The organism is Rathayibacter sp. AY2B3 (assembly GCF_002931755.1).
GTDB lineage: Bacteria > Actinomycetota > Actinomycetes > Actinomycetales > Microbacteriaceae > Rathayibacter.
Genome location: NZ_PSUG01000035.1, coordinates 1 through 40729 on the forward strand (window position 1 = coordinate 1; position 40729 = coordinate 40729).

The following is a 40729-nucleotide window of genomic DNA, read 5'->3' on the forward strand; positions in this document are numbered from 1 at the left end:
CGCCCCCGGACCCGCCCCGAGGAGACCTGATGGCCAAGCTGTACTTCCGCTACGGAGCGATGAACAGCGGGAAGAGCACGTCGCTCCTGCAGGCCGCGCACAACTACGAGGAGCGCGGGCACCGGGTGCTGCTGGCCAAGCCGGCCGTCGACACGAAGGGCGAGGAGCTGATCGTGTCGCGGCTCGGCGTGACCCGTCCGGTGGACATCCTGTTCGAGCCCGACGGCGACCCGGTGGCCGTCTTCACCGCCGCCCGGGCCCGTGTCCTGGCCGAGTCGAAGCGCGACGTGAGCGCTCTGCTCGTCGACGAGGCGCAGTTCCTGCCGGAGTCGCACGTCGACGATCTGCTCCGGATCGCCATCCTCGAGAACGTGCCGGTCCTGGCCTACGGCATCCGGACGGACTTCCGCACCGCCGCGTTCCCGGGCAGCAGGCGGCTGCTGGAGATCGCCCACAGCCTCGAGGAGCTGAAGACGATCTGCCGGTGCGGGCGCAAAGCGATCTTCAACGGGCGCGTCGTGGACGGCCGCTTCGTCTTCGACGGCGATCAGGTCGCGATCGACGGAACGGCGGTCACCTACGAATCCCTGTGCGGGGCGTGCTACCTCCAGGAGAGCCGCGGCCGGCTCCGCGGCTGACCGGTCGAGCGTTCCTCACCGGCGCGACACCCCTCCGAAACGAGGAAGTGGGTAGCCTGACGACGTGACAACACCGGAAACGGAATTACGCCTTTCGAAGCAGCAGGAAAGGTCGGGGGAAACGATGACGGCGCAAGGGGCACCGCTGAGGCGTCGGCCGTCGTGGGAGCAGGACTACCGGCGACGGCTGCTCATCACGGACGTCGTCGCGATCGTCCTCTCCGTCTTCGGCACGCAGCTCTTCTGGTTCGACCTGAACCTGAACTCGGACCTGGGGTTCAAGAACCCCGCCGACATCGCGGTCAGCTACACCTGGGTGTCCGTCGCCCTGTCGGTCGGCTGGCTCCTCGCCCTCCAGGTCTTCGACACGCGCGACCGCCGGATCGTCGGCACCGGCTACGTCGAGTACCGCCGCGTCGTCGACGCCTCCATCTGGCTCTTCGGCATCGTCGCGATCATCGCCTACCTGCTCCAGATCCTGCTCGCGCGGGGCTACATCATCACGGCGTTCCCCGCCGGGATCGTGCTGATCTGCGTCGGCCGCCTGGTCTGGCGCTCCTGGCTCACCCGGCAGCGCCGGGCGGGCCGCTTCTCGAGCCAGGTCGTGCTCCTCGGCTCCCGCGCGAGCGTCCTGCACACCGCGCGCGAGCTGCGCCGCGGCACCGAAGCCGGCTACAAACTCGTCGGCGCCGTCTCGACCTCGGTCGGCGGGGCGGAGGCGCTGCAGAGCGAGCAGGAGCTCTCGGGCCTCGCGGTCCACGGGTTCACGGGGATCGACGGCGTCCGCGCCGTGATGGACGCCACCGGCGCCGACACGGTGGTCGTCACGAGCTCCGACGAGCTGGCACCGCAGCGGATCCGCGAGCTGAGCTGGACCCTCGAGCCCGGGCGCGAGCACCTCGTCGTGGCGCCGAGCCTCACCGACATCGGCGGTCCGCGCATCCACACCCGCCCCGTCGCGGGCCTTCCGCTGATCCACGTCGAGACCCCGCGCTTCGACGGCCGCCAGCGGTTCGCCAAGCGCCTCTTCGACATCCTCGCGTCGACCATGCTGATCATCCTCAGCGCGCCGGTGCTCATCGTCGTCGCCGTGCTGGTCAAGGCCACCAGCCCCGGACCCGTGCTCTTCCGGCAGGAGCGCATCGGCCTGAACGGCGCGACCTTCGAGATGCTGAAGTTCCGCTCGATGGTCGTCGACGCCGAGGCGCGACTGGCGGCTCTCGCGTCGCAGCAGCGTGCGGAGGGGAACTCGATCCTCTTCAAGATGGCGAAGGACCCGCGGGTCACCCGCGTGGGCGCGATCCTCCGTCGCTTCAGCCTCGACGAGCTGCCCCAGTTCCTGAACGTGTTCCGCGGCGACATGTCACTGATCGGCCCCCGCCCGCCCCTGGCGCGCGAGGTCGAGCAGTACGAGGAGCACGTGCACCGCCGCTTCCTGATGAAGCCCGGCATCACCGGCCTCTGGCAGGTCAGCGGACGCTCGAACCTCTCGTGGGAGGACACCGTCCGCCTCGACCTGTACTACGTCGAGAACTGGTCGATGACCGGCGACATCGTGATCCTCTTCAAGACCGCGCGCGCCGTCCTCGCCCGCGACGGGGCGTACTGATCGCCGCGGGGAGGGGCGCCGAGCCCCGCACCCTGTCCGTCTCGGTCCTCGAGACCCCGTTCCGCGTGGTCTTCGGACGCGGTGTCGGCGACGAGGACGCGGCGCGGATCGCCGACAGCTGGGCCGCCTGCGCGTCCGAGCCCGACGCGGCAGCGCGCGACGTCCTCGCCGAGGTGGGGCACGATCCCTCCGTCCCGGTCGACGGCTCGCCCCGGGTCTCGAGCGCCACGCTCGCGCAGCTCGAGGAGTCCCTCACCTCGACGCTGACCCTCGAGGCGATCGGCGCCCGTCGCGCCGACCTGCTGATGCTCCACGCCTGCGGGATCTCCGACGAGTCCGGCCGCGTGCTGGCCTTCGTCGCTGCGTCCGGGACCGGCAAGACCACCATCGCCCGGACGCTCGGGTCCCGCTTCGGCTACGTCACCGACGAGACGGTCGGCGTCACCCCGGAGGGGCGCGTCCTGCCCTATCCCAAGCCCCTGTCGGTGAAGCCGCTCACCGGGTCGGCGCCGAAGGCGCAGCTCGCGCCCGGGTCACTCGCCCTCCGACCGGTCCCGGAGGCGCCCCTGCGGCTCGCGGGCGTCGTCCTGCTCGAGCGCCGCGACGGCGTCGGGACGCCCTTCCTCGAGCACGTCGACCCGGTCGACGCGATCGAGGACCTGGTGCCGCAGACCTCCTACCTCTCGGCCCGCCCACGGCCGATCGCCGATCTCGTCCGCACCCTCTCGGCGGTGGGCGGCGTCCGGCGACTGGTCTACTCGGAGGCCGCGAGCGTGGTGCACCTGGTCGAGGAGGCCTTCGTGTCCCTCGGCACCGAAGCGCCGTCCGCCTGGTCCGAGGTGGTCTCCGTGCCGCTCGACGCGGTGCGCGAGGCCCTGCCCGGCATCGTCCTGCGCACCCCTGCGGACGACGCCGTGGAGCTCCCGGACGGCGAGCTGCTCGTCTTCTGCGGCGACACCCTCGTGCGCCTGTCCGGCATCGGCCCGACGATCTGGCGGCACGCCGGCCAGGGCTCCGATCTGCCCGGTCTCGTCGCCGCGGTGCTCGAGGAGGCGGGCCCGCCGCCCGCCGGCGTCGATGCGGAGGCGGTCGTCGAGTCCGCCCTGGTCGAGCTCGAGGGCCTCGGTGTGATCACGAGAGGGACTCCGCCGCAGCCCACCCCCGACGGGTGGCACGGTTGACGCGCCTGGCGCCGAGGGCGCGGAAGCGCTGTGTCAGAATTCGGAAGAACCCGTCTCCGGCACCCGCCGCGTGATCCGTACCAGCGAAGGAATCTGACTCTGTGGAACTTCGAGACGTCCTCCGGCTGCTGCGCGACCACTGGATCCCGATCGTCGCGGCGATCCTCCTCGGCACTCTCGTCGCCTTCGGCTGGTCGCTGACGCAGAAGCCTCGCTACGTCGCCGACTCGCAGGGACTCGTCTCCGTCGCCACCACCGGTGCCGACGACGGCCAGGCGATCTACACGCAGCAGATCGCGCAGTCCGTCGCCAAGTCGAGCCTCGCCACCTACGTCCCGATCGCCACCTCGCGCGACGTCGCTCAGATCGCGATCGACAGCCTCGGCCTCGACGTCTCGCCCGCCACGCTGATCTCGGCGATCACCGTGCAGGCCGACACGGTCGCCCCGGTGATGAAGGTCAGCGCCACCGCCTCCACCCCCGAGGGCGCGCAGAAGCTCGCCGACGCCTGGGTCGCGGCCATCGCCACCAAGGTGCAGCAGGTCAACCAGGAGACGGGCGTCGGCGACACGGTCTCCCTCACCGTCCTGCAGACCGCGGCGCTCCCGTCCTCGCCGGCCTTCCCGAACCTGCGCCTCGTCCTCGCGGTCGGCGCGCTCGCGGGCCTCGTCCTCGGCCTCGTCTACGCGTTCGTCCGCAACACGCTGGACCGGCGCATCCGCACCGCCGAGATGGTCGAGCGCCTGTTCGACCTCCCCGTGGTCGGCACCCTCCCCGTCGACAAGCGCCTCAGCGAGACCAACCGCATCGTCCCCGAGGCCGACACGACCGACTACATCAAGGCCGACGGCAAGCACGCCCTGGCCGAGTCGCTGCGCGAGCTCCGCACCAACCTGCAGTTCATGAACATCGACAGCCCGCCGCGCATCATCGTCGTGACGAGCCCGCTGCCCTCGGACGGCAAGTCGACGGTGACCGCGAACCTCGCGGTGACGCTCGCCGCCTCCGGCCAGCGCACCGTCGTCGTCGACGGCGACCTCCGCAAGCCCACCGTCGCCAAGTCGTTCGGCCTCGTGCCCGGCGTCGGCCTGACCGACCTGCTGATCGGCAAGGCCGAGCTGCAGGACGTCCTGCAGCCGTGGGGCCCGTCCGGCAATCTCTGGATCCTCGGCGCCGGGTCGATCCCGCCGAACCCGTCCGAGCTGCTCGGCTCCAACGGCATGGACATCCTCCTGCACGAGATCGCCCGCGAGGCCATCGTGATCGTCGATGCGCCGCCGCTCCTGCCCGTCACGGACGGCGCCATCCTCACCGCCCGCACCGACGGCGCGCTCGTGGTCATCTCCGCGGGCAAGACGACGACCGACGAGCTCGGCAAGGCCATCCAGAACCTCGAGCGGGTCAGCGGCCACACCCTCGGCGTGATCCTCAACCGCGTGCCCGCGCGCGGCCAGGTCGGCCGGGGCTACGGCTACTACTACACGAGCTACTACGGCTCCGAGCGATCGGGCGCCCGACCGGACACGGCCGTCGAGGCCGAGCCCGCGTCGACCTCGGCCTGAGCGCCCCGCGATGATCTTCCCGGGAGACGACTCCGCCCGCCCCGCCCGCCGGAGCTGGCGACCGGACGAGCCGGTCGCCGCCTCCGCCGCCCCCGTCTTCACCGTGCTCTCGGTCTGCACCGGCAACATCTGCCGGTCCCCGATGGCCGAGCAGCTGCTGCGCGCCGCACTCGCCGACGCGACCTCGCTCGAGGGAGGTCCGCTCTTCGCGTTCACGAGCGCCGGAGTGAGGACGCGCGACGGACTGCCGATGGACCCGGTCTCGGCCCGCTTCTCGGCCGAGCACGGGGGAGACCCGGCCGCGCACACGAGCGCGGTGCTCGGCGACGCGACCGTCGGCGACGCCGATCTCCTGCTCACGATGACCCGCGACCACCTGGTCGACGCCTCCCGGCGCTTCCCGTCGCTCCTCCTCCGCGGCTTCACGCTGCTCGAGTTCGCCCGCGTGCTGCCCTTCGTGCTGCGGGAGGTGCCGCTGCCGACGGTCGAGGACCCCGCCGCGCGGCTCCGCGCCGTCGTGCGCCTCGCCGCCGCGCACCGCGGGCGCGCCCCGCGGGTCGAGGGCGGCGACGACATCGAGGACCCGATCGGCCGCAGCGAGGCCGTGCACGAGCGCGTGGCGGCGCAGATCGCGGCCGCTGTCGCCGACGTCTCCCGTGATCTGAGAGCATTGGCGCGGCGGTAGTCGCGCGTCCCCGGTCGCGCTGACGCCTCGCCGCATCGCATCGCTCCTCCTCACCGTCGCGACCGCGACACGAACCCGCCACGATTCGGAGAACCCCTGTGAAGCTTTCTGTCATCGGCTGCGGCTACCTCGGTGCCGTCCACGCTGCCGCCATGGCCGAGCTCGGCCACGACGTCATCGGCATCGACGTCGACCAGAAGAAGATCGACGCCCTGGCCGCCGGCACCGCGCCGTTCTTCGAGCCCGGCCTCCCGGAGCTGCTGTCCTCCGGCGTCGCCTCCGGCCGCCTGCGCTTCTCGACCGACATGGCCGACGCCGCCGGTGCGGCCGTGCACTTCGTCGCCGTCGGCACTCCGCAGAAGCCGGGCGAGAACGCCGCGGACATGACCTACGTCGACTCGGCGATCGACGGTCTCCTGCCCTACCTCGAGGCGGACTCCCTCGTCGTCGGCAAGTCGACCGTGCCCGTCGGCACCGCCGCCCGCCTGGCCGACCGCATCGCCTCCTCCGGTGCGACCCTCGCCTGGAACCCCGAGTTCCTCCGCGAGGGCTTCGCCGTGAAGGACACGATCAGCCCCGACCGCCTCGTCTACGGCGTGCCCGCGGGCGAGGCCGGAGCCGCGGCGAAGGCGACCCTCGACGAGGTCTACGCGACCGCGCTCGCCGCCGAGACCCCGCTCGTGGTCACCGACTACGCCACCGCCGAGCTGGTGAAGGTCTCGGCCAACGCCTTCCTCGCGACCAAGATCTCGTTCATCAACGCGATCGCCGAGATCGCGGAGGTCACCGGCGCGGACGTCACGCAGCTCGCCGACGCGATCGGCTACGACGTGCGGATCGGCCGCCGCTTCCTGAACGCGGGCATCGGCTTCGGCGGCGGCTGCCTCCCGAAGGACATCCGCGCCTTCTCGGCCCGCGCCGACGAGCTCGGCGTCGGCGAGTCCGTCGCCTTCCTCAAGGAGGTCGACGCGATCAACCTGCGTCGCCGCCAGCGCGTCGTCGACCTCGTCACCGAGGGCCTGGGCGGCTCCGCCGAGGGCCGCCGCATCGCGGTGCTCGGTCTGGCGTTCAAGCCGGAGTCGGACGACATCCGCGACTCGCCGTCGCTCGACGTCGCCGCGCGGCTGCACGACCTCGGCGCGATCGTGGTCGCGACCGACCCCGAGGCGATCGAGAACTCGCGCCGCCGCTACCCCGAGATCACCTACACGACCGATGTCGACGAGGCGCTGGCCGGTGCCGACGCCGTGGTCGTCGTGACCGAGTGGAAGCAGTTCCGCGCCCTCGACCCCGCGGCCACGGCGGCGAAGGTGGCCAACACCTTCCTCGTCGACGGTCGCAACTGCCTCGACCCCGCCGCCTGGCGTGCGGCCGGCTGGGAGTACCGCGGCCTCGGCCGCTGACGCGGCGGAGCCGTCGTCTCAGCGGACGCGGCTCGGCTGATCCGCCACGACGCCGGAGGTGCCGCGGAGGGGGATGTGCGCGAAGGCGTCGTCCCACTCCGCCGCCCTCCGGCGTCGTCGTGCGCGGACGATCATCCGGAGCAGCACGCCGGCGACCGCGCCGAGGAGAGCACCGGAGGTGTTCATCACCACGTCGTCGACGGTCGCGAAGCGCGCCGAGAGGAAGAGGAGCTGGCCCGCCTCGATCAGCGAGCTCACGACGGCGCCGACGGCCACAGCGACCCACGCCCTCCGGAGCCGCAGGTTGAGCGCCAGGAGCAGCCCCAGGGGGACGAACAGGGCGATGTTGGCGGTCGACTCGATGAACGCGTAGTCGACCATCGGGAGGCCGTGCCGGGCGAACCAGGAGGTCACCCGGCCGAGATCGCCCCGCATCCCCGCATCGACGGGCGTCGGCCAGAAGGCGATCGCTGCGAGGGCGACCACGTACGGCACGCCGATCGCGAGGGTGAGGCGGGTGAGCGACCGGGTCACGGTGCTCCTCTCGTCGGTCGTCGGGCGGGGGCGGCGACGACGGCGGAAGAACAGTCTCGCTCCCGGCTGCTGGGATCGGGCCGGGAGGCGCGGAGGAGCGGGCTGAGGCGCGCCCGTGCGCACGCACTCCGCGCGCCGCCGTGGGTGCTCGAGCCGGGGAGCGCAGCCCGGTCATCGCGGCAGCTCCGCCGACGATCCGGCTCCGCCACGGCTGAGCCCTCGCCCGGGGTCCAGCTCAGGACGGCGGGCGAGCCCCGCTGCAGCAGGACTCCGGAACGCCCCGGGAACGACGAAGCCCGGCCGGATCATCGATCCTGGCCGGGCTTCTCACCGGTCGGGGTAGCGGGATTCGAACCCACGACCTCCTCGTCCCGAACGAGGCGCGCTACCAAGCTGCGCCACACCCCGGTGTGCTCATCACGGAGAACCGCTCACGAGCCTCGACAATAGTAGCCGATTTCCGGACCGCCGTCGGACACCCCTCGTCAGACCGCGGGGGTGAGCGTCACGAGGGTCACCTCGGGCCGGCAGGCGAAGCGCACCGGGGCGTAGATGGAGGTGCCGACTCCGGCCGACACGTTGAGGTGAGAGCTGCGCAGTCCGTTGTCCCACGTCGTCGAGCCGGCGACCTTGCCGCGCGGGATGTCGCAGTTCGTGACGAGGGCGCCGAAGCCCGGGACGCAGACCTGGCCGCCGTGCGTGTGCCCGGCGAGGATCACCTCGGCACCGCGGGCGACGAAGTCGTCGAGGATGCGCTGGTAGGGCGCGTGCGCCACGCCGATGCTGACACCCGCCGGTCCGTCCTCCGCGCCGCGCAGCTCGTCCACGGCTCCCGCGACGAGGTCGATGCGGTCCAGGCCGATGTGAGGGTCGTCGACGCCGAAGAACTCGATGCGCGTCCCCTTCACCGTGATGCTCTCGGCGCGGTTGTTGAGGTCCACCCAGCCGAGCCCGCCCGAGAAGAAGCCGGTCAGCCCCTCGGTGTCGAGATCGGCCTCGTGCTGCCGGGGGTTCTTGGAGGGGCCGACGAAGTAGCGGAGCGGGTTCTTGATCCGAGGGCCGAAGTAGTCGTTGGATCCATTGACGAAGGCGCCGGGGATCCCGGCGAAGGGCTCCAGAGCCCGGCGGATGCCGAGCACGCCGTCGCGGTGGCCGAGGTTGTCGCCGGTGTCGACCACGACGTCGGGCGCCAGGGCGAGGAGCGAGCGGATCCACTCCTGCTTCTTCGTCTGCCACGGAGCCATGTGCAGGTCCGACACGTGCAGGATGCGGATCGGCTCGGAACCGGCGGGCAGCACCGGGAACGACGCGCGCCGGACGGTGAACAGCGTCCGCTCGACGCCGATGCCCCAGGCCGCGGCGACGGCTCCGGCCGCAGCGACGGCCGCGAGGGCGGTGGTGAGGGGGCGACGGGTGCGTCCGGTCATGGGTCCTTCTCTCGCACGTCGGCCGCGAGCGCGGCCGCGTTCATTCTGCCGGACGCTCCCTCGGGAGCAGCCGGGGGTGCCGGGGCTCAGCCCGCAGGCGGCGGGGCGGCCTGTCCGGCGCTGATCTGCAGGGTGATCTCCGCGCCCCGGGAGACGCGCGACCCGGCGGGAGGGTTCGTCTGGGCGACCGTCCCCGCCGGCCGGTCGGAGGGCACCGGAGAGGTGTCGACGCGGACCGTGAAGCCGACGGAGCGCAGGCGTGCGGCGGCCGCAGAGGGGCTCTGGCCGGTGACCTGGGGCACGGCCTCCTGCGGAGCGTCGACGAGCGAGCGGACGGGAGCCGGGAACGCCGTCCCGCCGTACTTCGCGTCGGCGACGCGCATGATGCGCGGCCAGATCTGGTGGCGCACCTGGCCGGCGTTCACCCGGTTGAGGCTGAATCCGCGCATGGAGGTGAAGCCGGTCACATTGCCGACCCAGGTGGCGGTGGCGACCTCGGTGCTCGCGCCGACCATCCACGTGTGCAGGGCGTCGTCCGTGGTGCCGGTCTTGCCGATGTGCGGCACTCCGGTGCGGGGGTTGGAGGGGGCGCCGGTGCCGCCCGTGACCACCTGCTGCAGGGCGTACCCGGCGGTCGCGGCCACCTCCTCGGACATCCCCTGGCTGCACTCGGAGGCGGGCGGCGCGACGTCCGCGCCCGTGCGGTCGACGATGCGGTCGATCGCGATCGGCGTGCAGACGGTGCCCTTGTTCGCGAAGCCGGCGAAGGCCGTGGCCATCGTGAGCGGAGCGATCTCGTTGGTGCCGAGGATGGTCGGCGCGAGCTTCTGCAGCTCGGTCCCGTCGGCACGGTGCACGCCCATCGCCAGCGCCGTGTTGCGGATGCCGCAGAGGTCCAGCTGCTGGGCCATGGCGGCGAACGAGGTGTTGATCGAGCCGGTCGTGGCCTGCAGGGCCGTGGTCACTCCTCCGTTGCCGCCCTCGTCGTTCCCGGGGTTCCAGGACTCGCCGTAGTAGACGCCGTCGGGCTCGCAGCTGTCCCGGAAGGTCGTGTAGGCGCGGCGGGTGCCGTCCACGCTCTCGCCGAGCGAGTGCCCCTCCTGGAGCCACTCCGCGAGGGTGAACACCTTGTAGGTCGAGCCGACCTGGAAGCCCGAGGAGCCGCCGTAGCCGAAGTCGGTGTTGTAGTTGACGCTCGTGTAGTTGGGGCCCGTCAGGTTCGGATCGTTGGAGTAGTCCTTGTTCTGGGTCATCGCGAGGATGCGGCCGGTGCCGACCTCGACCGAGACGCTCGCGCTGCCGATGTTCACGTTCGCCATCGACTTGGGCACCCAGTCGTCGGTCGCCGAGACGGCGGCCTGCTGCAGGTCGGAGTCGAGGGTGGTGTAGATCCGGTAGCCGCCGCGCTTGAAGGTGGCGTCGCGCTCGTCCTGGCTCGCACCGAACGCGTCGTCGTTCTTGATGACCCAGGTGACGTAGTCGCAGAAGAAGGCCGCGACTCCGGCCGTCTGGCAGCCGGTGCTCGGCTCGGTGATGTCCGGTGCCACGGGCTCGGCGACGGCCGCCTGCGCCTGCTCGGACGTCACCTTCGACTCGAGGTCCATGCGGGTGACGATGTAGTCGCGCCGGTCCCGGGTCTGCGGGTAGCCCTCCGCGGCGGGGTTCGCCGGGTCGCCGGGCCGGTCGAAGCGGAACTTCTCGGGGTTGTTCACGATCGCGACGAGCGCGGCGGACTGCGCGAGCGAGAGGTCCTTCGCGCTCACTCCGAAGTAGTAGCGAGCGGCCGCCTCGACGCCGTAGACGGTGCCGCCGAACAGGGCGATGTTGAGGTAGCCCAGCAGGATGTCGTTCTTCGGGTACTCCTTCTCGAGCCCGATGGCGAGCCGCATCTCGGCGACCTTGCGCTCCGGAGTGGTCTCCGTGGCCTCGCGGTAGGCCGCGTCCCGCTCGATCGGATCGCTGAGCGCCTCCGCCTTCTGCACGAGCACGTTCTTGACGTACTGCTGCGTGATGGATGAGCCGCCCTGCACCTCCCCGCCGAGGGCCGTCGTCGCGGCCGCGCGGACCGTGCCGAGCAGATCGATGCCGCCGTGCTCGTAGAAGCGCGGGTCCTCGGAGGCCACCACGGCGTCCTTGACGAACGGCGAGATCTCGTCCCAGCCCACCTCGACGCGGTTCTGGGCGTAGAAGGAGGCGAGCAGCACGTCGCCGCCGGAGGAGTCCTTGGCGTAGACGTCGCTCTTCTCGGCGAGCGTGCCGATCTCGAGGTACTCGGGGAGGTTGTCGAACATCTCCACCGTGTTGCCGGCGGCCATGCCGCTCAGCGCGATCGCCGGCGTCACCGAGGCGGCCACCAGGACTCCCGCGACGACGCTCATGGCGACGATGCCGATCAGACCGCCGACGGCGCCCCCGATGGTCTTCACGACTCTGGTCCCGCCCTGCCCCGACATAGAATCAGCGTAGTCGCCGCGCTCGGACGAGCCGCGGCGCTCATCCCGCCGACGCGCGGCGCTCAGCAGTCGTCCCGCACCGGCCGCACCCGAGGAGAGCCATGTCCGTCCCGCGCTGGGAGTACATCACCACCCCGCTGATGATCCACAACACCACGGCGATCCTGAACACCTGGGGATCCGAGGGCTGGGAGCTGGTCCAGATCGTGACCGGTCCCGAGGGCGGCCTCGTCGCGTACCTCAAGCGCCCCGTCGCCGAGGCCGGCGCGTGATCGCCGAGCGTCTCGCGGAGCTCGGCGTCGAGCTGCCGGCGGTGGCGGTCCCCGCCGGCGCCTACGTCCCCGCCGTCGTGCACGGCGGCCTCGTCTACACGGCCGGGCAGATCCCCTTCGTCGACGGTGCTCTGCCGCTGGTCGGCAAGGTCGGCGCCGAGGTGTCGCCCGAGCAGGCGAAGGACCTGGCCCGCACCTGCGCCCTCAACGCGCTCGCGGCCGTGGCCGACGCGATCGGATCGCTCGACCGGGTGACGCGGATCGTCAAGCTCACCGGATTCGTCGCCTCCGCCGCCGGCTTCACCGGGCAGCCCGGCGTGATCAACGGCGCCTCGGAGCTGCTCGGCGACGTGTTCGGCGAGCCCGGACGCCACGCGCGCTCGGCCGTCGGGGTGGCGGAGCTGCCCCTCGGCGCTCCCGTCGAGGTCGAGCTGATCGTCGCCTTCGACTGACGCACCGCCCCCTCCGGCCGCTGCGGCGGGAGGGGGCGGCGCCCGGTCAGTCCGCGGCGATCGCGGAGGAGATCACCGCCATCACCTGCGTGTCAGCGAGCGTCGTCGTGTCGCCCACGGCGCGTCCCTCCGCCACGTCCCGCAGCAGCCGGCGCATGATCTTGCCCGAGCGGGTCTTGGGCAGCTCCTGCACCACGAAGATCCGCTTCGGGCGGGCGATCGCGCCGATGTGCTCGGCGACGTGCGCCTTCAGGGCGGCCTCGAGCTCGTCGTGCCCGTGGGCCAGCGCCTCGGCCTGGCTCGCCTTCGCGATCACGAACGCGACGACCGCCTGGCCGGTGGTCTCGTCCGCGGCTCCCACGACGGCCGCCTCGGCGACGACCGGGTGCGAGACGAGGGCCGACTCGATCTCGGCGGTCGAGAGGCGGTGGCCGGAGACGTTCATGACGTCGTCCACGCGCCCCAGAAGCCAAAGGTCGCCGTCCTGGTCGCGACGCGCCCCGTCGCCCGCGAAGTAGCGGTCGCCGAACTTCGACCAGTAGGTCTCGACGTAGCGCTCCGGGTCGCCCCAGATGCCGCGCAGCATCGCCGGCCAGGGCTCGGTGATCACGAGCAGTCCGCCCTCGTCGGCGCCGACCGGCGTCCCGGAGTCGTCGACCACGTCGATCGAGATCCCCGGCAGAGCGACCTGCGCGGACCCGGGCTTGAGAGTCGTCACCCCGGGCAGAGGGGACACCATCATCGCGCCGGTCTCGGTCTGCCACCAGGTGTCGACGATGGGGGTGCGGCCGCCGCCGATCACGTCTCGGTACCAGACCCACGCCTCCGGATTGATCGGCTCGCCGACCGATCCGAGCAGGCGCAGGCTCGAGAGGTCGAAGCGCTGAGGGATCTGCCGGCCGAGCTTCATGAAGGAGCGGATCGCCGTGGGCGCCGCGTAGAGGACCGTCACGCCGTGCTTCTCGACGATCTCCCACCAGCGGCCGGGATGCGGGCTGTCGGGAGTGCCCTCGTACATCACCTGGGTGGCGCCGTTGGCGAGCGGGCCGTAGACGACGTAGCTGTGCCCGGTGATCCAGCCCACGTCCGCGGTCGACCAGTAGACGTCCGACTCGGGGTGCAGGTCGAAGACCGCGCGGTGCGTGAAGGCGACCTGGGTGAGGTACCCGCCGCTGGTGTGCAGGATGCCCTTGGGCTTCCCCGTCGTGCCGCTGGTGTAGAGGATGAAGAGGGGCTGCTCGGCGGGGAACGGCTTCGCGACGTGGTCGGCGTCGACCGCCACGATCTCCTCGTGCCACCAGAGGTCGCGGCCCTCGTGCCAGGCGACCTCGTTGCCCCCGCGGCGCACGACCAGGACGTGCTGGACGCTGGACTCGCCGCCGAGGGCGAGCGCCGCGTCGACCGCCGGCTTCAGGGGCGAGACGGCGCCCTTGCGCCAGCCGCCGTCGGCGGTGATGACGAGCGTCGCCTCCGCGTCGTCGATGCGCGCGCGGAGGCTCTCGGCGCTGAAGCCGCCGAAGACGACGGAGTGGACCGCGCCCAGCCGGGCGACGGCGAGCATCGCGATGACCGCCTCCGGGATCATGGGCAGGTAGATCGCGACGCGGTCGCCGGCGCGGACGCCCAGGCTCGTGAGCAGGTTCGCGGCGCGCTTCACCTCGGCCGTGAGCTCGGCGTAGGTGATCGAGCGGGAGTCGCCGGGCTCGCCCTCCCAGTGCAGGGCGACGCGGTCGCCGTGGCCCGCCAGGACGTGCCGGTCGAGGCAGTTGTAGGCCACGTTGAGCTCGCCGTCGTCGAACCACTTCGCGAACGGGGGCTCGCTCCAGTCGAGGGTGCGCGTGAAGGGCCGGTGCCAGTGCAGGAGCTCGCGGCTCCGGTCGGCCCAGAAGGCGAGGCGGTCGGCCGAGGCCTCGTCGTAGAGCGCGGCGGTCGCGACCGCTCCGGCAGCGAGATCGGCCGGCGGCGGGAACCGGCGGGTCTCGTGGAGGAGGTTGTCGATGGCGTTCCGGTCGGCGGCCGGGGCGTCGGGGGGAGTGGACATCTGCGATTCGCTCCTTCGCGAGTGAGACGTTCGCCGGCCCGCGCGGTCGGCGTCGCACCACCGTAGCGCCCGCTTCCGACGGGGATCGCCGCGCGCCGGAAGCTGAGTGCGGGGCGGGTGTCGGATAAGAGTCCGCAGAGAACGGGATCCGGGCTTGGCGAATCGCGATCCGTCCCCTACAGTTGCATACGGCCGAATGAACTTCGGCCCAGCGGCGCAAGTGATTCCCCCCAATCCAGCGCCGCCGAGGCGGCACCTGTTCCCCCCAATGGGTGCCGCCCCCTTCTTCCCGCCGGATCCGGCGGACGGACGCCCCCGCTCGAGCCCTGCTCGCGGGGGCGTCTCCGCGTTCCGGGTCTCTCCGGCCCAGCGGCTCCCGGCCGGTCGGGTGCTCCTCCACAGGAGCGGACACGGGCGTCCGTCCCCGGATCACCCGCCACCGCTCCCACGGCGCGCTGCCGGCTCCTAGCGTGCCGGGATGACCCGCGACTTCGTCCCCCTCGTCCCCGCCGAGCACCGCCGCGATCCGCTGCCCGCCCGCCCGGCCGCCGCCGCGCTCGGACTGCTCGCGCCGCACGCCGCGGACCCCGCGGTGACCGACCTCTTCGTGAACGGCGGCGCGGGCCTCTGGATCGACCGGGGCGGTGGTGCGGAGCGGGTGCCGGAGTGGACGCTCGACGCCGCCGGAGCACGGCGGCTGGCGGTGGCGCTGGTCGCGGCAGGCGGGCGGCACGTCGACGAGGCCAGCCCGTGCGTCGACGTCCGGCTCCGCCACGGAGTCCGCGTGCACGTCGTGCTGCCGCCGGTGGCCACCGGCGGAGCGCTCGTGTCGGTGCGGGTGCCCCGGGCGGAGTCCTGGTCGCTCCGGGAGCTGCAGGCTGCGGGGATGCTGGACGACGACGGCGTGCGGCTCCTGCGCCGGGCGGTCCGCGAGCGGTGGAACCTGCTGATCACGGGAGCGGGCGGATCGGGGAAGACCACCCTGCTCGGCGCCCTGCTCGGGTGCGCGGCGCCGACCGAGCGGATCGTGGCGATCGAGGACGTCGGCGAGCTCCGGCCGGCGCATCCGCACGTCGTCTCGCTCGAAGCGCGGCAGCCGAACCTCGAGGGCGCCGGGGCCGTGGGCCTGGATCGGCTGGTCCGCGAGGCGCTGCGGATGCGGCCCGACCGCCTGGTCCTCGGAGAGTGCCGCGGTGTCGAGCTGCGCGAGTTGCTCTCGGCGCTGAACACCGGGCACGACGGCGGTGCGGGGACGCTCCACGCGAACTCCCTCGCTGACGTGCCCGCGCGGCTGGAGGCGCTCGGGGTCCTCGCAGGGCTGGGGCCCGAGGCGATCGCGCGGCAGACCGTCAGCGCGATCGACCTGGTGCTGCACCTGGAGCGCCGGGGTGGACGACGGCGGCTCGCGGCGTCCGGGACGTTCGCGCTGGACGCGAGCGGGCGGCTGCGGGTCGAGGAGGGGACGCTGCCCCGCGTCTCCAGGTCGGGCGCGTGACGCGTCGCGACGGCCTGGACGAGGTCGCGGCCGTGGTGCACCGGCTGGCCGTCCTCCTGGCGGCGGGCGTGGCTCCGGCGTCGGCGCTCGGACATCTCGCCGGTGCGGAGGGGGCCGGCCGCGGGGACGCGCGGCGGAGGCGCCTCCTCCGGGCGGTGTCGGAGGAGACGGGGCGCGGCGGCGACGTGACCGAGGCGCTGCTGCGTGGAGTCCCCGCTTCTCGGCGGAGCGGACGGGAGCGTCGGCCGTCGAGGCGGCGGGCGCGAGACACCGGTGAGGCGACCGCGTGGGCGGCGCTGGCCGCGGCCTGGCGGGTGGCCGCCGACTCCGGCGCGCCGGTCGCCGCTGCTCTCGGCGAGCTGGCGGAGTCCCTGCGCGAGCTGGCACGTGCCCGCCGGGACATCGAGGTGGCTCTGGCCGGTCCCTCCGCCACCGGGAGGGTCGTGAGCGCGCTGCCGCTGGCGGCGCTGGGTCTGGGGGCCCTGCTGGGCTTCGACGTCATCGGCGTGCTCCTCGGGACGGTGCCCGGTGCGGCCTGCCTGGTCGGGGGAGCCGGGCTGATGGCGGCCGCGCACGCGTGGACGCGGCGGCTCGTCCGAAGCGCGGCCCCGCCGGATGCGGCGCCCGGACTCGCGCTCGACCTCCTCTCGGTGGCGCTGGCCGGCGGCGGCTCGATCGAGTCGTCGCGCGCCCGGGTCGTGGCGGCGCTCGCCGAGTGCGGGCTCGACTCGGGCGAGCGCGTGCTCTCCGACGCGGACCCGGTGCTCGCCCTCTCCGCGGCGGCGGGCGTGCCGGCGGGACACCTGCTCCGGAGCGAGGCGGCTCTGGTCCGGGCGCGGGCGTCCTCCGGGGCGCGGGAGCGAGCCGCTCGGCTCGGCGTGACCCTGATGCTGCCGCTCGGGGTCTGCGTGCTGCCGGCGTTCCTGCTGCTCGGAGTGGCTCCGATGGTCGTCTCGGTGCTGCTCTCGACGTTCTCGGTGGCGGCGTGACGGGGTCGACCGCTCCTCCACAGGGGCGCGATCGGGAGGCGTCTCCACGGATCGGCCGGAGGGTCGATCGGCGGGATCGGGAGTCCGCGATCCTCGGAGGAGGGGGCACGGAGCGGGGCGGAACGGAGCAGGACAGATGAGCGGTGACACGGCGATCAGCGGCGGAGGAGCGACGCGGAGTCGGGGAGTCGGCAGGAGCAGGGATGCGGGCGTGGGCGGGGGCGGAACGAGCCGGGGCTCGAGGAGGGGCGGAGATGCGGCGTCCGGTGGAGAGGCGGGCGTCGGCGTCTCGGCGGGCCGCGTCGGGTGGCGCCGACCCGGGTGGGGACTGCTCGGCGCTCTGGGCGACGAGGAGGGGTCGGCGACGGCGGAGTACGCGATCGCGACGATGGCCGCGGTCGGGTTCGCCGGGCTGCTGGTGGTCATCCTCAAGGGCGACGAGGTGCGGAGCATCCTGACCGACCTGGTGACCCGCGCGCTCACCGCGGCGGGATGAGGGGCCTCCCGCTGCTGCGCGGGCGGCTCGTCCAGGAGGAGGGGTCGGCCACCGCCGAGCTCGCGCTCGTGCTCCCGGCGGTGGTCGCGGTGCTGGCACTGTGCCTGGGGTCGGTGGCGGCCTCGGCGCAGTACGTCCGGCTCGTGGACGCGGCGGCCGACGCGGCCCGGTCCGCAGCCCGGGGCGACGACCCCCACGCGCCGCTCGCCCGGGTGGCGGGGGCGTCGCTCACGGCGGGGGAGCAGGACGGACTGGTCTGCGTCGACGTCGCGGCTCGGCTGCGTCCGCTCCCGGCCGTGTCGCTCCCGGTCTCGGTCCGGTCCTGCGCGTTGGGCGGAGGCGGATGATCCGCCGGCTTCCCGGGGCTGTCCGCGACCGGGAGGAGGGATCGGCCGCGGTCGTGGCCGTCGGAGTCGTCGCGGGCACGATCCTGGTGACGGCCGCCGTGCTCGCCGGCTGCGCAGGAGTCGTCGGGCACCAGCGAGCGGTCGCGGCCGCGGACGCCTCGGCCCTGGCAGCGGCCGACGTCGCCTCCGGTCTGCTGGCCGGGGATCCGTGCGGGCGCGCCGCCGCCGTGGCCCGCGCGAACGGCGCCGAGCTCGTCCTCTGCGAGGTCGACGGCGGCGTCGCGAGGGCGGAGGCGGCGGTCGCCGCGGGTCCGCTCTCCCTCACCGCGCGGTCGCGGGCCGGCCCGCCGCCCTGAGAGAGGAGGCAGCAGCGGGTGTCGTCCGCATCGAGGTGCGGACGACACCCGCGGGAGCGCGTCAGTCGGAGGAGAGCCGCTGATACCGGTACGCGGCGGCGGTCGGCAGAGCGCCCGCGCCCTCGTCGTGCTCGAGGCCGCCGGCGAGGAGGTAGATGTAGCGGGAGCCCGCCCTCGCCCCGGGGATCTCGAGGCGCGCGGCAGGGGCCTGATCGTCGCCGTAACCCCTGCGGAGGGTCTTGCCCTCCAGCGGTCCGTCGAGGAGCTTGGCCGTGTAGGCGGAGGTCGTGGTGGTGTGCGTCGTTGCCATGCCTCATCATGCGCCGATCGGCGCCGCGCGTCACCCCCACTCCTGGCAGGTCGGGCAGGCGGCTCCGAGGCGGTGTCCAGCGTCCTCCCGAGGTCCCCGTCTCCTCGGGAGGGGGCAGGACGTCCGGGGTCAGTGTGTATGGTGTGCCTGTCGGGCGCCCCCGCCGATGGGGACGCGTCGCCGTTCCCCGCACCACGTCGCCGCGCACCGTCTCCCCGCAGCAGGGGACGTCGGACCACTGGTCGTCCGACCCGACAGCACCAATCGAGGAGAACTGTGTCCGGCACGAAGAAGCTGGTGATCGTCGAGTCGCCGGCGAAAGCCAAGACCATCGCCCAGTACCTGGGCGACGGCTACGAGGTGCTCGCCTCCGTCGGGCACATCCGCGACCTCATCGAGCCGAAGAACCTCCCCCCGGAGCTGAAGAAGGGCCCGCTGGGCAAGTTCTCCGTCGACGTCGACAACGGCTTCGAGCCCTACTACGTCGTCTCCGACCAGAAGAAGAAGACGGTCGCCGACCTCAAGCGCGCGCTGAAGAACGCCGACGAGCTCTACCTGGCCACTGATGAGGACCGCGAGGGCGAGGCCATCGCGTGGCACCTCCTCGAGGAGCTCAAGCCCAAGGTCCCCGTGCACCGCATGGTCTTCCACGAGATCACGAAGGACGCGATCCAGAAGGCGCGCGACAACACCCGGGACATCGACACCTCCCTGGTCGACGCGCAGGAGACCCGCCGGATCCTGGACCGCCTCTACGGCTACGAGATCTCGCCCGTGCTGTGGCGCAAGGTCGGCCCCGGCCTCTCGGCCGGCCGCGTGCAGTCGGCCGCCACCCGCCTCGTGGTCGACCGCGAGCGGGAGCGACTGGCGTTCGTCTCCGCGAGCTACTGGGACCTCGCCACCGTGCTCGCGCCCGAGTCGGACTCCTCGGCGGGCTTCGACGCGCGCCTGGCGCGACTCGACGGCAAGCGGATCGGAAGCGGCCGCGACTTCGACGACCGCGGTCAGCTGAAGGGCGACGTCACCGTCCTCGACGAGTCCACCGCCGGGGCCCTCGCCGAGGCCCTCCGCGACCCCGCCACGACGGTCCGGGTCTCGAACCTCGAGTCCAAGCCGTACTCGCGCCGCCCCGCCGCCCCGTTCACCACGTCCACGCTCCAGCAGGAGGCGGCGCGCAAGCTGCGCTTCTCGGCGCGCCAGACGATGAGCGTCGCGCAGTCGCTCTACGAGAACGGCTTCATCACCTACATGAGGACCGACTCGCCCGGGCTGTCGCAGCAGGCGCTGAACGCCGCACGCACGCAGGCCGCGTCCCTCTACGGAGCCGAGACCGTCCCGGACAAGCCCCGCCTGTACTCCGGCAAGAACAAGAACGCGCAGGAGGCGCACGAGGCGATCCGGCCCGCGGGCGAGACCTTCCGTACCCCGGATCAGCTCTCGGGCACCCTCCGCGGCAACGACCTCCGCCTCTACGAGCTCATCTGGAAGCGCACCGTCGCCTCGCAGATGGCCGACGCCAAGGGCTCGACCGCCACCGTGACGCTGCTCGCCGAGCCGGCCGGCGACGTCGCGAAGACCGCGGAGTTCACCGCCTCCGGAACCGTCATCACCTTCCGCGGGTTCCTGCTCGCCTACGAGGAGGGGCGCGACGAGGAGCGTCACGGCGCCCGCGACGAGAAGGACGCCAAGCTGCCGGTGCTCGAGGTCGGCCAGAGCCTGGTCGTCGCCGAGGTCGAGGCCAAGGGCCACGAGACCTCGCCGCCCCCGCGCTACACGGAGGCGAGCCTGGTCAAAGCGCTCGAGGAGCTCGGCATCGGCCGGCCCTCCACCTACGCGTCGATCATCTCCACCATCGTCGACCGCGGCTACGTCACTCCGCGCGGCACCGCCCTCGTGCCCAACTGGATCGCCTTCTCGGTGGTCCGGCTGCTCGAGGACTTCTTCTCGGACCTGGTGGAGTACGACTTCACCGCCGAGATGGAGGGCGACCTCGACCGCATCGCCGGCGGCGAGGAGGACCGCGTCGCCTGGCTCAACCGCTTCTACTTCGGCGGAGGCACGCACCCCGGGCTCCGGCATGTCGTGGACAACCTCGGCGAGATCGATGCGAAGAGCATCAACTCCGTCCGGATCACCGACGACATCACCCTGCGCATCGGCAAGTACGGCCCCTACCTCGAGGTGGCCCAGGAGGAGGGGCAGGAGACGCCCCGCCGCGTCAACCTGCCGCTCGAGCTGGCCCCCGACGAGCTCACCCCCGCCAAGGCGCAGGAGCTCGTCGACGCGCCCGTGCAGACCGACCGCGTGCTGGGCAGCAACCCCGACTCGGGCAAGACCGTCGTCGTCAAGGACGGGCGCTTCGGCCCCTACGTGACCGAGGTCGATCCGGAGCCGGAGACCACGGCCGACCCCACAACCGGCGAGGTCGTCGAGCCCGCGCCCGCGAAGCGCGGCGCGAAGAAGCCCGCAGTGGTGAAGCCGCGCACCTCCTCCCTCTTCAAGTCGATGGACGTCGCGTCGATCGACCTGGCGACGGCTCTGCGCCTGCTCGACCTGCCGCGCACGGTCGGCGACGACCCCGAGAGCGGCGAGCCGATCACGGCTCAGAACGGCCGGTACGGCCCGTACATCAAGAAGGGCACCGACAGCCGGTCCCTCACCAGCGAGGACCAGATCTTCGAGGTCGACCTGCCGACGGCGCTCGAGATCTTCGCCCAGCCGAAGTACGGGGCGCGACGCGCGTCGAGCGCGCTGAAGGAGTTCGAGGCGGACCCCGTCAGCGGCAAGCCGATCCGGATCCGCGACGGACGATTCGGCGCCTACGTGACCGACGGCGAGACCAACGTCACGATCTCCAAGGGCCTGACGATCGAGGAGATCGACTTCGAGCAGGCGGTCCAGATGCTCGCGGACAAGCGCGCGAAGGGCCCGGCCAAGAAGGCTCCGGCCAAGCGCGCGCCGGCCAAGAAGCCCGCGGCGAAGACCACAGCGGCGAAGACCACGGCGGCCAAGACCACGGCGGCGAAGACCACCGCGGCGAAGACCACCGCGGCGAAGACCACCGCGGCCAGGACCACGGCGGCCAAGACCACCACGGCGAAGACGACCGCGGCGAAGAAGCCCGCCGCGCCCCGCGCCACCGCTGCGAGCCGCGCGGCTGCCGCGGCCGCCGCCGAGACGTCGGACGCGACGGAGTCGTGACCGGGCTGTTCGTCACCCTCGAGGGCGGGGACGGCGCGGGCAAGACCACGCAGGCCCGGCTGCTCGAGGAGTGGCTGGGCACGCGGGGCGAGACCGTCGTCCGCACCCGCGAGCCCGGGGGCACCGAGGTGGGCGTGCAGATCCGCGAGATCGTGCTGCACCACCGCGGCGAGATCGACCCCCGGGCCGAGGCCCTGCTCTACGCGGCGGACCGCGCCCAGCACATCGGGACGCTCGTGCGACCGGCGCTCGAGCGCGGCGAGGTCGTCGTGCAGGACCGCTACATCGACTCCTCCGTCGCCTACCAGGGAGCCGGGCGAGTCCTCGACGCCGTCGAGGTCCGGCGGCTGTCGGAGTGGGCCACGCACGACCTGAGGCCCGACCTCACCGTCCTGCTCGATCTCGATCCCGCCGTCGCGCGGGGCCGGCTCGACGCGGCCCGCACCCGCTTCGACCGGCTGGAGGCCGAGAAGGCGGAGTTCCACGGGCGCGTGCGCGAGGCGTTCCTGGCGATCGCCGAGACGGACGCCGAGCGCTTCCTCGTCGTGGACGCCGCTCTCCCGGTCGAGGAGATCGCGGCCGCGGTGCGGGAGCGGGTCGCCGCCCTCCTCGACGGCGCGCCGGCTGTCGGTGCTCGCGGTTAGCCTGGTGGCATGACCGTCTGGAGCCAGCTCGTCGGGCAGGAGCACGCTATCGGCGCCCTGCAGGACGCCTCGACGCCCCGGGACGACCGCGGCCGGGAGTCGTCGTCGATGACGCACTCCTGGCTCATCACCGGCCCTCCCGGGTCCGGCCGCTCGAACCTCGCCTACGCCTTCGCCTCCGCACTGCTCTGCCGCCACGGCGGCTGCGGGGAGTGCCCCGACTGCCGCCAGGTCGCCGCGCGCTCCCACCCCGACCTCGCCGTGCTGACGACCGAGCGCGTGATCATCTCGATCGACGAGGTGCGGCGGCTGGTCAGCAGCTCGCAGTACTCGCCCTCGGTGTCGCGCTACCGCGTCATGGTCATCGAGGACGCCGACCGGATGAGCGAGCGCACCTCCAACGTGCTGCTGAAGGCACTCGAGGAGCCGCCGGAGCGCACGGTCTGGATCCTGTGCGCCCCGAGCGAGGCCGATCTGCTCCCCACCATCCGCTCCCGCGTCCGCTCCGTGCGGCTCCGCGTGCCGAGCGTCGAGGACGTCGCCGGTCTCCTCGAGCGACGCGACGGGGTCGACCCCGAGACCGCCGAGCGCGCCGCCCGCCAGGCTCAGAGCCACATCGGGATGGCGCACCGCCTGGCGACCGACGCGAACGCGCGCGAGCGCCGCGAGGAGACGCTCCGCATCGCCCTGCGCCTCCGCGGCGTCTCGGACGCGGTGCTCGGCGCGGCGCGGATGATCGAGGTCGCGACCGAGGACGCCAAGGCGATCACGCTCGAGCGCGACGAGGCCGAGCGGCAGCAGGCGCTGCGCTCGCTCGGCGTCGAGCCCGGGGGCACCGTGCCCGCGCAGCTCCGCTCGCAGCTGCGGGCGCTCGAGGAGGACCAGAAGCGACGCGCGACCCGGAGCCTCCGCGACGGCCTCGACCGCATCCTCGTCGACCTGCTCTCCCTCTACCGCGATGTGGTGCGCCTCCAGCTCGGGGCGCCCGGCGGCGTCATCAACGAGGAGGTCCGGACCGAGATGACCGCGCTCGCCGACTCGACTCCGCCCGACCGCACGCTCGCCGTCCTCGACGCGATCGCGACCGCCCGGCAGCGGATCGACGCGAACGTCTCCCCGGTCCTCGCTCTCGAGGCTCTGCTCGTGGTGGCTGCTCGCCGTCCGGTGGCCGCGTGAGGCGGGGGCGCCGGTCGGCCGTCGTCGTCGCGCTCGTCGCTGCGGCGTCCCTCCTGACCGGCTGCTTCGCGCCCGGCCCGACCGTCGACCGGACCTCCACCCCGTATCCGCAGACCGTCGACGACTCCCTGGAGCGCTTCTACTCGCAGGTGCTGGTCTGGGACGACTGCGGCGACGGCGCTCTCTGCACCGACGCGACCGTCCCGCTCGACTGGGACGTCCCGTCGGGGGAGACGGCGTCGATCGCCCTGGTGCGCCGGCCCGCGACGCAGGGCCCGGCGATGGGGTCCCTGCTCGTGAACCCGGGCGGGCCGGGAGCGTCGGGCGTCGACTTCATCCGCGACAGCGCCGACTACGCGGTCGACTCCGCGCTCGCGGCCCGGTACGACGTCGTCGGCTTCGATCCGCGCGGAGTGGGCGCCTCCACCGCCGTCTCGTGCCTCGACGCCGCGGGCCTCGACTCCTACCTCTACGACATCACGCCGGGGGAGCGGGGCAGCGACGAGTGGATCCAGGCGCAGCGCACGTCCGCCGCCGCGTTCGCCGCCGCCTGCGCGGAGCGCAGCGGGCCGCTGCTGCCCGAGGTCGGCACCCCGAGCGCCGCCCGTGATCTCGACGTGCTGCGCGCGGCGCTGGGCGACGAGACGCTGCACTACCTCGGCTACTCCTACGGCACGTTCCTCGGAGCGACCTACGCCGGGCTCTTCCCGGACCGGGTCGGCCGCCTCGTCCTCGACGGCGCGATCGATCCGGCGGCGACCTCGTTCGACGTGGTGCGTGAGCAGGCGAAGGGGTTCGAGAGCGCACTGCGCGCCTACCTCGCCGACTGCCTCCGCTCGGACGACTGCCCGTTCACGGGCGCCGTCGACGCGGGAATGGCCCAGCTGGAGCGCATGCTCGCGGACGTGGACGCCTCGCCGATCCGGGCCGCCGACGGCCGTGAGCTCGGCGCGAGCACGCTGTTCACCGCGATCGTCTACCCGCTCTACGACGCCACGGCGTGGGGAGCGCTGAGCGAGATGCTCGCCGACGTGCGCCGGGGCGACCCCGCGGTCGCGTTCCAGTACGCGGACGCGTACAACGGGCGCGACGCGGACGGCCGGTACGCGGACAACACCACCGAGGCGTTCTTCGCGATCAACTGCGTCGACTACTCCTACGACGCCGACACCGCCTCGATGCGCGCCGACGAGGCCGCTCTCGAGCAGGCCGCGCCGACGATCGGCCGCTACATGGCCTACGGCGACATCCTCTGCAGCGAGTGGCCGGCGGCGTTCGAGGGCTCCCGCGAGCCGATCACCGCGGAGGGCTCGGCGCCCATCCTGGTCGTGGGCACCACGAACGATCCCGCGACGCCCTACGTGTGGGCGCAGGCGCTCGCCGGCGAGCTCTCCGCCGGCCGTCTGGTCACCTACGACGGCGAGGGGCACACGGCCTACAACAAGTCGACGTCCTGCGTGAACGACGCGGTCGACGCGTACCTGCTCGAGGGGACCGTCCCGGAGGAGGATCCGCAGTGCTGACCGAGCAGGAGCGGCCCCGCGAGCAGCAGCCCGGGCTCCGCGAGCGCAAGCGCCTGGCCACTCGGCGGGCCATCGAGATCGCCGTCCTCCGGCTCGCGAGCGAGCGCGGGCCGGAGCGTGTGACCATCGAGGACGTCTCGCGCGCCGCCGACGTCTCCACGCGCACCTTCTTCAACTACTTCGCCTCGAAGGAGGACGCGCTGGTCGGCGGGCTCCCGGTCATCGCCGACGAGACGGCGGCGGCGTTCGTCGCGGGCCGGGGCGCCGTGCTCGAGGACCTGCAGCGGGTCTTCGTCGCCGCGATGGAGGAGCCGCTCGAGGAGGACCGGGAGCTGCACGTCCTCCGCCGCGCGCTCTTCCGCGAGCACCCGCATCTGGTCGGCTTGAAGATCGCGGGCATGCGCGAGTTCGAGCTCGCGGTCGAGGGGCTCGTCGCCGAGCGACTCGGACGGGAGGACGAAGACGCGGAGCGGGTGCGCAGCCGGGCGCGGATGCTGACGCTCCTCGGGCTCGCCGCCGTGCGCCACGCCTGGGCGGCGTGGGTCGATCACGACGGCCGGGAGGCTCTGCCCGGACGCATCGCCCGCTCCTTCGAGGAGCTGCGCGGCGCGCTCGCCTGAGCCGAGCGCGGCGGCCGCGGCCGCCGTCCCCGGAGCCTCTGCTCGACCGCGCCGCCCTGATTCACGCCCGGGCGCGCGAGCAGGCTATGCTGTGTAATCGTGTCCGGGGCTCAGGCCCCGCGTGCACGCCGCCTTAGCTCAGTCGGCAGAGCGTCTCACTCGTAATGAGAAGGTCGTGGGTTCGATTCCCACAGGCGGCTCCCTCTCCCTCCGCCCGCGACGTCCAGGCGGGATCCGCGACGTCCAGGTCGCGTCGAACTCGCGTCGCTACCCTGTTGCGGATGACCGACACCCCTCCTCCCCGCCGTCGCCGCACTCTCGTGGTCGCCGCGGTGCTCGCGGTCGCCGTGCTCGGTGGCGGCGCCTTCGGCGTCGGGACGGCTCTCGGCAGCGCCGCGGAGCCGGGGGCGCTGCCCGTCGTCTCGACCCCGACCGCCGGCACGACTCCCGCTCCGACGCAGACGGCGACGGCACGGCCCACCGCCGAAGCGGCGGCCGAGGCGCTCCGCACCTGCTCGGTGGCGGAGCTCGCTGCCGACCCGCGTCTGGGCTCGATGCAGGCTCGTGTGGTCGACGCCGCGACGGGCGAGGTCCTGTTCGACCGCGGGGGCGGGACCGCGTCGCGCACCGCCTCCGCCCTCAAGATCCTGACGGCCGCGTCGGCGCTCGCGGTCCTCGGCCCGGAGACGCGCATCGCCACGACCGTGGTCCGGGGGAGCGAGCCCGGGAGCGTCGTCCTCGTCGGCGGGGGAGATCTCACCCTGACCCGGCTCCCGACCGGCCAGGAGTCGACCTACTCCGGAGCGGCGCACCTCGACGACCTCGCAGCGCAGGTCGAGAGCGCCTGGGAGGCGGACCCCTCGACCGCGGGGACGCCGATCACGTCGCTGGTGCTCGACTCCTCCCTCTACTCGGGCGAGACCTGGCAGCCGAGCTGGAACCGCAAGGAGCAGGTCGACGGCTACATGCCCGAGATCACGGCGCTCCAGGTGGACGGCGATCGCGAGGACCCTGCGGCCTCGACCTCCGAGCGCGGCACGGATCCGGTCGGCCGGGCCGGAGAGGCGTTCGCCGACGAGCTGGACGCCTCGCCCGTGGTCTCCACCGGGACCGCTCCCGCGGGCGCCGCGGTTCTCGGCACGGTGGAGTCGGCCCCGGTCGGCACCCTTGTGCAGCAGATGCTGCTCGTCTCCGACAACGCGATCGCCGAGATGCTCGCGCGGCTCGTGGCGATCCGCACCGGCGCGGGCAGTGACTTCGGTGCCGAGCAGGCCGGTGTGCTGCAGGGGCTCGCCGGCTACGGCGTCGACACGTCCGGGATCGCGATCGTCGACGGCTCCGGCCTGAGCGACGACAACGCGGTCGCGCCGGCGTACTTCACCGAGCTGCTCCGGAAGGTCCGGGCCCGCGAGGGGCAGCTCGGGATCCTCCTCGACGGCCTGCCGGTGTCGGGCCGGACAGGGTCGCTCTCCTACTCCGACCGGTTCGCCGGCGACAACGCCGCGGCCGACGGTGCGGTGCGCGCGAAGACGGGCTGGATCGACACCGGCTACACCCTGGCCGGCGTGGTCACCGCGGCGGACGGCACCGACCTGACGTTCGCGGTCTACGCTCTCGGCGACGTCTCCGACTCGGCGAAGACCGCGATCGACACCCTGGTGACGGGCGTCTACCGCTGCGGGTCCTCGCTCTCCGACTCCTGATCCGGGCGGGCCGACCGCCCGCTCCTCCTCCCTCCTCGACCCGGAAGGCCCACGATGACCACCGCACTCCTGATCGTCGACGTGCAGAACGACTTCACCGAGGGCGGCGCGCTCGCCGTCACGGGCGGCGCGGCGGTCGCCCAGGGCATCACCGCGCATCTGGCGGCGCACCCCGACCGCTACTCCGCGGTGCTGGCCTCCCGCGACTGGCACGAGGGCGACTCCGACAACGGCGGCCACTTCGCGGCGGAGCCGGACTTCGTCGACAGCTGGCCCGTCCACTGCGTCGCGGGCACGGACGGCGCGCGGTTCCACCCGGCACTGGACACCGCTCGGATCGACGTCCAGATCCTCAAGGGGCAGGGCCGCCCCTCCTACTCGGCCTTCGAGGGCACGACGGAGGCGGGCGAGGAGCTCGGCGTCGTGCTCGCGGAGCGGGGCGTCACCGCGCTCGACGTCGTGGGGCTCGCGACCGACCACTGCGTGCGCGCCTCGGCGCTCGACGCGCGACGGGCGGGGCTCGAGGTCCGCGTGCTCGAGGACCTGATCGCGGGCGTCTCCGAGGAGGCGAGTGCCGCGGCGCTGCGCGAGCTGACGGACGCGGGAGTCCGCGTCGAGCGGTCCGCCTGAGCGCTCGTCCCTCCCCAGGGCTCACGGCGGTGCAGGTCCTCCCGGCTCCCGGCGACCCCGCCCCCGGAACGATCGCTCGTCCTACACTGGGAGGACGAGAAGCTCCTCCTGGCGCGGTCTGCGCGCTCCGATCCGAAGAAGTGGTTCCCTCCTGTGACTGATTCCGTCGCGTCCCGCGCCGCCGAGACCGCTCTGCTCGCCCGCATCCCCACGCAGCTGCTGATCGGCGGTGAGTGGGTGGACGCCTCCGGCGGCGGCTCGATCGACGTCGAGGACCCGGCCACCGGAGCGGTCCTGGTCTCGATCGCCGACGCGACTCCGGAGGACGGGGTCCGGGCGCTCGACGCCGCCGTGGCCGCCGGTGCGTCGTGGGCCGCGACGGCGCCGCGGAAGCGGGGCGAGATCCTCCGGCGGGCGTTCGACCTCCTGCAGGAGCGCACCGAGGAGTTCGCGCTCCTGATGGCGCTCGAGATGGGCAAGCCCGTCGCGGAGGCGAGGGGCGAGGTCGTCTACGGCGGCGAGTTCCTCCGCTGGTTCAGCGAGGAGGCGGTGCGCATCAGCGGACGCTACGGAGTCTCGCCCGAGGGCAGCGGCCGGATGATCGTCTCGCAGCACCCGGTGGGCCCCTGCTACCTGATCACCCCGTGGAACTTCCCGCTCGCGATGGCGACGCGGAAGATCGCTCCGGCGCTGGCGGCGGGATGCACCGTCGTCGTGAAGCCGGCCGAGCTCACTCCGCTCACGACGCTCGCCTTCGCGGCACTGCTGGCCGAGGCGGGGCTCCCCGACGGCGTGCTCAACGTGGTCACCACGTCCTCGGCGGGGGCCGTGTCGGCTCCGATCCTGTCGGATCCGCGCCTGCGGAAGGTCTCCTTCACGGGCTCCACGCCGGTGGGGCGCACCCTGCTGCAGCAGGCCTCCGAGAACGTGCTGCGGACCTCGATGGAGCTGGGCGGCAACGCGCCCTTCGTCGTGTTCGAGGACGCCGACCTCGATCGGGCGGTCGAGGGCGCGATGCTCGCGAAGTTCCGCAACATCGGCCAGGCCTGCACGGCCGCCAACCGCTTCTTCGTGCACGAGTCGATCGCCGAGGAGTTCGCCGCGCGGATCGTGGAGCGCGTGCGCGCACTGCGCGTCGGCCGCGGCACCGAGGACGGGGTGACCATCGGCCCCCTGATCGACGAGCGCGCGGTCGAGAAGGCGTCCGCCCTGGTGGAGGACGCCGTCTCGCGCGGCGCGCGCCTGCTCGCCGGCGGCGAGCGGATCGAGGGGGCCGGCCACTTCTACCGGCCGTCCGTGCTCGCGGGGGTCGACCGGGAGAGCGAGATCCTCCGCACGGAGATCTTCGGCCCTGTCCTCGCGATCGTGCCGTTCACGGACGAGGACGACGCCGTCGCGCTCGCCAACGACACCGAGTACGGACTGGTGTCCTACGTCTTCACGCGCGACCTCGCCCGCGGTCAGCGGATGATCGAGCGGCTCGCCACCGGGATGATGGGGCTCAACGTCGGCGTCGTGTCGAACGCGGCGGCGCCCTTCGGCGGGGTGAAGCAGTCGGGCCTCGGCCGCGAGGGCGGGCTCGAGGGGATCCACGAGTACCTCAGCACCAAGTACACGCTCACCCCCGACCCCTTCGCCTGACCCGGTGGAGCGGATCGAGGTCACCGCGCTCGACGATCCGCGGCTGCGCGACTACGCGCACGCCACGGACGTCGCGCTGAAGAACGCCCGCGGCCCGCACGGCCTGTACATCGCGGAATCGGCGCTCGTGCTCGAGCGCGCGATCGCCGCCGGGCACCGGCCGCGCTCGGTCCTCGCGCTCGGCGGGTCGGCCGCCGAGGCCGAGCGCCTGGTCGGCCGCTTCGACGTCCCCGTCTTCACGGGCCCGGGCGAGCTCCTGGCCGAGCTCACCGGGTACACCCTGCACCGCGGCCTGATCGCGGCGATGGACCGGCCCGCGCTGCCCGACCCGGCGGGTCTGCTCGCGGGATCCCGCCGCATCGTCGTGCTCGAGGACGTGGTCGACCCGACGAACGTCGGCGCGATCTTCCGCTCCGTCGGGGCGATCGGTGCGGATGCGGTGCTGGTGACGCCGCGCTGCTCCGATCCGTACTACCGCCGCGCCATCCGCGTGAGCATGGGGACGGTCCTGCAGGTGCCCTGGACGCGCGCCGGCGACTGGGCGTCGACGCAGCGGCTCCTGCACGGGGCGGGCTTCACGATCGCGGCGATGGCGCTGACGCCGGAGGCGGTGCCTCTGCGGGACTTCGCCGCCCGCGCTCCGGAGCGCGTCGCCCTCGTGCTCGGCACCGAGGGGCAGGGTCTCACCGCCGAAGCCCTCGCCGCCGCCGACGTCGCCGTCCAGATCCCGATGCGGCACGGGATCGACTCGCTCAACGTCGCTGCGGCGTCGGCGGTCGCGATGTGGGCGCTCGCCGAGCCCTCCTGAGAGGCGTGCCTGTGCCCCGTTGGGGGTGCCACGGAACGTGAGAGCGCGCCCAGCGCTCCTGTGAGGCGGCGACTGCGCTACCGTGGCCGCACTCCCGCCCGCAGCCGTCACGAACGAGGTCGTCCATGCTTCTGCGCACGACGCTCCGCCCGCCCGTCGCGCTGCTCATCGGCGCCGCGCTCGCGCTGAGCATCACCGCCTGCTCCGGTCCCGCCGCGGACGTGCCGGACGGGTCCGTGCGCGACTCGGGCTCCGTCGCGACCGCTGCCCCGGCGCCCACCGCCACAGCCGATGCCGAGAGCGGCGCGCGCATGACCCGCCTGATCAGCGACTGCCTCGCCCGCTACGGCCTGAGCGACCGGCCGCCTCTCGCGAGCCCGCTCGCGGAGGAGGACGTCCGCGCGGCGGCGCAGCGCGCCCGGGACGCCTACGACGCCACCCTGACCGACTGCTCGGCGCAGGCGCTCGCGTCCGGGGGGCCGAGCAGTGATCCGACGAGGGAGCCCGGCGGCGAGCCGACCGACGAGTCCGACGCCGACTCGACCCCCGCTCCGGCGGGCTGACCGTGCGACTCGAGGGGACGTCCGCGCTGATCGCGGGGGGAGCGTCCGGACTGGGAGCCGCGACGGCGACGGCCCTCGACGCCGCAGGAGCGCGAGTGGTCGTGCTCGATCTTCCGCACGCGGTGGAGGCCGCGCAGCTGCCCGCCTCCGTGCAGCTGATCGCCGGGGACGTTCTCGATCCGGACGCCGTCTCGCGCGCCGTGGAGGCCGCGGGGGAGCTCCGCATCGCCGTGAGCTGTGCGGGCGTCGCGACACCGGGGCGGCTGCTCGGCCGCGACGGGCCGCTGCCGCTCGAGCAGTTCGAGCGGGTGCTGCGCATCAACACGACCGGGACGCTCAACGTGCTGCGCCTCGCCGCGGCGTCGATCGCCGAGCGCGAGCCGATCGACGGGGAGCGCGGAGTCCTGGTGACGACCTCCTCCGTCGCCGCCTTCGAGGGGCAGATCGGGCAGGCGGCCTACGCCGCGTCGAAGGGAGCCGTCGCGGCGATGACCCTGCCGCTCGCGCGCGAGCTGGCGGCCCGGCTCGTGCGCGTGGTCTCGATCGCACCCGGCACCTTCGACACGCCTCTGCTCGCCGGGCTGCCGGAGAAGACCCGCGAGGCGCTCGGCTCGGCGACGCCGCATCCGGCCCGCCTCGGACGCCCCGAGGAGTTCGCGGCCCTGGTGCGGCACATCGTCGAGAACCCCATGATCAACGGCGAGACCATCCGGCTCGACGGCGCCCTGCGGCTGCCGCCGCGCTGAGGGACGAGCGGGCTCGGGCGGTCGTTCACGACCCGCGGAGGTCCCGACTCGCGACTTCACGGCTACTCGACCGGCATGAGACGGCGGGGGTCTCGATACGCCGCAGCGGTGTCCGTCAGACGAGCAGCTGGTGCTTCGCGAGATCCCGGTACAGCGGAGTCGACTCGACGAGCTCGGAGTGGGTGCCGACTCCCACGACCTCGCCCTTCTGCAGGACGACGATGCGGTCGGAGTCGACCACCGTCGACAGGCGGTGCGCGATGACCAGCAGGGTCCGGTTCTCGGCGACCGCGTCGATCGCCAGGCGCAGGCGCTGCTCGTTGAGTCCGTCGAGGCTCGACGTGGACTCGTCCAGCAGCAGGATCGGCGGTGCCGCCAGGAGCGCGCGGCCGATCGCGAGACGCTGACGCTCGCCACCGGAGAGCATCACTCCGCTCTCGCCCACCGGCGCATGCAGGCCGAGCGGGTTGCGCTCGAGCACGTCGGTCAGATTCACCGCCTCGAGCACCCGGAGGCAGTCGGCGTCGTCGGCGTCGGGGCGGCCGAGGACGAGGTTCTCGCGGAGGGTGCCGGCAAGGACGGGGGCGTCCTGCTCGACGTAGCCGATCTGGGCGCGGAGCGCGTCGCGGTCGATGGCCGTGATGTCGACGCCGCCGAGTCGGACGACGCCGGCCTCCGGGTCGTAGAACCGCTCGATGAGGGCGAGGATCGTGCTCTTGCCCGCTCCCGACGGTCCGACCAGGGCGGTGCGCTTGCCGCGCGGCACGGTGAAGGAGACGCCGCGCAGGACGGTGCGATCGCGCTCCTCCGCCACTGCCGCGGCGTCGGGCCCGGCGCCCTCCTCGTAGGAGAACACCACGTCCTCGAAGGAGATGGCCTCCTCCGCCACGCCGGCGCCGAGGCCGCCCGCGGAGGCGTCGCCGTCGCCCTCGATCGGCAGGTCGATGATCTCCTGGATGCGGCCGAGAGCGCCCAGCGCCGAATTCACCGAGGTGATGGCGCCGATGAAGTTGCCGAGCGGCATCACCATCATGAAGAGGAAGAGGATGAACGAGACCAGCTGGGCGATGTCGATCGCGCCGGACGCGACGCGGTAGCCGCCGACGCCGAGGACGGCGAGGAAGGCGACCTGCATCGCGATCCCGGCCACCGGCACCACGAGGGCCGAGACGTGCGCGACGCGGATGCCGAGGCGGTACGCCTCCGTCGCGTGCTGGTCGACGACCGCGATCTCGCGATCGGTGGCTCCGGCCGCACGGATCGTCCGGACGGCGCTGATGGCGCGCTCGACGGCCGCGGCCAGATCGCCGACCTTCTCCTGCGCCATGCGGCTGGCGGTGCGGATGCCCCGGCCGAGGGTCAGCGCGAGCCCCAGGGCCACCGCGACCACGGCCACGATGATCAGCAGCAGCACCCAGTCGATGACGGCCATCGCGATGATCGCGCCGACGAAGACGAGGGAGCCCGCGATCGAGTCGACGAGCCCCTGGGTCAGCACGGCGCGCAGGAGGGTGGAGTCGGAGCCGACGCGGGAGACGAGGTCGCCGGTGCGGCGCGCGTCGAACTCCCGGATCGGGAGGCGCAGCAGCCGCGCGACCAGGCGGCGGCGGCTCGAGAGCACGATCCCCTCGCCGGTGCGCTGGAGCAGGTAGTGCGCGAAGCCCGAGATGAGCCCGGAGGCCACGACCAGGCCGACGAGGGCCCACACCAGCGGGCCGAGATCGAGACCGGACTGGACCCGGGTGATGACCTGCCCGACGAGCAGGGGCTGGCCGAGGCTCGCCGCCGCTCCGAACAGGCTGAGGACCACGACGACCGAGAGGATGCCGCGGTGCTCGAGCAGGTAGGGCACGAGCTGCGAGAAGGAGGCGCGGGGTCCGTCGTCGCGGGAGGGTCGTCGTCCGCCGCGCCGGGAGGTGGTGGTGCTCATCAGCGTCCATTCTGCCCCGTCCTCGCTGCGAGCAGGCCGCCAGCGGGCGGCCCCGGTGCTCAGGGAGGGAGCGGAGGCGCGGACGGCCCGCCGGGGGATCCCGACGGGCCGTCCTCTGCAGGGAGTCCTACGAGACGTTGTCGTGGTACGACGCGTTCTTCGTCTCCTTCGAGAGCAGGAGCGCGATCAGCGTCAGCACGGCCGCGGCGCTGAGGTACAGGCCGACCAGCACGGTGCTGCCGCCCGCCGCCCTCCACAGCGCGACCGCGATGATCGGCGCGAGCGCCGCTCCGAGGATCGACGCGAGGTTGTAGGCCATCGCCGAGCCGGTGTAGCGGACGTTGGTCGGGAACAGCTCGGGGAGGACGGCGCCCATCGGGCCGAAGGTCAGGCCCATCAGCGTGAAGCCGAGGATCAGCACCGCCATGACGCCCGCGAAGCCGGCGCTGAACAGCGGCACGAAGAGCAGGCCGAACACGAGGATCGCCGCGGTCACCACGAGCAGCGTGCGCCGGCGGCCGAAGCGCTCCGCGAGCGGGCCGGAGACGAGGGTGAAGATCCCGAAGAACACGACGCCGACGATCAGCATGACGAGGAAGTCGTTGCGCGTGTAGCCGAGGCCCGGGACGGCGCCGTCGACGGGCGACGTGCCGTAGGTGAGCGTGAACGTGGTCATCAGGTAGAAGAGCACGTAGGTCGCCAGCATGATGAAGGTGCCCAGGATGAGCGGGCGCCAGCTGGTGACGAAGACGCGGGCGAGGGGCAGCTTGACGACCTCGCCCTTCTCGACGACCTTCTGGAACGCGGGCGTCTCGACGAGCTTGAACCGCACGTAGAGGCCGATGATCACGAGCACGGCGCTCGCGAGGAACGGCACGCGCCAGCCCCAGGCGGCGAACGTCTCGTCGCTCATCGTGCTCGCCAGCACCAGGAACAGGACGTTGGCGACGATGAAGCCGATCGGCGCGCCCAGCTGCGGGAAGGTGCCGTAGATGGCGCGCTTGCCGGCCGGCGCGTTCTCGGTCGCGAGCAGCGCGGCTCCGGACCACTCGCCGCCGAGGCCGAGACCCTGGCAGAAGCGCATCACGACGAGCAGGAACGGAGCGAGGAACTCCCAGCCGGGCGTGAGCGCGGTGGGCAGGCAGCCGATCAGGAAGGTCGCGACGCCCATCGTGAGCAGCGACGCGACGAGAGTGCCCTTGCGGCCGACGCGGTCGCCGAAGTGGCCGAAGATGATCGACCCGATCGGGCGCGCGATGAACGCGACGCCGAAGACGGCGAAGGAGGCGAGGAGGGCCGTGGCCGGATCCTCGTTGACGAAGAAGAGCGACGGGAAGACCAGGACCGCGGCGGTCGCGTAGGCGTAGAAGTCGTAGAACTCGATCGACGTGCCGATGAGGCTGGCGAGGATGACGCGGCCGCGGGAGTTCTGCGGGGCGGCTGCTGGCGCGTCGGAGACGGCGGGAGAAGACATGAGGGAGGGGCTCCGTGTGGACGGCGGCTCCCCCCGAGCCGGCGGGGCGGGCGTCGATCGGGCGTCGCGGGCCGCTGGGGCGAGGGGGAGGAGAGAGGCGTCGCTCGTGACGACCCGTCCACTTTACTCCGTGTTCTCCCAGGTTCGTGTGCGGGCGGCCCCAGGACGGGGGCCGCCCGCAGTGGTTCAGCTGCGCAGGGAGCGGAGGAGCAGAGCGGTCGAGACCGCCGCCTCGGCCGCCTCGCGCCCCTTGTCCTCCTTCGAGCCGGGAAGACCCGCGCGGTCGATGCCCTGCTGCTCGGTGTCGAGGGTGAGTACGCCGAAGCCGACCGGCTTGCCGGTCAGGATCGAGACGGTGGTGAGCCCGGAGGTGGCGGCGTCCGAGACGTACTCGAAGTGCGGGGTGCCGCCGCGGATGATCACGCCGAGGGCGACGACCGCGTCCGCCCCCGCCTCCAGGGCCGCCTTCGAGGCGACGGGCAGCTCGAACGAGCCGGGCACGCGCACGAGGGACCAGGACGCTCCGGCCTCGTCGAGGGCTCGGCTCGCTCCGGCGATCAGGCCGTCGCTGATCTGCTCGTGCCAGGTCCCCGCGATGACGACGACGCGCAGTCCCGTGCCGTCGAGAGGGGAGGTGGTGGGGGCGCCGCTACCGGCCATTGCTACTCCTTCGTGGTGGCGCCGGCGATCCCGGCGTCGAGGGCGAGGCCGGAGATCCCGGCATCGAGGGGGTCGTGGTCGAGGACGCTGTCGAAAGCGTGGCCCATGCGGTCGCGCTTGGTCTCGAGGTAGCCCTCGTTGAAGGCGCCGACGCCGACCACGAGCGGCACGCGCTCCGCGACGACGATGCCGCGATCGGTGAGCTGGCGGACCTTCTCGGGGTTGTTGGTGAGCAGGCGCACCTCGGTGAGGCCGAGGTCCTCGAGGATGCCGACGGCCGCTCCGTAGTCGCGCGCATCGGCGGGGAGTCCGAGCGCGAGGTTGGCGTCGAGGGTGTCGAGGCCGTCCTCCTGCAGGCGGTAGGCGCGCAGCTTGTTGACCAGGCCGATGCCCCGTCCCTCGTGTCCGCGGAGGTAGACGACGACGCCTCCGTCGCGCTGGATCGTGTCGAGCGCGGCGTCGAGCTGGGGTCCGCACTCGCACTTCAGCGAGCCGAACGCCTCTCCGGTCAGGCACTCGGAGTGCACGCGCACCAGGGCGGGCCGCCCCGCGGCGACCTCTCCCGCGAGGATCGCGACGTGATCCGCTCCGGTCTGCCGATCGCGGTAGGCGCGGATCCGGAACGGGCCGTGCGTGGTCGGCACCGTGGTCTCGACCTCGAAGCTCACCCGCGCGCTCTCCGGGACCGCGACGGCCACGGGCACCTCGGTGTCGCAGTGGAACTCCTGCAGGTACGCGATGAGGGCCGCGACCGTGGTGACCGGCACGCCCTCGCGCTCGCCGAGGGCGATCAGCCCCGGCAGCCGCATCATCTCCCCGTCCTCGGCGACGATCTCGGAGATCGCGCCCACAGGGTAGAGGCCGGCGAGCTTCATCAGGTCGACCGCCGCCTCCGTGTGCCCGTCGCGCTCGCGCACGCCGCCGTCGACCGCGCGCAGCGGAAGGATGTGGCCGGGCCGGTGCAGCCTCGCGGGGGTCGCCTCGGGGTCGGCCAGCACGCGGAGGGTGTGCGCACGGTCGGAGGCGCTGATGCCGGTGGAGAGGCGGTCGGCCGCGTCGACCGAGAGCGTGTAGGCCGTTCCGCGCGGGTCCTCGTTCTCGACGACCATCAGCGGCAGGGCGAGCCGGTCGGCGATCTCGTTGGTCATCGGAGCGCAGATGAAGCCGGAGGAGTGGCGGACCATCCAGGCGATCGTCTCCTGGCTGGCGAGCTGGGCCGAGACGATGACGTCGCCCTCGTTCTCGCGGCCCTCGTCGTCCGCGACGATGATCGGGCGCCCGGCGCGCAGGGCCTCGACGGCCTCGGGGATGGTCGCGAGGCTCATGAGCGGGCCTCCGCGATCGAGCGCAGCGCGAGCATCCGCTCGACGTGGCGGGCCAGGACGTCGGTCTCGATGTTGACCTGATCGCCGATCGCGCGCGCGCCCAGTGTGGTGACGGCGAGCGTCTCGGGGATCAGCGAGACCTCGAACCACTGCTCCGGCTCGGCGGCGGGGCTGATCGCCGAGACGGTCAGCGAGACGCCGTCCACCGCGATCGAGCCCTTGTCGACGACGAGCGGAGCGATGCCGGTCGGCAGCGAGAACCGCAGCACCCGCCAGGCCTCGCCCGGGGCGATGGAGAGGAGGGTCGCCGTGCCGTCGATGTGACCCTGGACGATGTGGCCGCCGAGCCGGTCGCCGACCAGCGCGGCGCGCTCGAGGTTGACGGGGTCGCCGACGCTCACGCCGTCGAGGGTCGACATCCGCAGGGTCTGCGCCATGACGTCGGCGGTGAACCCGTCGTCGGTGTGCTCGACGACGGTGAGGCAGACGCCCGAGACCGCGATCGAGTCGCCGTGCCGCACGCCTTCGACGGCGAGGGGACCGCGGATGCTGAGGCGGATCGCGTCGGCGCCCGCCTCGACGGCCGTCACGACGCCCTTCTCCTCGATGATTCCGGTGAACATCAGTGGGTCTCCATCTGCAGGGCGTGGGGGAGGCGGGCCGGAGTGCCGGCACCGCCCGCGGGGAGGACGTCGGGGCGCGCGGTCACGAGGAGGTCGTCGCCGAGGATCTCGACCGAGCGGAGGGAGAGTCGCCGGGCCTCGCCGATGCTCTCCACGCCGAGGTCGCCGAGCGCGAGGCGGGGGCCGCCGAGGAGTGCGGGCGCGAGGAACACGAGGTACTCGTCGACCAGCCCGGCGGCGACGAGCGCGGAGGCGAGGGTCGGCCCGGCCTCGACGTAGACGCTGCGGATCTCGGCGGAGTAGAGGTGCGCGAGGACCGCGGCGAGGTCGTGCGTGCGCTCGACCATCACGGCGCGGGGGTGCTCGTGGAGGCGGGCGCCGGACGGCACGGAGCGGGTGCCGACGACGACGGGCACCGGCTGGTGGGCGAGGAGCTCGCCTCCGTCGCCGCGGGCGGTGAGGGCGGGGTCGTCGGCCAGGACGGTGCCGGTGCCGACGAGGATCGCGTCGTGCGCGGCGCGCTGCTCGTGCACGCGCTGGCGGGCCGCCGCTCCGGTGATCCAGCGGCTGCTGCCGTCCGCCGCCGCGGTGCGGCCGTCGAGGGTCGAGGCCCACTTGAGCGTGACGAAGGGGCGGTGCAGGCGGGTCGCGGTGAGCCACGGGTGGAGGAACTGCTCGCCCTCCTCGGCGAGCACGCCCTCGATCACCTCGACGCCGGCCTCGCGGAGGGTGCGACCGCCGCCGGCCGAGCGCTCGCCCGGATCGGGCACGGCGTAGACGACGCGCGAGACGCCTGCCTCGATCAGGGCGCGGCTGCAGGGACCCGTGCGCCCGGTGTGGTCGCACGGCTCGAGGGAGACGACGGCCGTGGCGCCCTCGGCGGCGCCCGGTGCGACGTGCGAGAGCGCGTCGACCTCGGCGTGCGCGGTGCCGGCTCCGTGGTGCCAGCCCTCGCCGAGGACGGTGCCGTCGGGCGCGAGGATCACGCAGCCCACGCGCGGGTTGGGTCCGCGGGCGGGCCCGCGCTCGGCGAGCGCCAGCGCCCGGCGCATCGCGTGCTCGTAGTCGATCGTCATTCCCGGTTCTTCCGTTCGTCGCCGAACTCCGGGGTCTCGAGCGATGTGCGCGGGCACCGTCGCTCAGCATCGCGCGGTGATGCGCGACGCTCGTGCTGCCTCTCCTCCGGACTTTCACCGTCGGTCCTGGAGTTCCACCAGGTCAACCGCCGCCCCTCTCGAGGGGCTGCGGCTCGCGGACTGTGACCGCCGGTTCGGAATTCCCACCGACCCCGGAGCACGTGCTGTCCGGTCAGCCTACCCACCCGCCGCCCGGCGGGAGCCTCCGCGCGTCACACTCCCGGCGCACGGTCGGCTCCGTGCGTCCCGGAGCCCGTCGGCGCGGCGGTCGTCCGTCGTCTCCGCACGGTGGACGGCCGCGCTGCGTCCCCTCCGTCGATCACTCTTCGTTTGCCGTAGATGTCGGTTGCATCCCAAATTGGATAGTCCGATCGTTCGACTCCGGTTGGCGTATACCGGCCGGGCTGGTCAGACACGGAATGTCCTCCACCGGCGACGGAGATTTTCGCCGCTCAATGGCGCAACGAGAATCTCCGTCGATCGAGGCTCCGAGGTCAGCTCTCCCGCTCCTCCGCGCGCATGCGCCTCCTAGCGCGTCGAGCTACCTCCACGGTAAAAGCAGTGAGGACCAGTCCCGTTCCAGGCCCGACGAAGGGCGTGAGAACGGCGCGTGCATCGGTGAACCAGAACAGAAGCAATAGAACCGCTGTACCGCCGAACAGCAGAAGCGCCAATCCTCCAAGGATGGGATTGCGCAATTCTCGGCGCATCGCCCGACTGAGATCGTGATCAGAGGCCATTGAATCTCCTTCGCTGTTCTTCGCGCGCTCTAACAGCGCTGGATGACCGGGTGCAGAGAGCCACCTATAGTGAGGTAGCGTGCGCCGAGGCACTGGCCAGAGTTGTTCGCTTGAACTGCGGCGACGTGGAATACGGCGCCGTAAGCGCCGCACACCGCTCCGAGGGGGGCGAATGCGGCCGTCATTGATCCGCACAGTAATCCTGCCGCTGCTGCGGTAGATTGCGACGCGGTTTTCGTCTCGGTTCTGTTGAGCATGATTGTACAGAATGCGGTGTCACAGGCGAGGCTGGGGTCGGCGACCACGGGATAGGATGCGCCCGTGTGATGCACTCTCTACACCAGCGTGCCGCCGTCGATCGAGAAACTGGTCCTGACAGGAGCGCCGGTGGAATCTGAGGCCCAGGCCGGATTTATGAAGTTGACGGTCCGTCCGTGTGAATCCTTCACCGCAACCGAGTGGTCGATGAACTCGAGGATGGCGGGTTCTCCATCCACGGTCACGTCGAATCTGTAATCAGATGGGGCTGCCTGGTCCTTGATGAGAGCAAAGCCCGCATTGAGAACATGGCCTGCCCCTGTGAACGCGTAATCGTAGGAGTCGCTCATGTTGTAGACGAGCGCGCCTGAAGGCCCGACGCTCGCCGATCGGACAGCGGTTCCTGGAGTGATGCCGACGCTGTGGTTCCTGTATTCGACCGTGAGGCCGGACTTCGTCGAGAGGGAGCCGCTCGGCTCCAGGTGCTCTGATTCGGAGCTTAGTCGAGCGGCGCGTTCACTGGAGGCGGCGATAGGCGTGAGCAAGCCGAAAGATTGCATTGTCGATTCTGCTGTTCGGGTCGCTGTGACGACTCCCGGATCGGCCGTCGCAGGTGTCGCGACCAATGAAGTGAAAGCAAGTACGGTGCCCATGAGCAACGCTCGAACCGATCTTCTGGTGCCTGGCAAGAACATCTCCTTCTTTCAACGTCATCTTTGACACCAGTCACAATTGCAGGGTTATCGCAGATCATCAATGATCGGGCGGGTTCCAGAAGTCCGATGGCGCGTTCGGAGGACCATTCGCCTAATGGTGTCCTTGGCGGGTCGCTCTCGTCGAGTCCCGCGCGACGGAGGGCGCTCGGTTCAGTTCCGGTGCTCGTCCACCCAGCGCGGGAACGGGTCCGCGTACTCCGCCCAGGCGGCCGGGCCGGCCAGCAGCTCCTCGGGGGTGAGCAGGCAGCTCTGCAGGACGGCGGTCAGCCTCCCGGTGTCCAGGCCGGTCCCGAAGAAGGCGAGCTCCTGGCCGAGAGGCGCGTCCTCGTCCCAGCTGAGCAGGCTGGTCGGGTCCAGCGTCA

The 40729-nt window shown here is 72.6% G+C and carries 37 protein-coding genes, 2 tRNA genes, 1 pseudogene and 1 riboswitch; of the genes and pseudogenes, 25 read left to right on the forward strand and 15 right to left on the reverse strand.

All coding sequences use genetic code 11. The features are described 5' to 3' along the window. The first annotated feature begins 29 nt into the window (after window positions 1-29). The 6 genes from C5C24_RS12220 to C5C24_RS12245 all read left to right on the forward strand — a co-directional run bounded on the left by C5C24_RS12220 (window position 30) and on the right by C5C24_RS12245 (window position 7078). Window positions 30-638, forward strand: a complete 609-nt coding sequence (locus C5C24_RS12220) for a thymidine kinase (protein ID WP_104227256.1) — start codon at window positions 30-32, stop codon at window positions 636-638. A gap of 124 nt (window positions 639-762) precedes the next feature. Then, window positions 763-2247: a sugar transferase gene (locus C5C24_RS12225; RefSeq protein WP_104276322.1), complete on the forward strand. Its 1485-nt coding sequence runs from the start codon at window positions 763-765 to the stop codon at window positions 2245-2247. A 65-nt stretch (window positions 2248-2312) separates the two neighbouring features. Beyond that, complete coding sequence (locus C5C24_RS12230) at window positions 2313-3428, forward strand: hypothetical protein (RefSeq protein WP_104276323.1); 1116 nt, start codon at window positions 2313-2315, stop codon at window positions 3426-3428. A gap of 101 nt (window positions 3429-3529) precedes the next feature. Further along, window positions 3530-4990, forward strand: a complete 1461-nt coding sequence (locus C5C24_RS12235; protein WP_104276324.1) for a polysaccharide biosynthesis tyrosine autokinase — start codon at window positions 3530-3532, stop codon at window positions 4988-4990. Between the two features lie 10 nt (window positions 4991-5000). After that, the gene (locus C5C24_RS12240; RefSeq protein ID WP_104305082.1) at window positions 5001-5675 is read left to right on the forward strand and encodes a hypothetical protein; all 675 of its coding nucleotides are present in this window, start codon (window positions 5001-5003) and stop codon (window positions 5673-5675) included. A gap of 98 nt (window positions 5676-5773) precedes the next feature. Beyond that, on the forward strand, window positions 5774-7078 hold the full coding sequence (locus C5C24_RS12245; RefSeq protein ID WP_104305083.1) for a UDP-glucose/GDP-mannose dehydrogenase family protein: 1305 nt from the start codon (window positions 5774-5776) through the stop codon (window positions 7076-7078). 18 nt (window positions 7079-7096) lie between these two features. Here C5C24_RS12245 and C5C24_RS12250 read toward each other — a convergent pair whose 3' ends face one another. The 4 genes from C5C24_RS12250 to C5C24_RS12265 all read right to left on the reverse strand — a co-directional run bounded on the left by C5C24_RS12250 (window position 7097) and on the right by C5C24_RS12265 (window position 11492). Further along, on the reverse strand, window positions 7097-7612 hold the full coding sequence (locus C5C24_RS12250) for a VanZ family protein (RefSeq protein ID WP_258065208.1): 516 nt from the start codon (window positions 7610-7612) through the stop codon (window positions 7097-7099). 334 nt (window positions 7613-7946) lie between these two features. Beyond that, window positions 7947-8020, reverse strand: a tRNA-Pro gene (locus C5C24_RS12255). Between the two features lie 77 nt (window positions 8021-8097). Beyond that, the gene (locus tag C5C24_RS12260) at window positions 8098-9039 is read right to left on the reverse strand and encodes a metallophosphoesterase (protein WP_104305084.1); all 942 of its coding nucleotides are present in this window, start codon (window positions 9037-9039) and stop codon (window positions 8098-8100) included. A gap of 86 nt (window positions 9040-9125) precedes the next feature. Then, window positions 9126-11492 (reverse strand): transglycosylase domain-containing protein, encoded by a 2367-nt coding sequence (locus tag C5C24_RS12265; protein ID WP_104305085.1) that lies wholly within the window; start codon window positions 11490-11492, stop codon window positions 9126-9128. Window positions 11493-11593: 101 nt separating this feature from the next. On the opposite strand from C5C24_RS12265, the gene C5C24_RS18005 reads away from it, so the two are divergent. Continuing rightward, complete coding sequence (locus C5C24_RS18005; protein WP_164861113.1) at window positions 11594-11764, forward strand: hypothetical protein; 171 nt, start codon at window positions 11594-11596, stop codon at window positions 11762-11764. After that, a complete protein-coding gene (locus C5C24_RS12270) occupies window positions 11761-12216 on the forward strand; it encodes a RidA family protein (protein WP_219812876.1) in 456 nt (151 codons plus the stop codon). Before C5C24_RS18005 ends, C5C24_RS12270 begins: the two co-directional genes overlap by 4 nt. Before the next feature lie 46 nt (window positions 12217-12262). Here C5C24_RS12270 and acs read toward each other — a convergent pair whose 3' ends face one another. Further along, window positions 12263-14257: an acetate--CoA ligase gene (gene acs, locus C5C24_RS12275; RefSeq protein WP_104305086.1), complete on the reverse strand. Its 1995-nt coding sequence runs from the start codon at window positions 14255-14257 to the stop codon at window positions 12263-12265. Window positions 14258-14735: 478 nt separating this feature from the next. On the opposite strand from acs, the gene C5C24_RS12280 reads away from it, so the two are divergent. The 5 genes from C5C24_RS12280 (at window position 14736) to C5C24_RS12300 (ending at window position 17940) form a co-directional block, all read left to right on the forward strand. Beyond that, window positions 14736-15752 carry a TadA family conjugal transfer-associated ATPase gene (locus C5C24_RS12280; protein ID WP_104305087.1) on the forward strand — a complete coding sequence of 339 codons (1017 nt, stop codon included), beginning with the start codon at window positions 14736-14738 and terminating at the stop codon, window positions 15750-15752. After that, window positions 15749-16741: a type II secretion system F family protein gene (locus C5C24_RS12285; RefSeq protein ID WP_104305088.1), complete on the forward strand. Its 993-nt coding sequence runs from the start codon at window positions 15749-15751 to the stop codon at window positions 16739-16741. The genes C5C24_RS12280 and C5C24_RS12285 overlap by 4 nt, the downstream gene beginning before the upstream one ends. Before the next feature lie 328 nt (window positions 16742-17069). Beyond that, window positions 17070-17237, forward strand: coding sequence for a DUF4244 domain-containing protein (locus C5C24_RS18580; RefSeq protein WP_104280822.1), 168 nt, complete (start codon window positions 17070-17072; stop codon window positions 17235-17237). Continuing rightward, window positions 17234-17584 (forward strand): TadE family type IV pilus minor pilin, encoded by a 351-nt coding sequence (locus tag C5C24_RS12295; protein WP_104305090.1) that lies wholly within the window; start codon window positions 17234-17236, stop codon window positions 17582-17584. The genes C5C24_RS18580 and C5C24_RS12295 overlap by 4 nt, the downstream gene beginning before the upstream one ends. Next, window positions 17581-17940, forward strand: coding sequence for an Rv3654c family TadE-like protein (locus tag C5C24_RS12300; protein ID WP_104305091.1), 360 nt, complete (start codon window positions 17581-17583; stop codon window positions 17938-17940). The genes C5C24_RS12295 and C5C24_RS12300 overlap by 4 nt, the downstream gene beginning before the upstream one ends. A gap of 61 nt (window positions 17941-18001) precedes the next feature. Here C5C24_RS12300 and C5C24_RS12305 read toward each other — a convergent pair whose 3' ends face one another. Continuing rightward, the gene (locus C5C24_RS12305; RefSeq protein ID WP_104222197.1) at window positions 18002-18250 is read right to left on the reverse strand and encodes a hypothetical protein; all 249 of its coding nucleotides are present in this window, start codon (window positions 18248-18250) and stop codon (window positions 18002-18004) included. A gap of 276 nt (window positions 18251-18526) precedes the next feature. Here C5C24_RS12305 and topA point away from each other — a divergent pair, with 276 nt between their 5' ends. The 12 genes from topA (at window position 18527) to C5C24_RS12365 (ending at window position 31505) form a co-directional block, all read left to right on the forward strand. Next, entirely contained in the window at window positions 18527-21451 is a 2925-nt protein-coding gene (gene topA, locus C5C24_RS12310) for a type I DNA topoisomerase (protein ID WP_104305092.1), read from the forward strand. Further along, complete coding sequence (gene tmk / locus C5C24_RS12315) at window positions 21448-22095, forward strand: dTMP kinase (protein WP_104276341.1); 648 nt, start codon at window positions 21448-21450, stop codon at window positions 22093-22095. Before topA ends, tmk begins: the two co-directional genes overlap by 4 nt. A gap of 9 nt (window positions 22096-22104) precedes the next feature. Beyond that, window positions 22105-23271 carry a DNA polymerase III subunit delta' gene (locus tag C5C24_RS12320; RefSeq protein WP_104280818.1) on the forward strand — a complete coding sequence of 389 codons (1167 nt, stop codon included), beginning with the start codon at window positions 22105-22107 and terminating at the stop codon, window positions 23269-23271. Then, window positions 23268-24794, forward strand: coding sequence for an alpha/beta hydrolase (locus tag C5C24_RS12325; RefSeq protein ID WP_104305093.1), 1527 nt, complete (start codon window positions 23268-23270; stop codon window positions 24792-24794). The genes C5C24_RS12320 and C5C24_RS12325 overlap by 4 nt, the downstream gene beginning before the upstream one ends. Then, on the forward strand, window positions 24788-25414 hold the full coding sequence (locus C5C24_RS12330) for a TetR/AcrR family transcriptional regulator (RefSeq protein ID WP_219812877.1): 627 nt from the start codon (window positions 24788-24790) through the stop codon (window positions 25412-25414). The genes C5C24_RS12325 and C5C24_RS12330 overlap by 7 nt, the downstream gene beginning before the upstream one ends. 127 nt (window positions 25415-25541) lie before the next feature. Then, window positions 25542-25614 (forward strand) — tRNA-Thr (locus tag C5C24_RS12335). An 81-nt stretch (window positions 25615-25695) separates the two neighbouring features. Continuing rightward, window positions 25696-27117, forward strand: a complete 1422-nt coding sequence (gene dacB, locus C5C24_RS12340) for a D-alanyl-D-alanine carboxypeptidase/D-alanyl-D-alanine-endopeptidase (RefSeq protein ID WP_146082614.1) — start codon at window positions 25696-25698, stop codon at window positions 27115-27117. Window positions 27118-27171: 54 nt separating this feature from the next. Next, entirely contained in the window at window positions 27172-27747 is a 576-nt protein-coding gene (locus C5C24_RS12345) for a nicotinamidase (RefSeq protein WP_104280816.1), read from the forward strand. A gap of 153 nt (window positions 27748-27900) precedes the next feature. Next, on the forward strand, window positions 27901-29388 hold the full coding sequence (locus tag C5C24_RS12350; RefSeq protein ID WP_104305094.1) for an NAD-dependent succinate-semialdehyde dehydrogenase: 1488 nt from the start codon (window positions 27901-27903) through the stop codon (window positions 29386-29388). Window positions 29389-29392: 4 nt separating this feature from the next. After that, window positions 29393-30196 carry an RNA methyltransferase gene (locus C5C24_RS12355; RefSeq protein ID WP_104305095.1) on the forward strand — a complete coding sequence of 268 codons (804 nt, stop codon included), beginning with the start codon at window positions 29393-29395 and terminating at the stop codon, window positions 30194-30196. 125 nt (window positions 30197-30321) lie between these two features. Next, entirely contained in the window at window positions 30322-30759 is a 438-nt protein-coding gene (locus C5C24_RS12360; RefSeq protein WP_104280815.1) for a hypothetical protein, read from the forward strand. A gap of 2 nt (window positions 30760-30761) precedes the next feature. Next, window positions 30762-31505, forward strand: a complete 744-nt coding sequence (locus tag C5C24_RS12365) for an SDR family NAD(P)-dependent oxidoreductase (protein ID WP_104276349.1) — start codon at window positions 30762-30764, stop codon at window positions 31503-31505. Between the two features lie 115 nt (window positions 31506-31620). Here C5C24_RS12365 and C5C24_RS12370 read toward each other — a convergent pair whose 3' ends face one another. From C5C24_RS12370 to C5C24_RS18010, 9 genes and pseudogenes are all read right to left on the reverse strand, one after another. Further along, a complete protein-coding gene (locus C5C24_RS12370) occupies window positions 31621-33435 on the reverse strand; it encodes an ABC transporter ATP-binding protein (RefSeq protein ID WP_104280813.1) in 1815 nt (604 codons plus the stop codon). 127 nt (window positions 33436-33562) lie between these two features. After that, on the reverse strand, window positions 33563-34909 hold the full coding sequence (locus C5C24_RS12375) for an MFS transporter (RefSeq protein WP_104280812.1): 1347 nt from the start codon (window positions 34907-34909) through the stop codon (window positions 33563-33565). A 186-nt stretch (window positions 34910-35095) separates the two neighbouring features. After that, complete coding sequence (gene ribH / locus C5C24_RS12380) at window positions 35096-35569, reverse strand: 6,7-dimethyl-8-ribityllumazine synthase (protein ID WP_104305096.1); 474 nt, start codon at window positions 35567-35569, stop codon at window positions 35096-35098. A 2-nt stretch (window positions 35570-35571) separates the two neighbouring features. Then, complete coding sequence (gene ribA / locus C5C24_RS12385; RefSeq protein ID WP_104280811.1) at window positions 35572-36894, reverse strand: GTP cyclohydrolase II; 1323 nt, start codon at window positions 36892-36894, stop codon at window positions 35572-35574. Continuing rightward, window positions 36891-37517 (reverse strand): riboflavin synthase, encoded by a 627-nt coding sequence (locus C5C24_RS12390; RefSeq protein ID WP_104305097.1) that lies wholly within the window; start codon window positions 37515-37517, stop codon window positions 36891-36893. Before C5C24_RS12390 ends, ribA begins: the two co-directional genes overlap by 4 nt. Then, window positions 37517-38593, reverse strand: coding sequence for a bifunctional diaminohydroxyphosphoribosylaminopyrimidine deaminase/5-amino-6-(5-phosphoribosylamino)uracil reductase RibD (gene ribD / locus C5C24_RS12395; RefSeq protein WP_258065211.1), 1077 nt, complete (start codon window positions 38591-38593; stop codon window positions 37517-37519). The genes C5C24_RS12390 and ribD overlap by 1 nt, the downstream gene beginning before the upstream one ends. A gap of 90 nt (window positions 38594-38683) precedes the next feature. Then, window positions 38684-38816, reverse strand: a riboswitch (FMN riboswitch). 331 nt (window positions 38817-39147) lie between these two features. Beyond that, the gene (locus C5C24_RS17690; RefSeq protein ID WP_146078468.1) at window positions 39148-39393 is read right to left on the reverse strand and encodes a hypothetical protein; all 246 of its coding nucleotides are present in this window, start codon (window positions 39391-39393) and stop codon (window positions 39148-39150) included. A gap of 335 nt (window positions 39394-39728) precedes the next feature. Further along, window positions 39729-40304, reverse strand: a complete 576-nt coding sequence (locus C5C24_RS17695) for a hypothetical protein (protein WP_146082615.1) — start codon at window positions 40302-40304, stop codon at window positions 39729-39731. A gap of 213 nt (window positions 40305-40517) precedes the next feature. Next, window positions 40518-40729: pseudogene (locus C5C24_RS18010) on the reverse strand (cobalamin biosynthesis protein CobW); the annotation flags it as partial.

Excerpts from the sequence above, each read along its gene's own strand:
- C5C24_RS12220 (WP_104227256.1), top strand. The coding sequence starts at position 30 with ATGGCCAAGCTGTACTTCCGCTACGGAGCGATGAACAGCGGGAAGAGC.
- C5C24_RS12225 (WP_104276322.1), top strand. The coding sequence starts at position 763 with ATGACGGCGCAAGGGGCACCGCTGAGGCGTCGGCCGTCGTGGGAGCAG.
- C5C24_RS12240 (WP_104305082.1), top strand. The coding sequence starts at position 5,001 with ATGATCTTCCCGGGAGACGACTCCGCCCGCCCCGCCCGCCGGAGCTGG.
- C5C24_RS12260 (WP_104305084.1), bottom strand. The coding sequence starts at position 9,039 with ATGACCGGACGCACCCGTCGCCCCCTCACCACCGCCCTCGCGGCCGTC.
- C5C24_RS12265 (WP_104305085.1), bottom strand. The coding sequence starts at position 11,492 with ATGTCGGGGCAGGGCGGGACCAGAGTCGTGAAGACCATCGGGGGCGCC.
- C5C24_RS18005 (WP_164861113.1), top strand. The coding sequence starts at position 11,594 with ATGTCCGTCCCGCGCTGGGAGTACATCACCACCCCGCTGATGATCCAC.
- acs (WP_104305086.1), bottom strand. The coding sequence starts at position 14,257 with ATGTCCACTCCCCCCGACGCCCCGGCCGCCGACCGGAACGCCATCGAC.
- C5C24_RS12280 (WP_104305087.1), top strand. The coding sequence starts at position 14,736 with ATGACCCGCGACTTCGTCCCCCTCGTCCCCGCCGAGCACCGCCGCGAT.
- C5C24_RS12295 (WP_104305090.1), top strand. The coding sequence starts at position 17,234 with ATGAGGGGCCTCCCGCTGCTGCGCGGGCGGCTCGTCCAGGAGGAGGGG.
- C5C24_RS12300 (WP_104305091.1), top strand. The coding sequence starts at position 17,581 with ATGATCCGCCGGCTTCCCGGGGCTGTCCGCGACCGGGAGGAGGGATCG.
- C5C24_RS12305 (WP_104222197.1), bottom strand. The coding sequence starts at position 18,250 with ATGGCAACGACGCACACCACCACGACCTCCGCCTACACGGCCAAGCTC.
- C5C24_RS12320 (WP_104280818.1), top strand. The coding sequence starts at position 22,105 with ATGACCGTCTGGAGCCAGCTCGTCGGGCAGGAGCACGCTATCGGCGCC.
- dacB (WP_146082614.1), top strand. The coding sequence starts at position 25,696 with ATGACCGACACCCCTCCTCCCCGCCGTCGCCGCACTCTCGTGGTCGCC.
- C5C24_RS12345 (WP_104280816.1), top strand. The coding sequence starts at position 27,172 with ATGACCACCGCACTCCTGATCGTCGACGTGCAGAACGACTTCACCGAG.
- C5C24_RS12360 (WP_104280815.1), top strand. The coding sequence starts at position 30,322 with ATGCTTCTGCGCACGACGCTCCGCCCGCCCGTCGCGCTGCTCATCGGC.
- C5C24_RS12370 (WP_104280813.1), bottom strand. The coding sequence starts at position 33,435 with ATGAGCACCACCACCTCCCGGCGCGGCGGACGACGACCCTCCCGCGAC.
- C5C24_RS12375 (WP_104280812.1), bottom strand. The coding sequence starts at position 34,909 with ATGTCTTCTCCCGCCGTCTCCGACGCGCCAGCAGCCGCCCCGCAGAAC.
- ribH (WP_104305096.1), bottom strand. The coding sequence starts at position 35,569 with ATGGCCGGTAGCGGCGCCCCCACCACCTCCCCTCTCGACGGCACGGGA.
- ribA (WP_104280811.1), bottom strand. The coding sequence starts at position 36,894 with ATGAGCCTCGCGACCATCCCCGAGGCCGTCGAGGCCCTGCGCGCCGGG.
- C5C24_RS12390 (WP_104305097.1), bottom strand. The coding sequence starts at position 37,517 with ATGTTCACCGGAATCATCGAGGAGAAGGGCGTCGTGACGGCCGTCGAG.
- ribD (WP_258065211.1), bottom strand. The coding sequence starts at position 38,593 with ATGACGATCGACTACGAGCACGCGATGCGCCGGGCGCTGGCGCTCGCC.
- C5C24_RS17690 (WP_146078468.1), bottom strand. The coding sequence starts at position 39,393 with ATGGCCTCTGATCACGATCTCAGTCGGGCGATGCGCCGAGAATTGCGC.
- C5C24_RS17695 (WP_146082615.1), bottom strand. The coding sequence starts at position 40,304 with ATGGGCACCGTACTTGCTTTCACTTCATTGGTCGCGACACCTGCGACG.